Genomic DNA, 50890 nt, shown 5'->3' with positions numbered 1-50890 from the left:
GACATGCTCCAGGCCATGTCCACCGGCCACGACGGCTCCCTCGCCACCGTGCACGCCAACAGCGCCGAGGACGCCCTCACCCGGCTGCACCGCCGTCCGGCCCGGACGGCGGGGTCCGCCACGGGGGTGAGGCCGGTCAGGCGCCGGTACCGGGACTGAACACGGTCAGGAACACGGAGGAGGAGTTGCCGCCCACCGGGACCTCTCCGGCCGTCCACGCCACCTTCAGGTGGTCCCGCTCGTCCGGCGGGGTGATCAGCAGTCCGGACGGCCTGGCCGTCTTCGCCTCGCTGATCTCCGGGTTGGAGAAGGTCAGACCGGCCCAGGCGCTCTGCCCGGGCTTGAGCGTGACCGTCGCCGGGGAGCCGGAGGAGCGCTTGGGGTCGGGGCCGAGCTGGGTGCCGGAGGCGTTCACGAAGGCCGCGCCCGGATAGCCGCGCAGTGTGCAGGTCCGGCCGGACCTGTTGGTGAGCACGAGGGGGAAGTTCTCCTGGCCGGCGCCCGGGTTGTTGCGGCCGACGGCGGCCCGCAGCTCGGACGTGTGGCACCGGGTGCTGGTGGCGCCGGTCTTGCCGCCGGTGCCGCTGTCCGTGCCGGTGCCGGTGCCGGTGCCGCCGGACGTCGTGCCCGTCTTCGGGGCGGAGGACGAGGCCGCGCCACCGGGGGTGGAGGCGGCGGGGGAGGAGACGGTGGAGGCCGGGCTGCCGCCGGCCTCGGTGGCCGGGCCGGCCGTGCCCGACACCTTCTGGGGCGCGGAGCTGCCGTCCTGGCTGCCGCAGGCGGTCAGCAGGCCCAGTACGGCGACCGCGCCCGCGAGCAGGGCCCCGCGCCGCGGGGACCGGGAAGAGTACGCCATGTCGCTCAACACTCCTGGATCTTCACGGCACGCGGCGGACGCGTGCCTCCGGCGCCGGGTGCGCCGTCATCACACTCCGATGCGCGGGGCGCCGGAAAAGTTCGCCTCGCCCGGAAGTTCCTTCCCCGCCCCGCCCCGCGCGGAACGTGCTCAGGTGACCCGCAGTGAGCGCAGTACGCCCTCGGTCGCGTCCCCGTCACCCCGGCGGCGGACCTGGACGTACACCTGCGGCCCCGTGGAGCCCTCCGCCGGTACCAGGGCCGACTCCGTGACCGAGCCGCCGTCCGGGCAGCCCTTCCAGGCCCGGACGCGGCCGTGCCAGTCGGCGCTGGTGAAGCTCCGCGAGCCGGCGTAGTGACAGCCCGTGTGGGTGAGCGCGTTCACCCGGGCGTTGACGTCACCGTGCTCACTGAGCCCGACGAACACGCCGTCGACCCCCGCCCCCATGTCGGGCCAGCGGGACAGGTCGCCGGCGACCACCAGGCCCGGCTGGTGCCCCGCCGGCAGCCCGAGGGCGTGCGGATCCCAGCCGGAGTCGCGCAGCTGACGGGCCCAGCCGGCCGGCACCTCGACCGAGACCCGGCCGGTGGCGTCCCGCACCTCGGTCCGGCCGCCGGAGCCGGGGCGGTGCAGCACCAGCGTCACCACGAGGGCGGCCGCGACGGCGGCGGCCACCGCGGCCAGGGCCCGGGCGCCGAGCGGCCGCCGCACGGCGTCGAGCCGCCCGCCCGTCCGGCGGCCCGTGGGCGCCGCGAGCCGGTCCAGTTCGTCCGCGAACGCCTGCGCTCCCGGCCAGCGCCGCTCCCGGTCGGGTTCCAGGGCGCGCAGCAGGGCCCGCTCGGCGTCCGCGCCGAGGTCCGGGCGCAGCCGCCCGGGCGGCACGACCTTCCCGGGCGGTCCCGGGACGGTGCCGGTGACCAGCTCGTAGCCGACCGCGCCCAGGCTGTAGACGTCGGCGCGGGCGTCGATACCCGCGCCCGGCTCCGCCTGCTCCGGCGGCTGGTAGCCCGCCGAGCCGGCCGCCAGGGTGAGCACCGAGGCCTGCGCGAGGCTCTTGGCCAGCCCCAGGTCGGCGAGCAGCACCCGCAGCCCGCCGTCCGGGGCGGTGTGCAGCAGCACGTTGGTCGGCTTGATGTCGCGGTGCACGATGCCGGCCTCGTGCAGCGCGGCGGCGCCGCGCGCGGCCGAAGCGGTCAGCGCGAGTGCCCGCCGCACCGGCAGCGGACCGGCCGTCAGCAGACCGGCGAGGGTGCCGCCGTCGGCGTACTCCATCACGAAGTACGGCCTGCTGTCGGGGAGTTCGCCGATGTCGTAGACCTGCACCACCCGGCTGGAGCCGGCCCGGCGCAGCAGCCGCGCCTCGGACAGGAAGCGCTCCCGGACGTCGAGCCGGTGCGCCCAGTTCTCGGCGAGGACCTTCACCGCCACGGGGGCGTCGAGTTCCTCGTCGTGAGCGAGCCACACCGTGGCGAAGGCGCCGGTGCCCAGGCGCCGTTGGAGGCGGTAGCGGCCGATCCGCTCCAAGGAGTGCATACGACTATCATGCCTGCCCTGAGATCGACTTCCAGGGGGCCCCGACGTGCCGGACGACGCGACGGCCGAAGACCTCGCCCGGAGCGCCGCCGCCGGCGACCGGGCGGCGCTGGACCGGCTGCTGACCGGGCTGCGGCCCGAGGTGGTGCGCCGCTGCGGCCGGTTCCTGCCCTGCCGTGAGGACGCCGAGGAGGCGGCGCAGGACGTGCTGCTCCAGGTGGCCCGGCACATCTCCGGCTTCGAGGGCCGCAGCCGCTTCAGCACCTGGCTGTACAGCGTCGTCGCCAACTGCTGCCGGCAGAAGTACCGGGAGCTGAAGCGGCGGTCGGCCGAGCGGCCCGCGGTCATCGAGCCCGCCGAACACGTCGACCCGCGCACCACCAGCGTCATCGCCGGCTCCCGCGTGGATCTGCTGGAGGCCCTGGACCGGCTGGAACGCGAGCACCCGCACCTGGTCGCCCCCCTGGTGTACCGGGACATCTGCCAGCTCGACTACGCCGAGGCCGCCGAGCGCGCCGGCATCCCGCTCGGCACGTTCAAGTCCCGTCTGCACGAGGCCCGCCAACGGGTAAGGCCCTGGCTGCGGGTCTACTGAGCCGCCTCCGTCAGCGCCAGCTCCGCCCAGATGGTCTTGCCCTCCGGGGTGTGCCTGGTGCCCCACCGCTGGGTGAGCTGGGCGACCAGCAGCAGCCCGCGGCCGCCCTCGTCGAAGGTCTTGGCGCGCCTGAGGTGCGGAGCGGTGTGGCTGCTGTCGGACACCTCGACGATCAGCGTGGCCTCGTCGTGGATCAGCCGCAGCCGGATCGGCCGCGAGCCGTACCGGATGGCGTTGGTGACCAGTTCGCTCACCACCAGCTCCGCGGTGAACGCGACCTCGCTCAGCGACCACCGCTCGAGCTGGTCCAGCACCTGCTTGCGGATCGGCGCGACCAGCGCCGGGTCGGCGGGGATGTCCCAGGTCGCCACCTGGGAGGCGGGCAGCCCCCGGGTGCGGGCCAGCAGCAGGGCCACGTCGTCGGTCGCCTCGCCCGGCGGCAGCAGCGTCTGCAGGACCAGGTCGCAGGTTTCGTCCAGGGAGCCCGCGTACCCCTTCAGCGCCTCGCCGAGCAGCCGCCTGCCGACGTCCAGGTCCCTGCGGCGGGACTTCACCAGGCCGTCCGTGTACAGGGCGAGCACGGTGCCCTCGGGCAGCTCGACCTCGGCGGACTCGAACGGCAGCCCGCCCAGCCCGAGCGGGGGTCCGGAGGGCAGCTCCAGCTCGTGCGGCTCGCCGCCCGGCCGCAGCACCAGCGGCTGCGGGTGCCCCGCGCGGGCCAGCGTGCACCGCCTGGACACCGGGTCGTACACGGCGTACAGGCAGGTGGCGCCCACCTCACCGGGGCTGTCGTCGCCGCTGTACTGCTCCGACAGCCGGATCACCAGGTCGTCGAGGTGGGTGAGCAGCTCGTCGGGGGCCAGGTCGAGGTCGGCGAGGGTGCCGACGGCGGTGCGCAGCCGGCCCATGGTGGCCGAGGCCTGGATGCCGTGCCCGACCACGTCCCCGACGACCATCGCGACCCGCATCCCGGACAGCGGGATGACGTCGAACCAGTCGCCGCCCACCCCGGCCCGGGCCGCCGGCAGATACCGCGAGCGGGCCTGCAGGGCCGCCGTGCGGGGCATCGTACGGGGCAGCAGGCTGCGCTGCAGGGCGAGGGCGGTCTCGCGCTCGCGGGAGTAGCGGCGCGCGTTGTCGATGCAGACGGCGGCCCGGGTGGTGATCTCCTCGGCCAGCAGGGCGTCGTCGGCGGTGAAGGGGTCCTGGCGCCGGTGCCGGGTGAGTACGGCGACGCCGAGGGTCAGGCCGCGCGCCCGGATCGGCACCGACATCGTCGAGTGGATGCCGAACCTCTTCACGACCCGGTCGCGCGCGGTGTGCCAGCTGTGCCACTTGGTCATGTTCCCGGCGCCCACGGAGGTGATGATCGTGCGGCCCGCGGTCAGCGCGTCGGCCTGCGGGGAGAACTCCGGGTAGAGATCGGCCCGTCCCGGCCGGATCACCGCCTCCGGTACGCCGTCGAGCACGGACTGATGGGCGGCCCGGCGCAGCCGCAGGGGCGCCGTGACACGCGCCGGGGGCTCACCGTCGTACTCCTGCGGGTCGAGCAGGTCGATGGTCACGAAGTCGGCGAGCACGGGTACGCACACGTCCGCCAGCTCCTGCGCCGTGCGGGTGATGTCCAGCGTGGTGCCGATCCGCGCGCTCGCCTCGTTGACCAGTTGCAGCCGCTGGCGGGCCCGGTGGTTGTCGGTGACGTCGTGCGCGGCCAGGCACACGCCGAGCACCCTGCCCCCGGGGCCGGAGATGGGGGCCATCCGGGTGAGCCAGGCCGCGATCCGGATGTCACCGCCGACGTTGCCCGTGTTCTCCATGACCAGCGGCAGGCCGCTGGACAGCACCTGGAGCAGCCCCTGTTCCAGATCCTCCGTCGGCCGCTGCCCGCCGAGCTCCGAGATCCGCAGGCCCTTGACGCGCTCCTCGGGCAGCCCGATGAACTCGGCCATGGCCTGGTTGATGCGCCGCAGGCGGAGCTGGTCGTCGTAGAGCGCGACCGCGCAGGGTGACTGGATGAGGCTCGCCCCGGCCAGCGTCTCGTCGTCCAGGGCGTGCGGCTGGTCGCCGGTCAGCGGAGACACCACCAGCCAGTCGGCGCCGTGGCCGTCACCGGGCGGCCGACGGTGGGCGAGCAGCCACACGGGGACGGTACGGCCGTCCCGGTGGCGCAGTTCCACCGTCCCGGTCCAGCGTTTCCCGAGGGGCACCTCGGGCAGGGGCTCTCGGGCCAGCAGCCGGGCCGCGGGGCGGCCCACGACGGACTCCGGCGGGTGGCCGAGCAGGCGCCGCGCGCCCTCGTTCCACTCGACCAGTGTTCCGTCGTCGTCGATGACAGCCCGGGCCGTGGCCGCATCGTCGAACGGATAGACCCGGCTCATCGTCGCCGCTCCCAGCGCACACTCACAGTGAACAGGTGGTACCACGCGCGTTCCAGCGTAGTGCGTGGCGCACCTCCCGCGGGGACCGTGCTTCCCGGCGGCCGGGTCGATACGGTCGGACAGGGGCCGGCGATATTCCGGCGGCCCGCCGGGCGCATGCGCCACCTGCCCGACAGCAGGGCGCCGGACGTCTCCCGCGTCACCGGCCCCGGGCCGCACGTCAGGCGCGGTAGCCCAGGATGGTCATCATGCCGCTCTCCGAGTGGTACTGGTTGTGGCAGTGCAGCATCCACAGCCCGGGGTTGTCCGCGTCGAAGTCGACGACCAGCTTGCGGTGCGGCAGCACGATGGCCGTGTCCTTGCGCGCCCCCGAGCCGTCGAGGCCGGCGACGGCGAACGTGTGGCCGTGCAGGTGCATGGGGTGCCACATGTCGGTGGCGTTGATGAGGGTGAGACGCACCCGCTCACCGGCGCGCACCGGGTGACGCTGGCGGACGGAGTACGGCCGGTGGTCGAAGCCCCAGTCGTACTTCTGCATCGTCCCGGTGATCCTGATGCGCATCTCGCGGTCGGGATCGCGGTCGTGCAGGGCCACGGAGTCGTCCGGCCGCAGGCGCCGGGCCGGGACCACCTTCCGGTCCAGCCCGTCCGGGCGTACGTCGGCCGGGGGAACGGCCCGGCCCTTGTCGGTGCGCAGGACGGCGACGGCCTGGCCCCTCTTGCCCTCGGCCAGGGCGACGAACGGGAAGACGCCGTCCTTGGCGGTGACGAGGACGTCGTAGCGCTCGGCCATGCCGATGAGGAGCGCGTCGGTCTCGGTGTGCCGCACCGGGTAGCCGTCGGTGTGCGTGACGGTCATCGGGTGCCCGTCCAGCGCCACCCGGAAGGCGGTCTCGGAACCGGCGTTGATGATGCGCAGCCGGATCCGCTCACCGGGCCGGCACCGGAACACCGAGGGATGGCTCGCGGTACGGCCGTTGACGAGGTAGAGGGGGTAGTCGACGCTGCCGGCGTCCCCGTGCAGCATGCGGCTGCGCCCGTGGTGCAGCACCCGGCTGGGCCCGCCGGCCGCCGCCCGGGTGTGCGCGGCGTGCGGGCCCGTCCCGCCGGAACGGGTCCCGGCCGGCTCCGGGCCCATCGCCATGCCCTCCATCCTCATGCCCTTGGGCATGAGCTGCTCGAGCACCCCGTCGGGGGTGGAGCCCTGGACGCCGTCGAGCCAGTCGTCCAGGACGATGACCCACTCCTTGTCGTAGGCGAGGGGCTCCCTGGGGTCGTCGACGATGAAGGGGGCGTACAGACCGCGGTCGGGCTGCATACCGACGTGGGAGTGGAGCAGGAACGTGCCCGGATGGGAGACGGTGAAGCGGTAGGTGAAGTCGGTCCCGGGCGCGATGGCGTTCTGGGTCAGGCCGGGAACGCCGTCCATGTCACAGCGCATGCGCACGCCGTGCGAGTGCAGGGTCGTGGTGTCCGGCAGCCGGTTGGCGAGGGTCAGGCTGAGGACGTCACCGGCGGTGACGCGTACCAGCGGGCCGGGCAGCTGCTCGTGATACGCCCAGGTGCGCACCTGCCGCCCGCCCAGGTCCAGGGTGTTCTCGGCGGCCGTGAACCTGAGCATGCGCACCGGGCCGGAGCCGCGTCTGCGTTCGGCGGCACGCACCTCGGGACCCGACGGCTCGACATATCCCTTCGGCCCGGGGGGAACGAAGTCCCCCTGGACGGTCGCCGCGGCCGCGGAGCCGGAGCGGGGGTGGGAGCCGGAGTCGGTGCAGGCTGCCAGCAGTCCCGCGCCGGCGGCAGCGAACGGGGCTTGGAGCAGGGTACGCCGCGAAGGTGTGTGCATAAATGAAATAAGACACGTTTTGCTGTGATATGTGCGGGATCCCGGGCGGCGCGTCCGATGGAGTCCGTGCCCCGGCCGCGAGAGGCCCCGCCCGTTCCCGCGCGCGGGAACGGGCGCGCCGTGTTGCCCCGCCGGGACGGCGGCGCCAGAGTGGGGCCACCGGACTGCTTGGGGGTGTGGACCGTGTGCGTGGGCGTCGCGTCACCGGCGGAGAACGGACATGGCCCCGGAGTTCACCGGGTACCGGGACGAACTGGCTCCGACCTGCCGATATTTACGGGCGAGTACCCGAGCGGTACCGTTGGTGCATGCCAGCTCTCAACGTGGAGTTCACTGACCGCGAACTGGAGGACCTGCGCCAGATCGCCAAGGAGCGCGGTACGTCGATGAAGGCGCTGGTGCGCGAGGCCGCCGCCGCCGACATCGCCCGCCACCGGGCGCTGCAGGAGGGCGCGGAGGCGTTCCGGAGCTTCTTCACCGCCCACGCCGAGGAGTTCGCGGCCGCGTTCCCCGACGACGAGCCCCCCGCCAAGGGCGAGGCCGCCTGAGCGATGCCACCCGTCATCCACATAGACGTCCCATGGCTGCTCCAGCGGCACGAGGAGGTCCTGCCGGACCAGCCCACGGTCGACGACTTCTCCGCGCTGGTCGCCGCCGTGGCCCGGCATCGCGTCGACCCGCCCCGGCTCGGTGTGGACTCCGACCCCGCCTGGCGGGCCGCCGCCCTGCTGCACACCCTCGCCGTGCTCAAGCCGCTGCCCTCGGCCAACGCGCGCTTCGCCTGCGCGACCGCGGTGGCCTACATGTTCGTCAGCGGCGCCGGCATCGACGCGCCCTACGGCGCCCTCGTCGACCTCGCCCGCGACCTGATGTCCGGCAAGACGGACGTGTACGGCGCCGCCGACCGGCTGCGTTCCTGGCAGATCTGAGACGGCCCCGGCCGGCGGGGGAAGCCGCCGGGGCCGCCGGCCGGGGGATGCCCGCACGGACCGGGGGCCGCCGGCCGAGGGCGGTGGAACGGGGCCGGCGGCCGTTCTCACGGCGGGGAGCCGCCGTTCCGCCGCGCGGCCTTCCGAGGGGCCGGACACAGTCCACCACCCCGCCGCACGCCCGGGGAGCGTGCGCGGCCGGCCCGTGCGTGCACGGCGTTCACACGGGGCGCACGGAAAACGGAAAGGGACGGGGCGGACCCGTCGCGGCGGCACCCGTCCGGCTTCGTTCCGAAGGCTGTCGATGTCGCACGAATGCCTTGTTCCGTGTGTGGAGGTTGTGCAAGGGTTGAAACACGGTGCGGGGGGTAATCGCCTGGATTCTCAAGGTAGTTGGGAACCGGGCCGGTCCGGCACCGGTGAATTCCCGCTCCCCGCGCGCGTATCCGGCGATCGGCAATCGACGCACCACACCCATCAAAGGATTCCGCTCAGTGCCAACCCCCCACCCCCCTCGTCCGTCCTGTCCACCGCCCGGCGGTGACCCCGGGGAGTCGGACGAGTTCCTCGCCGCCCCGCTGCGGGCCGGTTCCGACGCGGAGGCCTCCCGGTCCACCGCGCTGCTGATGGCCCGCCACTGGCCGGCCGCACACGACTACGCGGTCGTCTGCCTGGCCACGTCGGGCCCGCTCGCCCACATGGTCACCGGCGCCGCCTTCCACCGGACACTCGCCCGGCTCGCGCTCGGCGAGGCCGCCGAGGCCCTCCGGCCCCGCCTGCTGGTGGCCGTCCGTGACACGGTCCAGAACTGGGCCGGCACGGACCTGACGGCCGCCGTGCTGCCGGCCTTGCGAAAACCCGCCGGGGCCCGCGGTATGCGGACCGCGAAGACCCTGATACCGGAAAACCGGGCCCTCTCCGAACATGCTTTCCAGAGCCTTCCGCGACTCGAACAGGCGTTGCTGTGGCACATCGAGGTCGAGGCCGAACCGATGAACGTCCCCGCCGCTCTGCTCGGTCTGGACACCGACAGTGCGGCGGCGGCACTGGAACAGGCCCGCGAGAAATTCCGCGAAGGCTGTGTCCGGGCCCACCGGGAACTCGCGCCGACCGCCGACTGCCGTCATTACAACCGCCTTCTGGACGTACCGATCCGCCGGGGCGGCGCCCTGCTGCCCGACGTTCAGCAGCACCTCGCCGGCTGCCCGTACTGCCGGCACGCCGCCGAGCAACTGGGCCGTATCGAGGGCGGCCTCGGCGTGCTGCTGGCCGAGGCGGTGCTCGGCTGGGGCGCCCGGCGGTACCTGGAGTCGCGCCCCGGCCGGTCCGGACCCGCCCGTGCCCGCGGCGCCTCCTCGAGCCCCGGCGGACGGGGACGCGGCGGCGGACGGCGCGGGCCGCTCGACGGGGTGCCGGCCCGGGCCTCCGGCGGACGCCGCAGACGCGGCAGGGCGTCCGGACCGTTCGGCGCGGTCCTGATGCCCGCGGCCGGCTGGCCGGTCAGGACGCTGCTCGTGGGGGCCGGGGTCGCCTCGGCCGTGCTGCTCGCGACCGTCGTCGCCCTCAGTGCCTGGCCCGACGGCGGCGACCACACCGACCCGGTCGCCTCCGACGCGGCCCCCGGCACCGGCATCCGGCCTCCGACCGGGCCGGCCACCTCGCCCGGCACGGCGGGTCTGCCCGCGGCCGGCCGGCCCGCCCGGCTGCGCAACGCCGCCAGCGGTCTGTGCCTGGACGTCAGGGGCGAGGTCCGGGCGGGCGCGGGCGCGGTGCTCGCCGGCTGCTCCGCCGCGCCCGCGCAGCAGTGGATGTACGAGGCCGACGGGCTGCTGCGCAGCGGGGCCGACCCTCGGCTGTGTCTGGACTCGCACGCCGACGCGGGCGTCGTCATCCTCGGCCGGTGCGCCGGCGCGGGGGAGCGGCGGGGTGACGACGTGCGCTACGACCTCACCGTGCGGGGCGAGTTGTCGCCCCGCTGGGACCGGACCCTCGCCCTCGCCCCGGCCGCGGACCGGGCGGGCGCCGATGTCGTCGTCAAGGTCCGCGACGACTCCGCCGCCCAGCGCTGGCGTACCGACACGCCGTCCGCGAGCCCGGGCTCCCTGTCCGTCGCCGGCGGTGGGGGGTCCCAGGGGGCCGGCGCGGTGCCGTCCGACGGGCGGGCGACGGGGCTCGCACGGCAGGCTCCGGCCCGGCCGGCCGCGCTGCCGGGGGCGGGTACGTAGCCGGCCCGGCCCGTCCCGCCGCCGCCGAGGTGGCGGGACGGGCCGGTCAGACGGCCGCCTCGACGAGGTCGCCGCGCGTCACCGTCGCGGGTGTGGCGTGGCCGGACAGGGCGAGGGTGAGGTCCAGTTCCGCCAGGACGCAGCGGACGACGTGTTCGACGCCCGCCTGCCCGTCCAGACCGAGGCCGTAGACGTACGGCCGGCCGAGCAGCACCGCCCGCGCGCCCAGGGCGAGCGCCTTGAACACGTCGTCGCCGGTGCGCACCCCGCTGTCGAACAGCACGCTCAGCCGGTCGCCCACCGCGTCCGCGATGCCGGGCAGCGCGTCGGCCGCCGCGATGGAGCCCGCCACCTGCCGGCCGCCGTGGTTGGAGACGACCACGCCGTCCATCCCGGCGTCCGCGGCGAGCCGGGCGTCGTCCGGGTGCAGGACGCCCTTGACGACGATCGGCCCGTCCCAGTTCTCGCGCAGGAAACCGAGGTCGGGCCAGGTGTGGCTCGCGTCCCCGAACAGGCCGAGGAAGTGCAGCACCGCGGCGTTCGGGTCCTCGTGGACGGGCTTGGCGAGACCTGCCTGGAAGGCCGGGTCGGTGAAGTAGTTGGCGGTGCCCACGCCGTGCAGGAACGGCAGGTACGCCTGGTCCAGGTCGCGCGGGCGCCAGGCCAGCAGCGGGGTGTCCAGGGTGACGACGAGCACCGAGAACCCGGCGGCCTTCGCGCGGGCGAGGAAACTGCGCGTCACCTCACGGTCCTTGCCCCAGTAGAGCTGGAACCACCGCTCGGCGTCCCCCATGGCCTCCGCCACCCGCTCGAGCGGCGTACTGGAGGCGGAGGAGAGGACGAACGGCACGCCCTGCGCGGCGGCGGCCCGCGCGGCGGCCGGCTCGGCGTCCGGGTGCATGATCGACAGCACCCCGACCGGGGCGAGGGCCAGCGGCGCGGGCAGGGTGCGGCCCAGCACCTCGGCCGTCAGGTCCCGCTCCTGTACGTCGCGCAGCATGCGCGGCACGATCCGGCGCCGGGCCAGGGCCGCCCGGTTGGCGCGGCCGGTGCCGCCGTCACCCGCGCTGCCCGCCACGTAGCCCACCGGGCCCGGCCCGAGCCGGTGTTCGGCGAGCTCCTCCAGCCGGGTCAGATCGGTGGGCAGCCGGGGCACCGCACCCGTCATCCCGTTCAGGTAGATCTCGTACTGGAAGTCAGCCCAGTGCTTGGCCATCCGTCCCTCCCGTCACTCGCCCCACGCGCCGCCACGCCGGCGCGTGCCGACGATACTCGCGGGTAGGCCAGGACGGCTCCACCGGGAACGCCCCGCCGCGCCAGGGGCACGCGCGTACCCGGACACTCCATGAACGCGAGAAGTCGTGAAGGGGTCGTGAAGGGCTCGCCGTGGGGCTGGGGCGTTATGTTTCAGGCCGATTAACGAGAGGGTGCTTTTCAGCCATTCGGCTGATCACCGCGATCAAGAACCGCTCAGTTATGCGGTCGATGCGTTCAGTTTCCGTGACTTCACGCCACTGTTTCAACACGCAATGTTACCGAAAGCAGTGGGTGAGATGTGTGTTTCGCCGGCGGACTCGGCAGAGTGGCGCTCGCCGCTCCGGCGCCGACCGGGCCGGAGGGCGACCGTCTATTCGAGCGGAAGGATGCACACAATGCGGAACACCGCGCGCTGGGCAGCGATCCTCGGCCTCACGGCCGCCGTATGCGGACCCCTGACCGGGGCCGCCCTCGCTGCACCGGGCGCCGCCCCGTCGTCGCTCTACGCCCCCTCGGCACTGGTGCTGACCACCGGCCACGGCGAGACCGCGGCCGCGGCCACCCCCGAGCGCGCCGTCACCCTGAACTGCGCCCCGACCGCCTCCGGCACCCACCCGGCGGCGATCGACGCCTGCGCCGAACTGCGCGCCGTCGGCGGCGACCTCTCGGCCCTGAAGGGCCGCGACGACGTGCGGTGCACCAAGCTCTACGACCCCGTCGTGGTGACGGTCCAGGGTGTCTGGCAGGGCAAGCGCGTCTCGTACGAGCGCACCTTCGGCAACTCCTGCGTGAAGGACGCCATGAGTAGCGTCTTCACGTTCTAGAGCCGGGATCGTACGGTCCCCGCGACGCCGGATCAGGCTCGCAACTGGGGAGTGCGGCCCCTGGAGCGGGGACCTGCGATCTCGTACCGGGACCAACGGGCGGAGTGGGGCCGCCCGCCGGATTCCCGGGCACACAGCCGCTCCCCGGAACAGGCCCGTGGGGGGCCTCTCCGGGGAGCGGCGAAAAACGACCGGTATCGAAAAACAACCGGTTTCAACTGAAGATCGGACGTCAGGCCTTGCGCCGGTGACTCGTGTCGCACCAGGGGTAGCGGCGGCTGCGCCGGCAGGTGCACAGGGCGACCCGGAAGCGGTCGGAGGAGACCGTGGTGCCGTCCTCCAGTTCGATCTCCACCGGGCCCTCCATCAGGAGCGGCCCGCTCCGCTGCATCCGGATCCGGCGGGGTCGTTCAGCAGACTCGTTCGGCACGGATCACCACCAGCTCCTCCTTGTCGTCGGCGGTCGTGAGCAGACCGCTCCGGCGCAGCCAGTCCTCCCGGGAGCGCAGCACCGGGCCGAACGCGATCCAGCGGCGCCGGACGACGGCGGCCTTCAGGTCCGCCGCGCGCAGCAGTTCCAGGGTCCGCTCGGGGCCGCTCAGCGTCGAGTGCACCAGCAGCAGCACCCCGCCCGGCCGCAGCAGCCCGGGCGCGTCCCGGCAGATCCGGTCCAGCAGCAGCCGCCCGTCGTGACCGGCGTCCCAGGCCCGGGACCGGCCGTGCGGCTCGCGCCCGGTGCCGGGCGCCGGCACGTACGGGGGGTTGGCCAGGATGAGGTCGTACGCCCCGTCCGCGACCGGGCCGAACAGGTTTCCGCGCTGGATCCGCACCGGCAGCCGCGTCAGCCATGCGTTGAGCCGCGCCGTCCACACCGCCCGCCGGGACACGTCCACCGCGGTCACCTCGGCGCCGTACCGGGCGGCCGCCAGGGCCAGCGCACCGCTTCCGGTGCCCACGTCCAGTACCCGCGCGCCCGGCGCAGGCGCCTCTTCGTCCAGTGCCTCGGCCAACAAGGCGGTGTCGTCCTGAGGGGCGTACACGCCCGGAAGTACCCATGCTGTCACGTCGGCCCGGGTACCCCCGCCATCAGGATGTATGGGCCATTTCCTGGGCATACGGAGCACGGAGCGACGACCGTCCCGCACGCCACTCGCCGAGCAGCCGCCGCGCCAGTCGCTCCTCGAGGAACTCGGTGGCGTCGACGCCGAAGGCGATGTCGCCCGCCAGCTCGGGCTCCTCCGCCAGCAGCCCGCCGATCACGTCGTGGCGGACGACCTGCTCGTGCACCGCGTCCGCCTCGACGTGCTCGTCGTAGAAGAACTCGGCGGCCGGCCCGGCACCGGTGCGGCGCATCGCCTCGGCCAGCCGGCGGGAACCGGGCGAGGAGGTGATCTCCACGTCCGCGAAATGGCCCACCAGGGCCCCGCGCAGCCGGCGGTGCAGCCCGAACAGCGACATCAGGTTGACGACGGCGAGCATCTCGGCGCAGGCCGCGTCCAGGTGGCGGCCGTACGCGGTGTCCAGACCGAGGTCCGTCATCAGGTCGGCGAACAGCCGGGCGTGCACCCGCTCGGCCCGCCCGCCGCCGAACTCGTCGAACTCCACCGCCGCCATCGCCGCCTTCGCCCGCCCCCACAGCCGGGGCAGCACCCAGGCGTGCGGGTCAGCTTCCTTCAGGTGGTACAGGGAACGCTGCGCCGCGTACTCGCGCAGGTGCCACAGCTCGCCCTCGTCGCGCAGGAAGTGCGTGACGCCCGTGCCCTCGGCCGGCTCGACCAGGAGGGCGGCCAGAGCCTCGTCGAGGCTGTCGTGCACCGGCGTGTCGGCGCGCAGCGCGGACAGGAAGCGGTCCTCCATCGCGCCCCGCAGCCCGAGCAGCCCGGGATCCCACTCCAGCTCCGGGCGGACCCCGGCGAAGCCCCGGTAGTGCAGCTCGTAGCACAGGTACAGGGCGAGCTGGAGATCGTCGCCGTAGGGGTCGGCGGCCGCCGCGCCGGAGGAGTCGGGCAGCGGGCCGGTGCCGCGCAGACACGCGGTGACCCCGGCGGACAGGGGCCCGCGCGACGCGGGCAGCTCGGGTCCTCGCAGGTGGTGGTTCATGACAGCCGGGTACCCGGGCGCCACGAAAGCACTAGTGATCAATTGCACTCTCAAACGGTCACCCGGCCCCTCCAACACCGAGGCGCTCGCCGGGGTGGTCACCGGGCAACTGGAGAAGGAGGGTGTCGGCGTCGACCTCGTACGGGCCGTGGACCTGCCCATCGAGCCGGGCGTCACCAGCGAGCCCGTGACCGGGGGCGACGCCTGACCGGGTGTCCACGACAAGCTGCTGGACGCCGTCGGGCCCCGACTACCTGGAGGAGGAACGCGGCCGCGAATGGTCGCACCGGACCGGCCGCGCCATGGCCGCGAACCTGTACGCGGTGGCCCGGGCGCTGGCGGAGCACCCCGTGGGCGCTCCGCCGAATAGCCGGACGGCGCTCAGTCCCCCTCGGAGCGCTCCTGCGCTCCGGTGTTGGGGGTGATGGCGTCCGCCGCCTCGCCCCGGCTCCGCTCGTCCTCGCTGTGCCGCTCGGCCTCCTCGGCTTCGCGGAGCACCTCCTCCAGGGCCGTCTCGGGCTTCTTCCCCTGGTCGTTCCCGCCCGGCATGGCGTCTCCTTCCGTGACCTCGTCTTGATCCACTACGGGTTACCCGTCGGCGCCGTCTCAAGCGCCCCGGCGCGGGCCCGCGAGGAAGGCCCCTCCCGCGTACGGCGTACGGACGCGCCGGAGGGCCGGCGGGTAGCCTCGATGCGCCGAGGGGGGCCCGCACCGCACCGTGGAGGACCGATCACCATGCCCGTCGACCTCACCGGCACCTTCCTGACCCTGGACGACGGCCGCCCGGCCGTCCGGTTCAGCCGGACCTACGACCTGCCCCCCGACCGGGTCTGGCGGCTGGTGACCGACCCCGGCGAGCTCGCCGGCTGGTTCCCCTCGCGCGCCGAGATCGACCCGCGCCCCGGCGGCGCCATCCGGTTCAGCGGTGACCCGCACATGCCGGATTCCACCGGAAGCGTGCTCGCCGCCGAGCCGCTCCGGCACCTCTCCTTCGAGTGGGGCGGCGACGAACTCCGCTTCGACCTGGAGGCGGAGGACGGCCGGCGCACCCGGCTGACGCTCACCGACGTGCTCACCGCCGAGAACGCCGCCGCCCGCAACGGCTCCGGCTGGGAGGTGTGCCTGGCCGCCCTGGACGCCAGGGCACGCGGCGAGCGCCCCACGGGACCGCACGCCGGGGCGGGCGCGGCCTGGCGGGAGTTCTACGACGCCTATGTCGCGGCGGGAGTGCCCTCGGGCGCGCCGGTACCGGGCCTGGACTGACCGCTCGGCGCGGATCGGTGCAGGCCTTCAGGCCAACTGCCTGCGCACCAGTTCGTGCAGCCGGCCCCCGGTGTCGGCGAGCAGCTCGGCGGGCGGCCCCTGCTGGATCACCCGGCCGTCCTCCATCACGATCACCCGGTCCGCGTCCAGCACCGTCGACAGCCGGTGCGCGATGACGATCCGGGTGGCGTTCAGCTTCCGGGTGCTGTCGATGACCGTGCGCTGGGTGTCGTTGTCCAGGGCGCTGGTCGCCTCGTCGAAGAAGAGGATGCGCGGCCGCCGGATCAGCGCCTGGGCGATCATCAGCCGCTGCCGCTGACCGCCGGAGATCGCGCCGTTGCCGGCCACGATCGTGTGCAGGCCCATCGGCATCCGCTGGATGTCCTCCGCGAGGCCCGCCAGCTCGGCGGCGGCCATCGCCTCCTCCGGCGTGTACGGTTCGGTGCCGCAGATGACGTCCAGGATGGAACCGCTGAACGGCTGCGCGTGCTGGAGCACCACACCGCACTGGCGGCGCACCGCCGACTGGTCCAGCGCCGCCAGGTCCTGCCCGTCGTACAGGACGCTGCCCGAGACCGGCCGGTCGAAGCCGATGAGCAGCCGCAGCAGCGTGGACTTGCCGCAGCCGCTCGGGCCGACGACCGCCACGAACTCGCCCGGGCGGACGGCGAAGGACACGTCGTCGAGGACGAGCGGGCCGTCCTCGGCGTACCGGAACGACAGCCGGCGGGCCTCGACGGCACCCGACAGCGGGCCGGGGCGGGTGCTGGCGGTGCGCACCTCGGGCGTGGCGTCCAGCACCGGCCTGATCTCCTCGAACAGCGGCAGCGCCGCCACCGCCGAGACGAACGATCCGGTGAGCTGGGTGACCGAGGTCAGCACCATCGTCACCGAGGTGTTGAAGGTGAGGAACGCCGCCGCCGACATGGCGCCCCGCGCCGGTCCCGCCAGCAGCATGAACATCAGCAGAGTGCACACCGGCAGGTAGACCGCGCCCAGCACCGAGCTGAGGTTCTTGATCCGGCCCACCTTCTGCTGGAGCTCCCGGCTGCGCGCGAACTGGCGCGCCCAGGCGGCGTAGGCGTAGTTCTCCGCCGCCGCCACCCGCAGCTTGGGCAGGCCGCGCAGGGTCTGGAAGGCCTGGTTGTTCAACTTGTTGCCGAGTACCACCAGACGCCGCTGCCAGCGCACCTGCCACAGACCGAGCCCCAGGAACACCGCCGCGATGACGACGAGCATGCCGATCGCCGCCATGGCCATCGGCGCGCTGTACCAGAACAGCAGCCCCAGGTTCATCGCGCCGACCGTCACCGACTGCGCCACCACCGGGCCGGTCCCGGCCAGCAGCCGGCGGATCGCGCTGATGCCCATCGCGGCGCTGGCGAGTTCACCGGTGGAGCGCTGGGTGAAGAACCGGGTGGGCAGCCGCAGCAGCCGGTCCCAGACGGCCGGCTGCAGCGCCGACTCGATCCGGCCCTCCATGCGCAGGATGGTCAGGTTCTCCAGCAGTGTGAACGCGGCCGACACCACCCCGCTCACCATCACCGCCAGGCACACCTGCACGATCAGGCCCGTCTGGGCCTTCGGCACGTACTCGCCGAGCACCTTGCCGGTGGCGATCGGCACCAGCGCGCCGATGGCGACCGTCACCAGCCCGGCGAGCGCCAGATTGCCCAGGTCGCCGCGCGTGCCGCGCAGGCTGAACCGCAGCAGCCCGAGCGGACCGAGGCGCCGCTCGGGCAGCGGCCGGTAGAACATCACCGCGCGCGGCTCGAACTCCTCGGCGTTCGCCTTCTCCACCGGCGTCTCGCGCCCGGTGCCCGGATGCACGGCCACATAGCCGCCGCGCCGCCACAGCAGCGCCACCGGCGCCCCGGACAGCGCCCGGTGCCCCACCAGCGGGCCCACGTTCTCCCGCCACCAGCGGCCGTCCAGGCGGACCGCGCGGGTGCGCACCCGGGAGGCGAGCGCCACCCGCTCGACCGGGTCGAGGCGTTCGCTCTCGGTGCCGCTCTGCGCGGGTGCGGCCAGCTCGATGCCGGCCGCCTCGGCCACCAGCTTGCAGGCGGCGTAGCTCGCGTCGGCGTCGGCGGCCGTCGCGGGACGGGCCGAGCGCCTGCCGATGGAGGCCAGCAGCGTCCGGTCGGCCTGGGCGCGAACCGCCTCACCGGCCTTGATGCCGGCCGCCGTACGCGTCTCGTGGGTGCGCTCGAGCTGCTCGATCCACCGGTCCAGCGCGGTCAGCAGCCGGTACTGCTGATCGACCATGCTCTGCCACAGCGCGGGGTCCATCAGCAGATCGGCGGCGGCCTCGGCGCCGTACAGCGAGCCGTACTGCACGCTGCCCGGCGGCACCTGCATCCAGAAGACGTCGTCGTCGGCGGGCGCGGCGGCCCGCTCCTCGGCCATCGGCGCCTGGAAGAGGACGGACAGCCCACGGCCGACGCCGAGGGCGAGGGCGTACTCCAGCGGGCTGGTCGTGGGCGGCACGTACTGCGGGTTGCCGTACTCGTCGTACGACCAGGTCTGGGTGTGGGCGGGCTGGTACAGCTCGCGCAGGTTCACCCGGTGCAGCACGCAGTCCCGCACCGGGCGGGCCACCAGCGTGTGCTGGGGCCCGGCGACCGGGCCGAGCAGCAGCGCGCCCGCCTCCAGACGGCCCAGATGGTGCCAGTGGCCCTGCTGCGCGGCGTCCACCGCGAACAGGTCGAGCGCGCCGGCCGCGACCAGCCACAGCACCTGCGGCCCTTCGAGGTCCACCCGGCTGAAACCGGCGCAGTCGACCCGCGTGCCCAGCGAACCGAGCGCGCCGAGGACGAGGTCGCCTTCGTGCACGGACGTCATCTCACCGCTCCCTGACCAGCGCGGCGTACGCGCCACCGCGCGCCACCAGCTCCTCGTGCCGCCCGCGTTCCACGACCGCGCCGTGCTCCAGTACGACGATCTCGTCGCTGTCGCGGACCGTGCTCAGCCGGTGGGCGATCACCACGCAGGCGCAGCCGCGCCGGCGCAGGTTGTCCATCACGACCAGCTCGGTCTCCGCGTCCAGCGCGCTGGTCACCTCGTCCAGCACCAGGATGCTCGGCCGGCGCACCAGCGCCCGGGCGATCTCCAGGCGCTGCCGCTGGCCGCCGGAGAAGTTCCGGCCGTCTTGCTCGACCGTGCTGTGGATGCCGCCGGGCCGGCGCGTCACCACGTCGTACAGGGCCGCGTCCTTCAGCGCCTCGATCACCGCCTCGTCGGGGATCGACGGGTCCCACAGGGCCACGTTGTCGCGGATCGAGCCCTCGAACAGGAACACGTCCTGGTCGACGAAGGACACCGAGGCGGCGAGCGCGCCGCGCGGGATGTCCTCCAGCCGGCGGCCGTCGATGCGGATCACCCCGTCCCACGGCGTGTACAGACCCGAGATCAGCCGGGACACCGTCGACTTGCCGCTGCCCGAGCCGCCGACCAGCGCCACCTGCCGGCCGGGGCCCACGGTGAGGTCGAACCCGGTCAGCAGCGGCTGGTCCAGCGGGCTGTAGCCGAAGGTGACGTTCTCCAGCTCGATGTGCCCGTGCAGCCGGCGGGTGGAGTCACCCGAGCCGGGCCGCGCGTAGAGCGGGTCGGCCTGGAAGTTCTCCACGTCCTTCAGCCGGGCCACGTCGGCGGCGAAGTCCTGGATGCGGCCCGCGACGCCGTTGAGCCGGGTCAGCGGCGCGGTGAACCGGGTGACCAGCGCCTGGAAGGCGACCAGCAGACCGACCGAGATGTGGCCCTCGACCGCCCGCATGCCGCCGATCCAGAGGATCAGCGCGCTGTTGAGCGTGGCGAGCGTCGGCGCGACCACTCCCAGCCAGGCGCTCGGCACGCCGAGCCGCTGCTGTTCCTCCAGCGTGGTGGCGTGCTGCCCGGCCCACTTGCGGAAGTAGCCGTCCTCGCCGCCGGTCGCCTTCATCGTCTCGATGAGCTGCAGCCCGGAGTACGAGGTGTTGGTGAGTCGGGCGGTGTCCGCGCGCAGCTTCGCCGTCCGGGTCGCCCGCAGCCGTACCACCAGTCGCATGGCCACCACGTTCAGCAGGGCCACGCCGATGCCGACGAACGTCAGCTGCGGGTCGTAGGTGTACAGCAGCACGGCGTACAGCACGACAACGATGGCGTCCACACCGGCCGCCGCGAGGTCGCGGGCCAGGGTCTCGGCCACCTGGTCGTTGGACTGCAGCCGCTGCACCAGGTCGGCCGGGGAGCGCTGGGAGAAGAAGGTGACCGGCAGCCGCAGCAGATGACGCAGGAAACGGGCGCTGGAGAGGGTGGAGGAGATGATCCGGCCGTGCAGCAGGTTGGCCTGCTGGAGCCAGGTCAGCACCAGGGTGAGCGCGACGCAGGTGGCCATCGAGGCGAACAGCACGCCGAGCAGCGAGGTCTGTCCGCCGATGAGGAACATGTCGATGTAGGTACGGCTGAGCGCGGGCACGGCCGCGCCGACCGCCACCAGCAGCAGGCTGGCCAGCACGGCGGCCGGCAGGGTGCCCGCGGTGCCGCGCAGCCGGGCCGGCATCGCGCCGAGTACGCCCGGCCGGCGGCCGCCCCTGGTGAAGTCCTCGCCCGGCTCCATCACCAGCACCACACCGGTGAAGCTGCCGTCGAACTCCTCCATCGGCACGAACCGGCGGCCCTTGGCGGGGTCGTTGATGTACACCCCGCGGCGGCCGAAGCGACGGCCCATGCCGTCGTAGACGACGTAGTGGTTGAACTCCCAGAAGAGGACGGCCGGCGCCTTCACCTCGGCGAGCGCGGCCAGGTCCATCTGCATGCCCTTGGCGGTCAGCCCGTAACCGCGCGCGGCCTTCAGCAGGTTGCTGGCGCGCGAGCCGTCGCGGGAGACACCGCAGGCGATGCGCAGCTCCTCCAGCGGGACGTGCCGGCCGTAGTGGCCGAGCACCATCGCGAGGGAGGCGGCGCCGCACTCGACGGCCTCCATCTGGAGCACGGTGGGCGTACGGACGGTGCCGCCGCGGGGCTTGGGGACGGGCCTGCGGGCCGGGGCGGCCCGTCTGCGGCCGCGGGATTCCGTCTGCGTGGTCACGGGAGCAGCCAATCGACGGGACGCTGGTCGGCCAGTTTGATCGAACCGGAGGCGAGTGTCATGGAGTCGAGCCGGTACGGCGGCCCCTCGGCGGACGACCAGCGGTAACCGCTCCTCGTCGACACCGACCTGTCCAGCGCGACCAGCACCGCCACCGGGCGGCCCTTCCGGGTGAACTGCTCGCCGAGCTGGCTGTCGCCGAGGAACGCGGCGATCGACTGCGGGGACTGCGCGGCACGGTCCACCGACTTCACATGCCCGCGCAGCACGCCGTACCGCTGCGTCGGCACGGAGGACACGGTCAGGTCGACCGGGGCGTGCGCCGGGATGGCGGCCGCGTTCTCGGCGGGGACGTACACGGTCGCGTACAGCGGGTCCGAGGCGTGGGCGATCTTCTCCACGGAGGCCACGTTGGCGCCGGTCTGGACGATCTGCCCGATGGTGGCGGCGAGCGCGGTGATCCGGCCCGCGGCGACGGTGCGCACCACCGTGTCGCCCTGGCCCGTGCGGACCTGGAGGACGGGCGCGCCGGCCGGCAGCCGCTCGCCCTGTTTCGCGAGCACGGCCGTGACCTGGCCGGCCACGGGGCTCTGCAGCAGGTAACTGCCCTGCCCGTGGGTCAGGACGGCCTGCGCGCCGACGGTGGAGGCGACCGAACCGGTCACCGCCCACACGGAGGCCGCCGCCATGACGACGACGGTGACGCCGAGCGCGAGCCAGCCCTGGGGGCGGGCCAGCCGCACCGGAAGGTCCAGCTCCTCCGGCGACTGGAGCTTGGCGAGGGCCTGTTGGCGGAACTGCACGGAACTTCCCTCACCCGAGGAGAGACATCGTTACGACAAGACCGCGGGTGCCGCGGCGGGACCGTCGGTCCGGTGCGGGCACCCGAGAGCCCCGGAGCCGGGGGGCGGCTCCGGGACGTCGGTGACACCGAGGTGCGGTCAGAGACCGGCGACCAGGCCGGTGATCGGCGCGGTGTTCAGGCCGGTGACACCCTCGACGGTGCCGACGGCGGTGTCCGCCAGGCCGGCGACCGGGGCGATGCCGTTCAGGGCACCGGTGGCGGTGTTGAGGGCGTTCACGGACAGACCGCCGGAGACGTTGTCAAGCTCGGCGTCCGAGATCTCGACGGTCTCGACCTGGGGGGTGGAGTTCATGGTGGAACTTCCCTTCGTATGGATATTCATAAGGGGGAGCGGCCCCTTCTGGGGACAGACGGACGGCCGCGACCGAGGGCCCCGGGCCCCCGTTTCCGGAAGCCCGGGGGAATGCCCGCGGTGCGATGGATCAAAGCACGCCCGTGTCCCCGGCTTCCAATCAAACAGGCCTCTCACCTGGGCACTTGGCGTGCCCAGGGGCTCAACGGTGCAGATGTGCGCACGTCATGTCGGCCACTCCTTCACATGCCGCACGGCATCGGCGCAGCCATGTCCTTGCCCGCCGGACGGCGAATCCGGCACTCCGCGCCAAAGGCGTACCGGGGGGCGCGTGGATGTGCAGAAACGAGGGCGGTGGTGACGCGCTTGGGCATTCGATGTGCAGATTTCCTGAAGCGGGGATTCCGGTACGTGAGTGGAACAGACCGTTATCGGTCGGTAGCCGAGCGTGTCGATCCGGAGGCGCGCGGAGTGCGGGCCGGGGAACGCACGGACCGTCAGCCCAGCAGCGCGTAGACCGTGTTCGCGCGCGCCGCGAGCGCGCCCGACTTCGCGTCGCCCAGCGTGATGTCGGCGAACGCCATCCGCCGGCCCAGCTTGGTGAGCACCGCCTCGATCCGGACGTCCGAACCGGTCACCGCGCGCTGGAAGGACGTCGACTGCTGCACGGTCGTCATCGGGACGAAGCCGCCCCGCGCGGCCGAGACCGCGATCACCGTGGCCGTGTCGGCCGCCGCCATCAGCGCCTGCCCCGACAGCCCGCCGCCCTCCCGGGCCAGCCGCTCCGACCAGGGCAGCCGCAGCACCGCGCGGTCCTCGCTCAACGACTCCACCACCAGCCCCAGTTCGAGGACCCAGGGGGCGAAGCAGGTGGAGAGGATCTTGTCGGCTTCGGCGATGGTCATCGTCATGTGGGCGATTGTTCCCGCTCCGGCGCCACGACACGCGCGACGTGGCCGATTCGCCGCCGTGGCACGGGAGTCGGCAACCGGAATTGAACGCACCACGTGACCCGCCCGTACCTGTTGCCATCCAGGCGCCCAGAACAACTGCCCGACAGCGGCAGACTCCCCGTCCCCAGGAGGTCGAGAAGTTTGAGTCACAAGCGAATGCCCAAGCGCAAGGCCGCGATAGCGGTGGGCGGTGTCGCGGCGCTCGGCGCGGCGGCCCTCCTGCTGCCCAACGCCAACGCTTCCCAGGACAAGGCCTCGGGCACCGCCGGCACCGCCAGGACCCTGAAGGCCGCGGACGCCTCGGATCTCGCCGCGCAGCTGCAGAAGGCGCTCGGCGACGCCCTCGCCGGGTCCTACTACGACAGCTCCAAGCAGCAGCTCGTCGTCAACGTGGTCAGCGGCGACAAGAACGTGATCGTCCAGGCGGAGAAGGCCGGCGCGGCCGTACGCCAGGTCGACAACAGCACCGCCGAACTGGAGTCCGCCGCACGGACCCTGAAGAGCAGGGCCACCGTCCCGGGCACCGCCTGGGCCATCGACCCGCGCACCAACAAGGTCGTGGTCACCGCCGACTCCACCGTCACCGGCGCCAAGTGGGACCGGGTCCAGTCGACCGTGCGAGGTCTCGGCTCCGGCATGGCCACCCTGAAGAGGTCCGCCGGCGCCTTCAAGACCTTCGTCTCGGGCGGCGACGCCATCTTCTCCCAGGTGCAGGGCGGCAACGTGCGCTGCTCCCTCGGCTTCAACGTCACCGCCTCCGACGGCAGCCCGGCCTTCCTGACGGCCGGTCACTGCGGCGTGGCGGCCAAGCAGTGGTCCGACTCCCAGAACGGGCAGCCCATCGCCACCGTGGACCAGGCCACCTTCCCCGGCGAGGGCGACTTCTCGCTCGTCAAGTACGACGACCCGAACACCCAGGCGCCCAGCGAGGTCAACGCGGGCAACGGCCAGACGGTGCAGATCAACCAGGCGGCGGACGCCACGGTCGGCCAGACCGTGTTCCGGATGGGCTCCACCACCGGGCTGCACAACGGTCAGGTGACCGGCCTCGACGCCACCGTCAACTTCCAGAGCGAGACCGACCCGAACGGCGTCGACACCGTCACCGGCCTCATCCAGACCAACGTCTGCGCCGAGGCGGGCGACAGCGGCGGCTCCCTGTTCACCCAGGACGGCGGCGCGGTCGGCCTCACCTCCGGCGGCAGCGGTGACTGCACCAGCGGCGGCGAGACCTTCTTCCAGCCGGTCACCGCGGCCCTGCAGGCCACCGGCGCCACCCTCGGCGACGGCGGCAACGGCGCGGGCGGCCAGGCGGGCGCGGGCGACCAGGCCGGTGCCGGTGACCAGGCGGGTGCCGGTGACCAGGCGGGTGCCGGTGACCAGGCGGGTGCCGGCGCGGGCGACGAGGCCGGAGCCGGTGACCAGGCGGGTGCCGGTGACCAGGCGGGTGCCGGCGACGGCTCGGGCACCGGTGACCAGGCGGGCGGCGACCAGATCGGCGGCGGCGCCGACCCGTCGGCAACGGCGGGCGGCGACCAGAGCGGTACGGGCGAGGGTGCCGGCGCCGGTGACGAGTCCGGCGCGGGCGACGGGTCGTCCTCGGCCACCGGGTCCCACTGACCCTCACCGGGTCCCGCCGAGCCGTACCGGGACCACCGAGCCGCACCACGACTCCCTGACCGGCCCACAGCGGTTCCGGCCGGCCGGGGACGGTCCGGCCCTCCGGCGGGAGGGCCGGACCACGGCCGTCCCGGCACCCGGGACCCGGCCGCCGGCACGGCGAGCGCGGCTCAGCCGCAGTCGTGGGCTCTGAGCAGCAGCACCGCCACGTCGTCCATCCGCTTTCGCGCCGCCGCGCTGTGCCGCACCAGTTCGTCGGCCAGCTCCTCCAGCGGCCGGCCGCCCATCTCGCCGAGCAGCGCGCCCAGGTCGACCAGGGAGTCCTCGATGTCCACACCGGGCGACTCCACCAGACCGTCCGTGTACAGCGCGAGGACCGAGCCGGGCGTCAGGGACACCTCGGTCGTCGGGTACGTGGCGGAGGCGTCGATGCCCAGCAGCGGGCCGCCGGCCAGGTCCAGCACCCGCACCCGGCCGTCCGGGCGCCTGAGCAGGGGCGGCGGATGCCCGGCGCGGGCCATCACGGCCCGGCCCCGGGCCGGATCCAGGCGCAGGTACAGGCAGCTCGCGAACAGTTCGGCGCCGAGGTCGATGAGCAGCCGGTTGGTGCTGCTCATCACCTCCTCGGGCGGCTGCCCCACCGTGGTGTAGGCGCGTACCCCGGTGCGGATCTGTCCCATCAGCGCGGCCGCCGTCACGTTGTGGCCCTGTACGTCCCCGATCACCGCCGCCGCCCGCGGCCCGGTCGGCACCAGGTCGTAGAAGTCGCCGCCGATCTCCATGCCCTGGGTGGCCGGCAGATACCGGGCGGCCGCCTCGATGCCGGGCAGGCTCGCCAGCGAGTGCGGCAGCAGGGACTCCTGGAGCCCCTGCGCCAGCCGGTGCTTGGCGTCGTACAGCAGGGCGCGCTCCAGTGCCTGCGCGATGAGACCGCCGAGGCTCGTCAGCACCGCCCGCTCGTCGGCGGGGAAGACCCGCGGTTCGGCGTAGGCCAGCACACAGGTGCCCACCGGCCGTCCGGACGCGATCAGCGGCAGGAACGCCCAGGCCGCGTAGCCGTCCGGGGTCTGCTGCCGGCTGGGGTACAGCCGCTCCATCTGCTCCTGCGTCTCGAAGAACGCCGGCACGCCGCTGCTCAGGACGTGGGTGCCCGGGGTGCGCTCGCTCAGCGGCAGTCCGTTGAACCGCTCCACGACATGCGGGTCCGGGTACCCGCGGTGCCCCAGCACGTGCAGCCGCCCGCCCTGGGAGCCGAGGATCACCAGCGCCTGGCTGCCGACCGCGGGGGACACCTCGTCGGCGACCATCTGCACCACGTCGTGCACTCCGACCGCCTCGGTCAGCGCCCCGGCGAGGCTGAGCACCTGAGAGATCGTCACCAGCCGGGAGGGTCCCGGTCCCGGCGCCGGCTGCGGCGCCTCCCGGGTGATCTCCGCGACCGCCCGGGCCCGGGTGATCCGCACGCTCAGCCCGGTCGTGCTCGGGTACAGCCGGAACGACAGCCACTCGCCCGGCGGGCGCAGCGCCACGAACGACGCGACCTGCTGGCTGATCAGCGCGGCCCGGTAGCGGTCCTCGTACACCGGGTCGTTCAGCCAGGGCACCGACACCCACGGCAGCGTGCCCAGCAGTTCGCCCGCGGGCCTGCCGAGCAGCTCGGCGGCCGCCGCGTTGACGAAGCCGACCCGGCCGTGCAGGTCCAGCGACACCAGCCCGTACGGCAGCCGGGCCACCATCCGCGCCGCCTCCACCGAGCCCAGCGTGCCCGCCACCCCCGACACCGGCGCCGCCAGCAGATCGGCTTCGGGGAGCAGCGTCAGGTTCTCCTCGGCAGCCCGGGCCAGCCGCAGCGCCAGCCGTTCGCAGCCCGCGGTCAGACGCTCCCGTTCCGGGTCGGACAGCTCCGGCGGATGCACCCCGGGCCAGGTCACGAACACGGCGCCGAACAGGGTGTCGGCCGTCGCCACCGGCGCCGCGGCCAGCGCGAACGGGTACGGAAGCACCACCGAGATACGCGGATAGCGGCGCGCCATCTCCTCCTCGCCGCTCACCCACACCAGCCGGCGCTCGCGCGCCGCGTCCGCCACCGGGATCGGCGCGTGCACGCCGACCCGCTCCCACGGCGCCGCGAAGGCGCGGGGCATGCCCGCCATGACCGCCATCTCCAGCACCGGCTCGGAGTGACGCAGCAGGTAGACCGCGCCGGAGTGGGCGCGCAGGTCCTCCAGCATCGAGGCCAGCGCGAGCGACAGCAGCGGCCGGCCGGCCGGTGTGCCGGCCACCTCCGGTGTCTGCCCGGCCCCTGGCCCGTCGGGCACGGCGACCACCTCCTCGTACGGCCGCGCGTCGCCTCCCGGGATCAAGGCTGCCCCGTGGGGGCGCCGGGCGCACGGCGAACGTGCAGCAGACCCCGCTCCCGCCCGGGCGCGACGGATGCCTTCGTTTACCCCGGCCGGCCGTCTCCATGCGCCGGCGCCGACCGGGGCATGGAGCCGGGACGGAGGAGGAGGTGGCCGGGGCGTCAGCCGGGATGGCGGGCGAGGTGGCCGGGCCGTCGCGCCGGACGTCTTGGCGGCCTCAGGGGCCCTCCGGCCTCGGCGCACGGGCGTTCCCCCAACGTGCGCCGCCGCGGGCCGGGCGCGCGTTCCGCGAGGCTGCCGCGTCCCGGCCCGCCTTGTTCGGGCGTGTCGCGGTCCCTGGCCGGGACGCGCCGCTCGGCGGGAGAAGCACGGGCGATGTGCCAGTGCGCCAAGTGCGCCCCCGTCGCGCCATGATGGCCGAATCTGTGCGCTTGGCGCGTCGTCCCGCCTCCTGAGCGGTCGAAGGGGTGACGGCGACGCGGTGCGGGCCGCGGTGCGTGCCGGCCGTGGGCGGAGCTCGGCACGGCGTGTCGCGGCACCGCCCCGCCGACGGACCCGGAAGCGTATGTCGGTCGTATCATCATCCCAGTTCAGGAGGGGTGCCGACCGGTCCGCCGAACGGCCGCGCGAGCGCCGGCCGGGCGTGGCCGACAGGCGGTCGGCGTGTCCGCCGACGCACTGGCGGATTCCTTTTCCGGCGCGTGCGGTTTACGTCTGCGGGTCCGGGGCACACGCGGTGCGACATTCGCCCGGCCCTCGCGTGCGGGGGGCGGCGCGAAGTGGCCGAGCAGTGACGCAAAAGCACCGCCAGAGTACGCTCCGTTCAACTTCAGGGGGTTGCTTGCTCGTGACTCGCCGTGAAGACTGTGGCCGAGTTTCATGGAAACGAAGGTGTCGTGCCGCGCAGTCATGCCAATCGTCGGGCGGCATGGGCTGCGAGTGCGTATATTCACACCTCGTTTCGGACGGGCCGGGGGCTAGGAGTCTCACTGTCCGTTCAGGAGCCGGGAGGGTCCCGCGCGATCGCTGCGCGGGAGGTATCGCCGAGGGGGATGGGTGATGTCGGACATGTGCGCCGCAAGACGAGGCTCGCTGCGGAGCCGGAACAGGGGCCGGCCGTGCGGCGGCCGTGTTCCGCACCGCATGTGCTGAGGGCCGAGGACCGGCCCCCGCACGGAACCTGCGCCGGCTGAACGTGCCGCCGTGCGTGCAGGCGGCCTCGCCGGCTGCGCGCCGCTCTCGTCCGATGTTCCGAACACGACGGCACAGCCGTGCCCCCGACCGCCCGGATGTACCACGCCCCGGCGCGCGTGACTCCTCCATGCCAGAACGCGCCACCCGCAAGCAAGGAGACAAGGTGACGATTGAGCAAGTGACGGGGGAACGCCTTCTCTTGGAGGGGTTACCCGACCGCTGGCGCGGCTTACGCGAGGCCGGACCCGTGCGGTACGACGAGACGCAGCGGATCTGGCAGGTGCTGGACCACGAGACCGTGTCCACCGTGCTCGCCGACCCGGCGACGTACTCCTCCGACCTCTCCGCCCTGGCCCCCACCCAGGCCGACTTCGAGACCTTCACCCGGGGCAACTTCGTCGGCATGGACCCGCCGGAGCACCGCAAGCTCCGCACCCTGGTGAGCCAGGCGTTCACCCCGCGGGTCGTGCAGGGACTCGGCCCCCGCATCGAGGCCGTCTGCGACCGGCTGCTGGACGCCGTCGCCGACCGCGACCGGTTCGACCTGGTCGACGCGCTGGCCTATCCGCTGCCCATCATCGTGATCGCCGAACTGCTCGGCATCCCGGCCGAGGAACACCGGCTCTTCCAGGAGTGGGCGAGCGTCCTGTTCGGCGGCGACCAGCTCGGCGAGGCGCCCGACATGGCCGACCTCGAGCGGGCGCTGGAAGCCATCGCCCCCACCGTGCGCGAGATGAACGGCTACATGCTGGAGCACATCCGCGCCCGCCGTGCCGACCCCGGCGACGACCTCACCAGCAGACTCATCGCCGCCGAGGTGGACGGCGTCCGTCTCGCCGACCAGGAGATGGTGGGCTTCGTGGCCCTGCTGCTGGTGGCCGGGCACATCACCACGACCGCGCTGCTGGGCAACGCGGTCGTCATGTTCGACCGGCACCCCGGCACCGACGCCGCGCTGCGCGCCGACCCGGCCGGCATCCCGGCCGCCGTCGAGGAGGTGCTGCGCTGGCTGCCGCCCTTCCCGGAGCTGGGCCGCCGGGTCACCCGGCCGGTGGTCCTCGGGGGCAACGAGATCCCGGCCGACACGATGCTGATGGCGCATCTGGGCGCCGCCAACCGGGACCCCGCCCGCTTCACCGCACCCGACGTCTTCGACGTGACCCGGAGCCCGAATCCGCATCTGACCTTCGGGCACGGCATCCACTTCTGCTTCGGCGCTCCGCTGGCGCGGCTCGAGGCGCGGATCGCTCTTCACAAGTTGCATGAACGATTCCGCACCCTGGTGATCCCCTCCTACGACGACGTCGTCCACCAGAACCCGGCCGTCATCGTCGGCGTACGGCAGCTGCCCGTCGAGGTCGGCAGACCGTAGCCCCCCGGCGCCCGAGGCGCCCCCGGCCGGCCCCCACACCGCTCGTTCGGGCCGGACCGGCAACACCCGCACATGAGACCCACTCAACGGGAGTCCCCTTCTCATGCCGTACACCATCCCCGCCGCTCCGGCCGCTTCCCGGACGCCGTCCCTTCTGCGCCGGGAATTACAGAGCCGCCTCGACGCGCTCGCCCGGATCCACCGGGTGCCCGGCGCCCAACTCGCCCTGGACACGGGCGGCGACGTCGTCACCGTGCACACCGGTACGGCCGACGTCACGACCGGCAGCCCTTTCACCGCGGACACCGCGGTCCCGCTGGGATCACTCACCAAGCCCTACACCGCCGCCCTCGTCATGCTCCTGGCCGACGACGGCGACCTCGACCTGGACGAGCCCGCGGCCGACCACCTTCCCGAACTCCGCGGCACACCCGAGGTGACGGCCCGTCAACTGCTGAGCCACACCGCCGGACTGCCCACCGGACCCGACTCCGACACCGCCGCCGCGACCACCGCCGCGCGCTACCTGACGACCGTCTGCACCGACCGTGACCTGCTGTTCGCGCCGGGGACCGACTTCTCCTACTCCAACGCCGGCTACGTGGCCGCCGGACGGCTGGTGGAGACGGTGACCGGCATGCCGTGGTCCGAGGCCGTCCGGGCGCTGCTCCTCGAAGCCCTCGACGTCCTGCCCGCGTTCGTCGGCGACGTCTCGCCCGTCCGTCCGGTGGCCGCGGGACACGCCGTCAACACCGCCACCGGGCAGGCCGTTCCGGCCCGCCAGAACCTGGCGCCGCTGGAGGCACCGGCCGGTGCGCTGCTCGCGAGCGCCCGGGACCTGGCCGCGTTCGGCAACGCGCTGACCGGCCGCTCGGACCTGCTGCCGCCCGCCGTCGTCAAGGAGATGCGCCGGGCCGAGACCGCCGCCCGTCCGGGCACGCTCGCCGACGGCTGGGGCACCGGGCTCGCCCTGTACCAGAGGCACGGCCGTGTCTGGTGCGGGCACGACGGAAACGCCCAGGGCACGTCCTGCCATCTGCGGGCCGACCCGGAGAGCGGCGTGGTGGTCGCCTTCACGGGCAACGCCGGGGGCGCCACCGCGCTCTGGCGCGACCTGACCGAGGAACTGGGCCGGCTCGCCGGCATCCGGGTGCCCGCCGGAACGGTCGTCGTGGACCGGGGCGGGGCCGTCCACCTGCCCGACTGCGCGGGCACCTACCGCAACGGCACCACGACCTACCGCATAGAGCCCGGGCCGGACGGCACGCCGGCCCTGTCGGTGGACGGCGACCTGCCCCTTCCGCTGGTCTGCTACGCCGACCTCTCCTGCGATCTGCGCGATCCGGCCACCGGGCGCCTCGAACCCGGAGGCCGGTTCCACCGGGATCCGGCCACCGGCCGGGTCGACCGGGTCCAGATATCCGGACGCACGGCGCGCCGTATGGACGACGGCTGAGCCACGGTCGCCACCGGCACCCGGTTCCGTCGCGGCGGTCCCGGCCGCCGCGACGCCCACCGGTCCCGAGTCCGCCAGGCTCGGTGGCCGTTGTCAGGGGTGCCGGCACCGGCGGGCGGACGCGGCCGATCCGTGTCCGGCTGGTCGGCGCCGCCGGTCCGGCCGGTACTCCGCGACTCCGGTGATGCCACGCCGGACCCGCGGTTGGGGTGCACCGGCCCGCCGGGGCGGCCGTGCCCGGCCCTTCCGGCGACGGCCTTTCCGGTGACGGTCCCTCCGGCGACGGGCGTGTCGGCCGAGCCTGTGGTCCGAACCGGGCGGCACCGGTCGGTGGAGCCGGTGGCCGGTCGCCGGGCAGGCGGTTCGGCCGGCGGCCCGAGCGTTTCCGGCCGGGCCGGCCGGTGGACGCGCCGCCGGGTCCGGAGGGCCGGGTGCCGGAGTCGGAGGGCATGGTGCCGGAGCCGGTGGGCGGGCCATCGGCTCGGCGGGTCGGGCCGCCAGGACGCCGGGCCGTCGGGTTCCACCGCCTGGAGCTCCGGCCCTCCCACCGGACTCGACGGCGGGCGGCCCGCCGGGTGGCCCGCCCACCGGATCCGGTGAGCCGGCCGGCGGCCCGGTCACCCCGTCACGCACCGGCGCCCCGCCCAGCCCCTTGCCGTACCAGGCCGCCCACCTGCCCGCCCGTTCGCTCCCGCACCAGGTCACCGCAGCAGCAGTACCGGCCCACCGTCGCGCACACCGGCGTGTCACCTCCGATCCGGCGCACCGCCCGCGAGGCAGGGCCGGGGTCGTCCGTGTGGCCCGCGCCGCATCGTCCCGCTCCCCAAAGGACTTCACCCATGACGGACCTGCACGACAAGCCCGCACCGGCGTCCTCCCTGCCGCAGGCCGGTCCCGCCGCCGGCGCGCCGCGGAGCGCGGCGGATCCGGCGTATCCGACGCTCGGCGAACTGTTTACCGCCTGGGTGGCCCGCACCCCGGACGCGCCGGCCCTCACCGACGGCCGGCGCACCTGGACCTACCGCGAACTCGCCACGCGCGCCGACCGGTTGGCCGCCCATCTCTTACGGCGGGGCGCAGGTCCCGACCAGGTCGTGGCGCTCGTCCTGCCGCGCTCCATGGAGCTGATCGCCGCGGAGCTGGCCGTCGCCCGGGCGGGCGCCGCCTTCCTGCCCGTGGACCCCGCCTACCCCGCCGAGCGCCGGGCGCTGATGCTCGCCGACGCCGGCCCCGCCGTCACCCTGGACGATCCGCGCCGGGTCGCCGAGTTGCTCGGCACCGGTGAGCCGCCGGACACCGGGGACACGGGACACGTCTGCCCGGACCACGCGGCCTACGTCATCTACACGTCCGGCTCCACCGGCACCCCCAAGGGCGTGACCGTCACCCACCGCGGCATCGGCGGCTTCGTCTCGGCCGCCGCCGAACGGTATGCGGTGGGTCCTGGCGACCGGGTGCTCCAGTTCTCCTCGCCGAGCTTCGACGCCTCCGTCCTGGAACTGTTCGTCTCCGTCCTGTCCGGCGCCACGCTCGTCGTACCTCCGCGGGGGCCCTGGCTGGGCGACGAACTCGCCGGAGTCCTGGACGAGCACCACATCACCCACGCCCTCATCCCGCCCGCCGCGCTGGCCACCCTGCCCGACCCCGCCCAGGGCACCGGACGCCACCTGCGCACCCTGATCGTGGGCGCCGAGGCCTGCTCGGCCGCGCTCGTCGACCGCTGGGCACCCGGCCGCCGCATGATCAACAGCTATGGTCCGACCGAGACCACGATCGTCGCCACCTGGACCGGGCCGCTCGGCGCCGGCCGCGGCACGCCGACGATCGGCGGCGCCCTGCCGCACACCCGGGCGTACGTGCTCGACGCCGGGATGCGGCCCGTACCGCCCGGCGCGGACGGTGAGTTGTTCGTGGGCGGCGACGCCGTGGCCCGCGGCTACCTGGGCCGCCCGGGCCTGACCGCCGCGCGCTTCGTCGCCGACCCGTTCGGCCCGTCCGGTGCCCGCCTGTACCGCACCGGGGACCGCGTCCGCCGGACCGCGGCGGGGGAGCTGGAGTTCCTGGGCCGGCTGGACCGGCAGGTGAAGATCCGCGGCTTCCGGATCGAGCCGGGCGAGATCGAGGCGGCGCTGCGCCGGGCCGGCGCCGGCGCGGTCGGCGAGGCCGTGGTCGTGGTACGCGAGGACGAGCCGGGCCACCAGCGCCTCGTCGGCTACGTCACCGCGTCCGAACAGCCGCCCGCCGCCGACCCGGCCGCAGCCCCCGCCCAGGCCGATCCCACCGCGCCCGCGCCCTCCGCGGCCCCGGCCGCACCCGCCCCGCACCCCGCCCGCCCCCTCGACCCGGTCGCCCTGCGTGCCGCCGTCGCCGCGGTGCTGCCCGCGCACATGGTGCCCTCCGCCCTCGTGGTACTGGACCGGATGCCGCTCACCCCGCAGCACAAGATCGACCGACGGGCGCTGCCCGCTCCGGGGCGTGCCGTCACGGCGGGACGGGTGGAGCCGCGGTCGGCCGAGGAGCGGGCACTCGCCGCGATCTGGGCGCAGGTGCTGGGCGTCGGCGAGGTCGGGGTCACCGACGACTTCTTCGACCTGGGCGGAGAGTCGATCCTCGCCGCCCGTGTCCTCGCCCGCGTCCGCGACGAGCTGGGCGTCCGGCTGACCGTGCGGGACGTGTTCACCGCGCGGACCGTCGCCGCTCTCGCCCCGCTGCTCGCCGACCCGGCGGCCGCCGCGGCGCCGGAGCCGATCCCGCCGGCGCCGCGCGAGGGCGGCCTGCCGCTGTCCAGCGCGCAGCGCCGGCTGTGGTACCTGGACGACCTCACCGCGGGCGGCACCGAGTACAACACCGGTGTGGCCCTGCGGCTGCGCGGCGCGCTGGACCCGGACGCGCTGCGCCGCTCCCTGCTCCGTCTCGCGGCCCGGCACGCCTCCCTGCGCACCACCTTCCCGACCGTCGACGGGCAGGGCGTCCAGCGTGTCGCGCCCGAGCCCGAACTGCCCCTGCGGACGGCCGACGTCACCGGTGTACCCGACGCGCGCCGCGCCGAGGCCGCCGAGGCCCTGCTCACCGAGGAGCTGAGCCGCCCGTACGACCTGGCGGCCGGCCCGCTCACCCGGGGCCTGCTCGTCCGGCTCGCCACCGAGGACCACCTGCTGCTCCTGGCCCAGCACCACATCGTCACCGACGGCTGGTCGGTGGGCGTCCTCACCCGCGAACTGGCCGCCCTCTACCACGCGGAGACCACCGGCGAACCCGACGCGCTGCCTCAACCCCCGCTGCAGTACCCGGACTTCGCGGTGTGGGAGCGGGCGCGGCGGGCCGGTGACGCGGACGCCGGCGACCTGGCGTACTGGAAGCGCCACCTGGCGGGCATCCAGCAACTGGAACTGCCCACGGACCGGCCGCGTCCCGCCGTACGCACCACCGCCGGCGCCGCCCACCGGCACACCCTGCCGGCGGAGCTGACCAACCGGCTGCGGCAGCTCGCCGCGGGCCGTGGCACCACGCTGTTCACCCTGTTCACGGGCGCCGCGGCCCTGCTGTTCTCCCGCTACTCGGGACAGCGGGACATCGCGTTCGGCACCGTCACCAACGGCCGCGGCCGGCGGGACCTGGAGGACGTGCCGGGCTTCTTCGCCAACACGGTCGTGCTCCGCGGCGAGGTGGACGAGCGGGCGACCGTGGACCGGTTCGTGGAGACCATGCGGACGACGGTGCTGGACGCCTTCGCCCATGACGGCGTCCCGTTCGACCGGGTGGTGGAGGAACTGGCCCCGCCCCGCGACCCGAGCCGCACCCCGCTGGTCCAGGCGCTCGTCGTGCAGCAGACCGCGCTGCCGGTGCCGCCGCTCGCCGGCGGCCTGCGCGTCGGCGAACACCCGCTGCCCCGCCCGGCCGCCCGCTTCGACCTGGTTCTGGAGTTCACGCCGGACGCGGACGGCGGCTGCGCGCTGACCGCCGAGTTCAACACGGACCTGTTCGACGCGGCGACCGTGGCCCGGATGACCGCCCATCTGCACCGGCTGCTGGAGGGCATGGCGGACGGCCCCGGCCGCACCCTGGCCGAACTGCCCATGCTCGCCGCCCAGGAACGGCGCACCCTGGTCGACACCTGGAACCCGCCCGCCCGCCCGGCGAGGCAGACCGCGTACGGCACGCTCCCCGGACTGCTGCACGCCACGGCGGCCCGCACCCCGGACCGTACCGCCGTCGTCTGCGGTCCGGTCCGGCTGGACTACGCCGAGGTCGCCCGGCGCGCCAACCGGCTGGCCCGGCTGCTCGTCGAGCGCGGTGCCGGACCGGAGGACCTGGTCGCCCTGTGCCTGCCGCGCTCCGCCGACCTCGTGCCCGTGCTGTGGGCGGTGCTCACCGCCGGCGCCGGCTATCTGCCCGTCGACCCGGCCTACCCCGCCGAGCGCGTCCGCCTCATGCTCGACGACGCCCGGCCCGCCCTCGTGATCGCCACCCGCGAGACCGCCGCCGCCCTGCCGCCGGAGTGCGCACCGCTGCTCCTGGAGGACTGCGCCGCGCCGGACGTGGCCGACACCGCGCTGACCGACGCCGACCGGGTCCGGCCGCTGCTGCCGGAACATCCCGCCTACGTCATCTACACCTCCGGTTCCACCGGCCGCCCCAAGGGCGTGGTGGTCACCCACCGCAGTGTCGCCGCGCTGGCGGAGTGGGCGCGGGAGCGGTTCGGCGCCGAGGAGCCGGCCCATGTGGTCGCCTCCACCTCGCTCAACTTCGACGTCTCGGTCTTCGAACTGCTCTGCCCCCTGGCGGCCGGCGGCACCGTCGAGGTGGTCGCCGATCTGCCGGCCCTCGCCGACGGGGCCCGTCCCCGGCGGGCCGGCCTGCTCAGCGGGGTGCCGTCCGTCGTCTCCCGGCTCATCGCGGGCGGCACGGCGCCGGTGACCGCCGCGACCGTCGTCCTCGCCGGTGAGGCCCTGCCCCTCCAGACGGTCCACGATCTGCGGGCCGCCATGCCCGGCTGCCGGATCGCCAACATCTACGGCCCCACCGAGGCCACCGTGTACGCCACCGCCTGGTTCGCCGGCGACCGGCTGCCTGAGCAGGCCCCGCCCATCGGCGGCCCGGTGGCGCTCACCCGCTGCTACGTCCTCGACGGCCGCCTGCGCCCCCAGCCTGTCGGCGTCACCGGCGAGTTGTATCTCGGGGGCGGCGGTCTGGCCCGCGGCTACCTGAACCGCGCCGGACTCACCGCGGCCCGGTTCGTCGCCGACCCGTTCGGCGCGCCGGGGGAGCGCATGTACCGCACCGGCGACCTGGTGCGCCGGCGTCCCGACGGCGAGCTGGAGTACGTCGGCCGGATCGACCAGCAGGTCAAGGTCCGCGGCTTCCGTATCGAACTGGGCGAGGTGGAGGAGGCGCTGCGCGGCTGCGCGGGCGTCGCCGAGGCGGCGGCCGTCGCCGCCACCGACGCCGACGGCCACCGGCGCCTGGCCGGCTACATCGTCCCGGCCGCCGGGGAGCGGGCGGAACCCGACGCCCTACGCCGGGAACTCGGCCGTACGCTGCCCGACTACATGGTCCCGTCGGCCTTCGTCGTGCTGGACGCCCTGCCGCTCAACCCGAACGGCAAGGTCGACCGCGGCAGGCTCCCCGACCCGGGGCCCGCCGTGCGCGCGGTACGGCACGTCGCGCCCCGCACGCCCACCGAGCGGACCCTCGCCGCGATCCTGGCCGAGGTGCTGCGCGTGGAGCGGGTCGGCGTCGACGACAACTTCTTCGAACTGGGCGGCGACTCGATCCTCAGCATCCAGGTGGTGGCCCGCGCCCGGCAGGAGGGCCTGCCGCTCACCTCCCGGGACGTCTACCGGCACCAGACGGTGGCCGCCCTCGCGCACTGCGCGGACGCCGCCACGGGCCCGCGCGAGGCCGCCCCCGCACCGGAGGCGGCCACCGGCACGGCGCCGCTGACGCCCATCCAGCGCTGGCTGTTCGGTACCGCCGGCGAACGCGCCGGCCACTTCTCCCAGGCGCTGTCCGTACGCATGCCCGAGGACCTGGATCCGGCGGCGCTGGAAGCGGCCCTGAACGACCTGGCCGCCCACCACGACGCCCTCCGTTCCCGCTTCACCCCCGGCGACACGGCGGACACCGCCGGCTGGCGCGTCGACGAGGGGGCGCCCCGCCTCCGCCTGGACCGCCACACCGGCCCCGAGACGGACACCCCGCACTTCGGCCCGTTCGACCTCGCCCGGGGACCGCTGCTGCGGGCCGTGCTGCACGACTCCGGCTCCGGTCGGCCCGCCGTGCTCCACCTCGCCGTCCACCACCTCGTCGTCGACGGCGTGTCGTGGCGGGTGCTGCTGGAGGACCTGGACCGCGCCTACCGGGCCCGCCGCGCCGGTGAGGACGGCGCCGCGGCCCTGCCCGCGAAGTCCTCGCCGCTGCGGCAGTGGGCCCGCAGGCTGAACGCCCACGCGGCGGACGGCGGCTTCGACGACGAGCGCGCCTACTGGGCCGAGGCGGTCCCCGGCACCGAACCGGCCCTGCCCGCCGGGCTGACGGGCGGCCCCGGCACCGAACCGGCCCTGCCCGCCGGGCTGACGGGCGGCCCCGGCACCTACGCCGAGCAGCGCTCGCTGTCCGTGCGCCTGGACCCCGAGGCGACCTCGGCCCTGCTGCGCACGCTGCCCGACACCTACCGCACCCAGGCCAACGACGTCCTGCTCAGCGCCCTCGGCCGGGCGCTGTGCGGCTGGAGCGGCCGGGACCGGGTGGTGGTCGACGTCGAGGGACACGGCCGCGAGGAACTCTTCCCCGATCTGGACATCAGCCGCACGGTCGGCTGGTTCACCACCCGGTACCCCGTCGCGCTCACCGTCCCCGAGGACGCCGGCTGGGACGCCGTACTGAAGCGGGTCAAGGAGCAGTTGCGCGCCGTACCGCGGCACGGCCTGGGCCACGACGCGCTGCTCCGGCTGCCCTGCCCCGGTGCGGCCCCGCGCACCGCCGAGGCGCAGATCAGCTTCAACTACCTCGGCCGCATGGACACTTCTCAGGACCCCGACGGCCTCTACCGGGGCACCGTGCGCCCGCTGGAGCTGGACGCCGACCCCGCGGCCGAGCGCCCGCACGCCCTCGAGGTCGTCGGGCAACTCGTCGGCGAAAGCCTTGAGTTCACCTGGTTCTACGCGGACCGGCCGGGCCAGGAGCACACGGTCGCGGACCTCGCCGGGCGCTTCGCCGACGCGCTCGCCGACCTGGCCCGGCACGCCGTCCGGCCCGGAGCCGCCGGCCGCACCCCGTCCGACTTCCCGCTGGCCCGCCTCGACCAGGCCGCCGTGGACCGGATCACCGGCGCGGACCCGGCCGCGGTGGCCGACGTCCTGCCGCTCACGCCCACCCAGGCGGGCATGCTCTTCCACGGCCTGTCCCAGGACGACCGCGGCGTCTACGTCCAGCAGCTGACGTTCGTGCTGGACGGCGTGCCCGACCCGGCGGCCCTCGCCGCCGCCTGGCAGCACGTGACCGACCGCGCCGAGGTGCTGCGCGGCCGGGTCGTCTGGCAGGACGTACCCGAACCGCTGCTGGTGGTGGAGCGCCGCACGGCCGTGCCCGTCACCCACCTGGACTGGCGCGAACCGACCGAGGACGAGCGCCGCGCCCGGCTCGACGACCTGCTGGCCCGGGACCGCGCCGAGGGCATCGACCTCGGGCGGGCCCCGCTCCAGCGGCTGCTGCTCGCGCGCGTCTCCGGCACCGCGGTGCGTGTGGTGTGGTCCTTCCACCACCTGCTGCTGGACGGCTGGAGCATGTTCCAGGTGCTCTCGGACGTCTTCGCGCACCACGCCGGGGCGGGTCCCGACACTCTCCCGCACCGCCCGCCCTACCGGGACTACGTGGCCTGGCTGCGCCTGCGCGACCGGGAAGCGGCCGAACAGCACTGGCGGCGCCGCCTGTCCGGCCTGACCGAGGCCACGGCGCTGCCCTACGACCGTGAGCCGCGCGAGGCCCACCGCGCCGAGTCCACGCACGCGGTCCACGAGACGCTGCCCGCCGCCACCACGCGGGCGCTGGAAGAGCTGGCCCGCACCTCCGGCCTCACCCTGAACACGCTGGTGCAGGGCGCCTGGGCGCTGCTGCTGGCCCGGCAGGCGGGCCGGGACGAGGTGGTGTTCGGCACCACCGTGTCCGGCCGGCCGCCCGAGCTGCCCGGCGCCGAGGCCATGACCGGCCTGTTCATCACCACCCTGCCCACCCGGGTCACCGTCCCCGGCGACGGCACCCTGACCGACTGGCTGCGCACGCTCCAGCAGGACCAGAGCGAGGACCGGCGCTTCGACCACCTGCCGCTCACCCGCATGAAGACGCTCACCGGACTCCCGGACCGCGTGGGGCTGTTCGACAGCATCCTCGTCTTCGAGAACTACCCGGTGGACGACGACCTCGCCGCCGCCCACGGGCTGCGCCTGACCGGCCTGGAGGGCGTCGAGACCACCAACTACCCGCTGAGCCTCACCGTCTACCCGGGAGCGGAACTGGCCCTGCGGCTGGGCTACGACCCCGAACTGTTCGACGCCGGCACCGCCGCCCGCCTGGCCGAGTATCTGACCGTCCTGCTCACCGGGATGACCACCGGCTCCCGACGGCCGCCCGCCCGGCTGCAGCTGCTCGGTCGGGACCGCCGCGAGCAGGTGCTGCACGTCTGGAACGACACGGCCACCGAGCTGCCCGACACCAGCGTCGCCGGGCTCTTCGCCGCACAGGTGGACCGGACTCCCGACGCCGTGGCCCTGGACGCCGGGGGCGAGCACCTCACCTACCGCGAACTGGACGCCCGTGCCGCACGGCTGGCGGCCCGGCTGGCCGGACTCGGGGTACGGCCGGAGTATCCGGTCGGTGTCCTCATGGACCGCTCCGCCGAGCTGATCGTCACCCAGCTGGCGCTCGTGCGCACCGGTGGCGTCTGCGTGCCGCTGGACGGCAGGGCACCGGCCGAGCGGCTGCGCCGGATGCTGACCGAGGCCGGCGCCGGCCTGCTGCTCACCGACGCCGCCTGGGAGGAGACGGCCCGGGAGGTGCTGCCCGGCGACAACGTCCTGCGCGTCGACGCCGGCTCCGGCGCCGGCGGTCCGGTCCCCGCCCACGCCGTCCACCCGGACAACGTCCAGTATCTGATGTTCACTTCGGGCTCCACCGGCACCCCCAAGGGCGTCGCGGTACGCCAGCGGGACGTCGTCGCCCTCGCCCTGGACCGGTCCTTCGCCGGGCACGACCGCGTCCTGGTGCACTCGCCGCACGCCTTCGACGCCGCCACCTACGAGGTGTGGGTGCCGCTGCTGCGCGGCGGCACGGCCGTCCTCGCACCGCCCACCGACGTGGACGCCGCGCAGGTCCGGCGCGCGGTCACCGAGCAGCGGGTGAGCTGCCTGTTCCTGACCGCGGGCCTGTTCCGCCTGCTCGCGCAGGAGGACCCCGGCTGTCTGCGCGGCGCCCGCGAGGTGTGGACGGGCGGCGAGGCCGTGCCGGGCGCGGTCGTGCGCCGGGTCCTGGACGCCTGCCCCGGCCTGACCGTCGTCGACGTCTACGGCCCCACCGAGACCACCGCCTTCGCCACCCGCCGCTACTTCCGGTCCGGCGACCCGCTGCCCGCCGTGCTGCCCATCGGCCGCCCGCTCGACAACACCCGCGTGTACGTCCTGGACGCCGCCCTCCAGCCCCAGCCCCCTGGCATTCTCGGCGAGTTGTACATCGCCGGCGCCGGCCTGGCCCGGGGCTACGCGGGCCGGCCGGGGGCGACCGCCGCCCGCTACCTCGCCGACCCCTACGGCCCGCCCGGCACGCGCATGTACCGCACCGGCGACATCGTGCGCTGGAGCGACGACGGCGAGCTGCACTTCGTCGGCCGCGCGGACGACCAGATCAAGATCCGCGGCTTCCGCGTCGAACCCGCCGAGATCGAGGCCCTGCTCACCGCCCACCCGGCCGTCGCCGAGGCCGTCGTCTCCCTGTACGAGCACGGCGGACGCAAGCGGCTGGCCGCCCACCTCGTGCCGGCCGGCGCCACGACGCCCTCCGCCGCCGAACTGCGCACCCACCTGGCGGCCGGACTGCCCGACTACATGCTGCCCGCCGCGTTCGTCACCGTGCCGGAGCTGCCGCTGACCGCCAACGGCAAGGTCGACCGGCGCCGGCTGCCCGCCCCCGACTGGTCGGCGGGCGGCGAGCGGGCCCACCGCGCCCCGCGCACCGACACCGAGCGGATCCTCGCCGGGATCTGGGCCGAGCTGCTCGGCGTGGACCGGGTCGGCGTGGACGACAACTTCTTCATGCTGGGCGGCGACTCCATCCTCAGCATCCAGGTGGTCTCCCGGGCCCGGGCCGCGGGACTCGCGCTGAGCCCCCGCGACCTCTTCCGGCGCCCCACCGTGGCCGAACTCGCCGCCGCCACCGGCGGCGCCGCGCCCGCCGTCGCCGGCACCGAACCGGTCGGCGGAGCGGCGGATCTCCTGCCGATCCAGCACTGGTTCCTTCACCCGCGCCCGGCACACCCCGAGTTCTTCAACCAGTCCGTCGTCATCGAGGCGGCCGGCGCCGTCGACCAGGACGCCCTGCGCGCCGCCCTCACCGCCCTGTGGACGCACCACGACGCCCTGCGCGCCCGGTTCGCCCCCGACGGCGACGGCACCTGGCGCCAGGACGTCGCCGCCGCCGACGCCCCGGTCCCCGAACTGCTCCAGGTCCACGACCGGGCCGACGAGGAACGCGCCACCACGGCCGCGCACACCGGACTCCGGCTGGACACCGGCCCGTTGCTCGCCGCCCGCCTGTTCACCGACGACGGCACCGGGCCCGCCCGGCTGATCCTGGTCGCCCACCACCTGGTGGTCGACGGCGTCTCCTGGCGGATCCTGCTGGAGGACCTGGAGACCGCCTACCGGCAGGCCGCGTCCGGCGAACCCGTGACCCTGCCCGCCCGCACCACCTCCGTGCGGGAGTGGGCCCGCCGGCTGCGCGACCACGGCCGATTCGCCGACGGGCTCGCCCACTGGGAGCGCGCCGCCCGCGCCTGCGCCGGCCCGCTGCCCGTGGACGCCGACGGCGGCAACACCATGGCCGACGTCCGCGAGGTCACCGTCCGGCTGGACCGCGAACGCACCGACGGCCTCCTGCGCCGCGTCCCCGGCGTCTACCGCACCCGCGTCGACGACGTCCTGCTCACCGCGCTCGGCCGCGTCCTCGCCGACTGGGCCGGACGCGACACCGTCGCCGTCGGCCTGGAGGGGCACGGCCGCGAGGACCAGCTCTTCGAGGACGTCGACCTGTCCCGCACGGTCGGCTGGTTCACCTCCCTGTATCCCGTCGCCCTGACCGTCCCGGCGGGGGACTGGGGCACCGCCCTGAAGGCGGTCAAGGAGCAGCTGCGGGCCGTACCCGACCGCGGGCTCGGCTACGGCGTGCTGCGCCACCTCGCCCGCGACGAGCGGCTCACCGGCGCACCCGGGCCCGGCATCACCTTCAACTACCTGGGCCGCTTCGACTGGTCCGCCGACACCGGCGCCCTGATCGGGTCCGTGCCCGGGGGCCTCGGCGGCGCGGAGGCCCCCGGCAGCGAGCGGCCGCACCTGCTGGACGTCGTGGCCCGGGTCGAGGACGACCGGCTGGAGATCACCTGGTACTACAGCGCCGGACGGCACCGCGCGGAGACCGTCACCGCGCTGGCGGAGGGCATGCTGCGGGCGCTCGGCGACATCGTCGCGCACTGCGCCCTGCCGGACGCGGGCGGCCGTACCCCGTCGGACTTCCCGCTGGCCCGGCTGGACCAGGCCGCCGTGGACCGGATCGCCGGGGACGGCCGGGACGTCGCGGACGTCCACCCGCTGACCCCCATGCAGGCCGGCATGCTCTTCCACAGTCTGCTCGACGCCGACAGCCGTACCTACGTCAACCAGGCGCAGATGGTGCTGTCCGGCGTCACCGACCCCCACGCGTTCGCCGAGGCATGGCAGCACACCGCGGACGCCAACCCGGTGCTGCGCACCCACCTGGTGTGGCGGGAGACCCCCGAACCGCTCCAGGTCGTCCGGCACCGGGCCACCGTGCCCGTCACCCACCACGACTGGTCCGGACGGCCCGCCGGGAGCACCGCGCAGGAGCTGGACCGGCTGCTCGCCGAGGACCGGGAGAAGGGCATCGACCTCGGCGCCGCGCCCCTGATGCGGCTGATGCTGATCCGGCTGTCGCCGGACCGGGTACGGCTGGTGTGGACGTTCCACCACGTGCTGCTCGACGGCTGGAGCGCGGCCCAGGTCTTCGACGAGGTGTGCGAGCGGTACGCGGCCCTGACGGCGGGGCGCCACCCGCACGTACCCGAGCGCCGGCCCTTCGCCGACTATCTGCGCTGGCTGGCCGGGCGGGACACCGGCCGCGCCGAGCGGTACTGGCGTGCCACCCTGGCCGGCTTCCCGGCGCCCACCGAACTGCCCCGCGACCGGCGGCCCGCCGAGGCCCATCGCGCCTCCTCCTCGGGGTCGGTGCGGATGACCCTCGGCGCGGACGTCTCGGCCCGGCTGCGGGAGACCGCCCAGCGGGCCGGGCTGACCCTCAACACGGTCCTCCAGGGCGCCTGGGCACTGCTGCTGTCCCGCTACGGCGGCGGGGACGACGTGGTGTTCGGCACGACCGTCTCCGGCCGGCCCGCCGAACTGCCCGGCGTCACCTCGATGGTCGGCCTGTTCATCAACACCGTGCCCACCCGGGCCCGCGTCGACGGGCGGCGGCCGCTGCTGGACTGGCTGCGCGAACTTCAGGAAGCCCAGGCGGAGGCCCGGCGCCACGACTTCGTCTCGCTGGCCCAGGTGCAGTCGTGGAGCGAGGTGCCCGGCGGCACCGGCCTGTTCGACTCCATCGTGGTCTTCGAGAACTACCCCTTCGACGAGGAGTCCCTGTCCCGGCACGGCCTGGCCATGGATCAGGAGCGGGACCTGGAGCCGACGAACTACCCGCTCAGCGTGATCGTCGCGCCCGGTGACACCCTGGCCGTGAACCTGGACTACGACCCGGCCGCGTTCGACGCCACCACGGTGGAGGCGCTCGGCGAGAGCCTGCGCACCCTGCTGACCGGCATGGCCGACGCACCGGAGCGCCGCCTCGCCGAACTGCCGCTGCTGGACCCGGCCGAGGGGCGGGCGCTGCTGGCCCGGTTCGGCGGACCGGTGGCCGAGGCACCGCGGGGCACCCTTCCCGAGGCGTTCCGGCGGCAGGCCGGGCGCACCCCGGACGCCCCCGCCGTCCGCCACGCCGGCACCTGCCTCACCTACCGCGAACTCGACGCCCGCTCCGACCGGCTGGCCCGGCTGCTGATCGCCGCCGGCGCCGGACCCGAGCGCTTCGTCGCCCTCTGCCTGCCGCGCACCGCCGACCTGGTCGTGGCGCTCCTCGCGGTGCTCAAGAGCGGCGCCGCCTATCTGCCGGTCGACCCGCAGTACCCCGCCGAGCGCGTCGCGTTCCTCTTCGACGACGTACGGCCCGACGTCGTGATCACCGCCACGGAGACCTCCGGCCGGCTGCCCGAGGGCCCCTTCACCCGCATCCTGCTGGACGAGGAACCCGGCGGCGAGCCGGCGGACACCCCCCTCGGCGACGCCGAACGCCGCGGCACCCTGCTGCCCGGACACCCCGCCTACGTCATCCACACCTCCGGCTCGACCGGCCGCCCCAAGGGCGTGGTCGTCAGCCACGGGTCCGTACTGGCCCTGACCGACTGGGCCGCGGCCGAGTTCACCGGGCGCGGCCTTGAGCACGTGGTGGCGTCCACCTCGCTCAACTTCGACGTGTCGGTCTTCGAGATCTTCTCGCCGCTGCTGTCCGGCGGCTGCGTGGAGATCGTCCGCGACCTGCTGGCCCTCGCCGAGCGCCCCGGGCCCTGGCGGGCCGGACTGCTCAGCGCCGTACCCTCGGCCCTGGACCGGCTGCTCGCCGAGGACGCCGTCCGGATCACCGCCGACACGGTCGTCCTCGCGGGCGAGGGGCTGCCGGCCCGGACCGTGGGCCGGGTCCGCGCGGCCGTCCCCGGCAGCGAGGTGCGCAACATCTACGGCCCCACCGAGGCCACCGTCTACGCCACCGCCTTCACCTGCGACCCGGCCGACCCCGACCGCGACCCGCCGATCGGCCGGCCGCTCGGCGGCGCCCGCGCCTACGTCCTGGACGAGCGGATGCGCCCGGTGCCCGCCGGCGCGCCCGGCGAGCTGTTCCTCGCGGGGACCGGCGTCGCCCGCGGCTACCTGCGCCGCCCCGGCCTGACCGCCGGCCGCTTCCTGCCCGACCCGTTCGGCCCGCCCGGCAGCCGCATGTACCGCACCGGCGACCTGGTCCGCTGGACGGCCGACGGCGACATCGTCTACCTCGGCCGCGGTGACGACCAGGTCAAGGTGCGCGGCTTCCGCATCGAACTCGGCGAGGTGGAGGCCGCGCTGGCCCGCCACCCGGCCGTGGCCGCGGCGGCGGCCCGGGTCGTCGAACACGCGGGCCACCGCCGCCTGGTCGGCTACGTGGTGCCGCGCACGCCGGACGCGCCCGTTCCCGCGGGCCGCCGCCCGGCCGTCCCGTCACCCCGCGACGGCCATGCGGAGGACCACCCGGCCGTCCCGCCGGCCCGCGACGGCCGCGCGGAGAACCGCCCGGCCGGTCTGCCCGACACCGGTGAGCTGCGGGCGTTCCTCGCCCGCAGTCTCCCCGACCACCTGGTTCCCGCCCTCGTCGTGCCGCTGGAGCGGCTGCCGCTCGGGGCCACCGGCAAGCTCGACCGGCGGGCGCTGCCCGTGCCCGAGTGGGCCGCGCCGGCCGCCGGGAAGGTTGCCCGGCCGCCGCGCAGCGAGGCCGAGCAGACACTCGCCGCCATCTGGTGCGAGGTGCTGGGCGTGCCCGAAGTCGGCGCCGACGACAACTACTTCACGCTCGGCGGCGACTCCGTCCTCGGCATCCAGATCGTCTCCGCCGCCCGCCGGGCCGGACTCGCCCTGACACCCCGGCACCTGTTCACCCACCAGACCCTCGCCGAACTCGCCGCCGTGGCCGAGCGGATGCCCGATCCCACCGACTCCGCCGTCACCGCGGAACAGGGCCCGGTGACCGGCGACATCCCGCTCACCCCCGTGCAGCACTGGCTCCTGGACACCCTCACCGGCGACCACGCGCACTTCAGCCAGACGGTCTCCTTCGAGCTGGCCACGGACCCCGACGAGGCCGTGCTGCGGGCAGCCCTGGGCGCCGTACTGGAACATCACGACGCGCTGCGGACGCGGTTCGAGCCGGCCGGCACCGGACGGTGGCGGGCCCATGTCACCGCGCCCGGCGACGGTGACCCGCACCTGGAGGTGCACGACGGGGCGGCCCCGGACGAGGTGGCCGGGGCCCTGGGCGCCGGGTTCGACCTGGCCGGCGGGCCGCTGCTGCGGGCCGCGCTGTGCCGGCCGGGCGCCGGCGGCCGGCCGGTGCTCCTGCTCGCCGCCCACCACCTGGTCGTGGACGCCGTGTCCTGGCGGCTGATCCTGGAGGACCTGGACACCGCCCACCACGCGCTGCGGGAGGGCCGGCGCCCCGCCCTCGCCCCGAAGAGCACCTCGTTCCGGGCGTGGGCGCGGCGGCTCGCCGAGCACACCGAGGCGGGCGGCTTCGACGGCGAACTCGCCCACTGGCAGAGCGTCGACACCGACGCCGTGCTGCCCACCGACCACCCCGGCGGCGCCGGCACCGTCGCCGACGAGGACAGCGTGACCGCGGGACTCGACGCCGAGGAGACACGCCGGCTGCTCCAGGACGTGCCCGACGCCTACCGCACCCGCGTCAACGACGTCCTGCTGTGCGCGCTGGGCCGGGTCCTGGCCCGCTGGACCGGGCGGGACCGGGTCGCGGTCACCCTGGAGGGCCACGGCCGCGAGGAACTGTTCGAGGACACCGACCTCGCCCGGACCGCCGGCTGGTTCACCGCCATGTACCCCGTGGCCCTGGACGTGCCCCGGGACGCGGACACCGGCGGCGTGCTGAAGGCCGTCAAGGAGAACCTGCGGGCCGTACCGCACGGCGGACTCGGCTACGGCGCGCTGCGCTTCCTGCACCCCACGGCCGGCCGCGAGCTGCCCGCCCTGCCGCCGGTCTGCTTCAACTACCTGGGCCGGCAGGACCGCACCGGCACGCCGGGCGGCCTGCTGCACGCGCCGTACGGCGGGCTCGCCGGCGGCATGGACCGCGCCGCGGACCGGCCGTACCTCCTCGACGTGCTCGGCCAAGTCATGGACGAGCGGCTGGAGTTCACCTGGTCGTACTCCCGCCAGGTGCACCGGCGTGAGACCGTCGCCCGGCTGGCGGCCGAACTGGCCGATGAACTCCGCGAGATCGTCCGGCACTGCGCCGAACCCGGCACCGGGGGCCGCACCCCGTCCGACTTCCCGCTCGCCCCGCTGGACCAGGCGGCCGTGGACCGGCTCGCCGGCGACGGGACGGACGTGACGGACGTCTATCCGCTCACCCCCACCCAGACCGGCATGGTGATGCACGGCCTGGACGACGCCGAACACGGCCTGTACGTCGAGCAGATCACCTTCGTGGCGGACGGCGCCCGCGACCCGCGGACGCTGGCCGCCGCCTGGCAGCACGTCGTCGACCGCACGCCCGTGCTGCGCACCTCCGTCGCCCTGCACGGCGTACCCGTGCCGCTCCAGGTCGTCCACCGGGACGCGACCCTGCCGGTCACCGAGCACGACTGGAGCGGGATCCCGGCGGACCGGCACGACGCGGAGCTGGAGCGGCTGCTGGCCGAGGAGCGGGCCCGGGGGGTCGTCCTGGACCGCGCCCCGCTGCTGCGGCTCGCCCTGGTCCGGCTCGGCCCGGACGCGGTCCGCGTGGTGTGGACCTTCCACCACGTCGTGCTGGACGGCTGGAGCGTCTTCCACGTCCTGTCCGACGTCATGGCCGCACATGACGCCCTGGCCCGCGGCGAGCGGCCCCGGCTGCCCGAGCGCAGGCCGTTCGCGGACTACGCCGCCTGGCTCGCCGCCCGCGACGACCGTCAGGCCGAGGAGCACTGGCGCGGCGCCCTGGCCGGCCTCGGCGCCCCGACCCCGCTGCCCTACGACCGCAGGCCCAGCCCGGACACCACGGCCCGCTCCGGCACCTGGCTGTCCCGGCGGCTCGGCGCCGAACAGACGCACCGGCTGCTGGAGTTCGCCCGGCGGCACCGACTCACCCTCAACTCGCTGGTGCAGGGCGCCTGGGCGCTGCTGCTGGCGCGGTGGAGCGGCGAGCGGGAGGTGTGCTTCGGCACCACCGTCTCCGGGCGGCCCGCCGGCCTGCCCGGCGCCGACACCATCACCGGCCTGTTCATCACCACCCTGCCCGCCCGCGCCGAGGTCGACGGCGGCGCCCGCTGCGACACCTGGCTGCGGGCGTTCCAGGAGGCCCGGGCCGAGGACCGCCGCCACGACCACCTGCCCCTCGGCGCGCTGCACGCTCTCGCCGGACTCCCGCCGGGCACCGCCCTGTTCGACAGCCTGGTGGTGTTCGAGAACTACCCGGTCGGCGACGCCACCGCGGGCGCGCACGGACTCGCCCTGCGGGACCTGGACGCGAGGGAGGCCACCAACTACCCGCTCACCGTGGTCGTGTCACCCGGCGACCGGCTGACCGTCGAACTCGGCTACGACCCCCGGTGCTTCGACGAGGCCAGTGCCCGCTCACTGGCCGGGCAGCTGCTGCACACCCTGGACGTCCTGGCCGCCTCGGACGGCACCGCCCGCCTCGACGACCTCGACCTCCTGCCGCCGGAGCTGCGCGACCGGCTGCTGCACGGCCCGGCCCGGCCCGAGCTCGGCCCGGTGCCCGCCGTCACCCTGCCCGCCCTGGTCGAGGCCGCCGTCGACCGGTGGCCCCACGCGCCCGCGCTCGACGCGGACGGGGCGGCGCTGAGCTTCGCGGAGACGGAGGAGCGGGCCAACCGGCTCGCGCACCGGCTCATCGCCCTCGGCACCGGACCCGGCGACCTCGTCGCCCTGCTGCTGCCCCGCTCGGCCGACATGGTGCTGGCGCAGTTGGCGGTCACGAAGGCAGGCGCCGCGTTCCTGCCCGTCGACCCCGCCTACCCCGAGGAGCGGATCGCCCTGATGCTCCGCGACGCGGCCCCCGCCCTCACCCTCGACGCCAAGGAGATCGCCGGCCTGCTCACCGCCCCGCCGGACGACGTGCCGGGGCACCGGCCCACCGACGCGGACCGGACCCGCCCGCTCGACCTGGACGACCCGGCCTACGTCATCTACACCTCCGGCTCCACCGGAACCCCCAAGGGCGTCGTCGTCACCCACCGCGGCCTCGCCGCCTTCGCGGCGGCCGAGGCAGCCCATTACCAAGTAGCCCCCGGCGACCGGGTGCTGGCCTTCGCCACGCCCAGCTTCGACGCCTCCGTGCTGGAGCTGTGCGCGTCCCTGCCGCACGGCGCCCGGCTCGTCGTACCCCGGCCGGGACCGCTGCTCGGCGCCGAACTCGCCGACGTCCTGCGGGCCGGGCGCATCACCCACACCCTGCTGCCGCCGGCCGCGCTCGCCACCCTCCCGGCCGGCACCCCCGGCACCCTGCCGGACCTGAAGACGCTGATCGTGGGCGCCGACGCGTGCGGACCCGAACTCGTCGCCCGCTGGGCACCGCACCACCGCATGGTCAACTCCTACGGCCCCACGGAGGCCACCGTCGTCGCCACCTGGTCCGCCCCGCTGACGGCGGACGGCACCGCACCGCCCATCGGCCGCCCGCTGCCCGCCACCGGCGCCCACGTCCTCGACGCCCGGCTGCGGCCGGTCCCCGACGGCGTCACCGGCGAACTGTGGCTCAGCGGACCGGCACTGGCGCGCGGCTACCTCGGCCGGCCAGGACTGACCGCGGCCCGCTTCACCGCCGACCCGTTCGGACCGCCCGGCACCCGCATGTACCGTACCGGCGACCTGGTGCGCCGCGACAGCGCGGGCGAACTGCACTACCTCGGCCGCACCGACCACCAGCTCAAGCTGCGCGGTCACCGCATCGAGGCGGGCGAGGTCGAGGCGGCCCTGGTGCGCCATCCCGGCGTGCTGGACGCCGTGGTGACCGTACGCGAGGACGAACCCGGCCTGCCGCGCCTGGTCGCCCACCTGCTCACCGCCCCCGGCGCCGAACCGCCCGCCCCCGCCGAGCTGCGGGCGCTGGCCGCCCGCTCGCTGCCCGGGTACATGGTGCCGTCCGCGTTCGTGGTGCTGGACCGCTTCCCGGTCACCGAGAACGGCAAGACCGACCGGGCCGCCCTGCCCGCCCCGGCCGGCACCGGGGAACGGGACCGGCCCGAGTACGTGGCACCCCGTACCCCCACCGAGGAGGCTCTCGCGGACATCTGGGAGGAGACCCTCGAGACGGCCGTGGGCGCCGAGGACGACTACTTCCTGCTCGGCGGCGACTCCCTGCGCGCCCTGCTCATCTCCTCCCGCGCCAACGACGCGTTCGGCGTCACGCTCACCCCCCGCGACGTCCTGGTCGCCCGCACCGTCGCCGCCCTGGCGGAACTGGTGGAGGAACAGGTCCTGAGCGAACTCGAACAGGCCGCGTACGGCGACGACGCCCCGGACGCCGGGTACGCCGACGGCCGGGACCCCGCGCACGACGACGCCGATCCGGGCCCCGCGCACCACGCCGGCGGCCCGCGCCCGGCGGACGGCCACGACACCGAAGACGCCGCGTCCGGCGGCCACGACCACGAACGGTGAGGATCCGACGACCATGACGTCTTCGACCCCTTCGCGCCCCTCCGGTTCCCCGCGCCCCGACGGCCCCTCCCGCCGCGACCGCGCCGCGGCCCTGCCCGACGACATGCGGGAGGCACTGCGACGGCGGCTCGCCGGCCGGGCCGGCGGCTC

The 50890-nt window shown here is 74.8% G+C and carries 26 protein-coding genes and 2 pseudogenes (1 of these 28 running past the window's edge); 13 read left to right on the top strand and 15 right to left on the bottom strand.

Translation table 11 applies throughout. The features are described from left to right. Window positions 1-87, top strand: a pseudogene (locus tag AB0924_RS29790) (ATPase, T2SS/T4P/T4SS family); the annotation flags it as partial. A gap of 49 nt (window positions 88-136) precedes the next feature. Here the strand turns inward: AB0924_RS29790 and AB0924_RS29785 are convergent. Next, complete coding sequence (locus tag AB0924_RS29785) at window positions 137-856, bottom strand: DUF4232 domain-containing protein (protein ID WP_358933244.1); 720 nt, start codon at window positions 854-856, stop codon at window positions 137-139. A gap of 150 nt (window positions 857-1006) precedes the next feature. Beyond that, window positions 1007-2389 (bottom strand): serine/threonine-protein kinase, encoded by a 1383-nt coding sequence (locus AB0924_RS29780; protein WP_366913012.1) that lies wholly within the window; start codon window positions 2387-2389, stop codon window positions 1007-1009. 46 nt (window positions 2390-2435) lie between these two features. Here AB0924_RS29780 and AB0924_RS29775 point away from each other — a divergent pair, with 46 nt between their 5' ends. Beyond that, complete coding sequence (locus AB0924_RS29775) at window positions 2436-2984, top strand: RNA polymerase sigma factor (protein WP_358933248.1); 549 nt, start codon at window positions 2436-2438, stop codon at window positions 2982-2984. Here AB0924_RS29775 and AB0924_RS29770 read toward each other — a convergent pair. Together AB0924_RS29770 and AB0924_RS29765 are read right to left on the bottom strand one after the other, a co-directional pair. Further along, window positions 2978-5362, bottom strand: coding sequence for a SpoIIE family protein phosphatase (locus tag AB0924_RS29770; protein ID WP_358933250.1), 2385 nt, complete (start codon window positions 5360-5362; stop codon window positions 2978-2980). The genes AB0924_RS29775 and AB0924_RS29770 overlap by 7 nt on opposite strands. A gap of 220 nt (window positions 5363-5582) precedes the next feature. Continuing rightward, window positions 5583-7208: a multicopper oxidase family protein gene (locus AB0924_RS29765; protein ID WP_366913011.1), complete on the bottom strand. Its 1626-nt coding sequence runs from the start codon at window positions 7206-7208 to the stop codon at window positions 5583-5585. 308 nt (window positions 7209-7516) lie between these two features. Between AB0924_RS29765 and AB0924_RS29760 the strand changes: the two genes are divergently transcribed. The 3 genes from AB0924_RS29760 (at window position 7517) to AB0924_RS29750 (ending at window position 10362) form a co-directional block, all read left to right on the top strand. Continuing rightward, window positions 7517-7756, top strand: a complete 240-nt coding sequence (locus tag AB0924_RS29760; protein ID WP_199213045.1) for a hypothetical protein — start codon at window positions 7517-7519, stop codon at window positions 7754-7756. A 3-nt stretch (window positions 7757-7759) separates the two neighbouring features. Continuing rightward, entirely contained in the window at window positions 7760-8137 is a 378-nt protein-coding gene (locus AB0924_RS29755) for a toxin Doc (protein WP_358933255.1), read from the top strand. 494 nt (window positions 8138-8631) lie between these two features. Beyond that, window positions 8632-10362 carry an RICIN domain-containing protein gene (locus AB0924_RS29750; protein ID WP_366913010.1) on the top strand — a complete coding sequence of 577 codons (1731 nt, stop codon included), beginning with the start codon at window positions 8632-8634 and terminating at the stop codon, window positions 10360-10362. A gap of 46 nt (window positions 10363-10408) precedes the next feature. On the opposite strand, the gene AB0924_RS29745 is transcribed toward AB0924_RS29750, so the two are convergent. Continuing rightward, window positions 10409-11578: a lactate 2-monooxygenase gene (locus tag AB0924_RS29745; RefSeq protein WP_358933259.1), complete on the bottom strand. Its 1170-nt coding sequence runs from the start codon at window positions 11576-11578 to the stop codon at window positions 10409-10411. 436 nt (window positions 11579-12014) lie between these two features. Here AB0924_RS29745 and AB0924_RS29740 point away from each other — a divergent pair, with 436 nt between their 5' ends. Continuing rightward, entirely contained in the window at window positions 12015-12443 is a 429-nt protein-coding gene (locus tag AB0924_RS29740; protein WP_358933261.1) for a protease inhibitor, read from the top strand. A 232-nt stretch (window positions 12444-12675) separates the two neighbouring features. On the opposite strand, the gene AB0924_RS29735 is transcribed toward AB0924_RS29740, so the two are convergent. The 3 genes from AB0924_RS29735 to AB0924_RS29725 are packed head-to-tail and all read right to left on the bottom strand — an operon-like array spanning window position 12676 to window position 14543. Next, on the bottom strand, window positions 12676-12873 hold the full coding sequence (locus AB0924_RS29735) for a CDGSH iron-sulfur domain-containing protein (protein ID WP_358933263.1): 198 nt from the start codon (window positions 12871-12873) through the stop codon (window positions 12676-12678). Then, a complete protein-coding gene (locus tag AB0924_RS29730; protein WP_358933265.1) occupies window positions 12854-13507 on the bottom strand; it encodes a HemK2/MTQ2 family protein methyltransferase in 654 nt (217 codons plus the stop codon). Before AB0924_RS29730 ends, AB0924_RS29735 begins: the two co-directional genes overlap by 20 nt. 22 nt (window positions 13508-13529) lie before the next feature. Then, on the bottom strand, window positions 13530-14543 hold the full coding sequence (locus AB0924_RS29725) for an iron-containing redox enzyme family protein (protein ID WP_366913008.1): 1014 nt from the start codon (window positions 14541-14543) through the stop codon (window positions 13530-13532). On the opposite strand from AB0924_RS29725, the pseudogene AB0924_RS29720 reads away from it, so the two are divergent. Further along, window positions 14542-14968: pseudogene (locus AB0924_RS29720) on the top strand (hypothetical protein). The gene AB0924_RS29725 and the pseudogene AB0924_RS29720 sit on opposite strands and share 2 nt — an antisense overlap. Here AB0924_RS29720 and AB0924_RS29715 read toward each other — a convergent pair. Beyond that, on the bottom strand, window positions 14925-15092 hold the full coding sequence (locus AB0924_RS29715) for a hypothetical protein (protein WP_358933270.1): 168 nt from the start codon (window positions 15090-15092) through the stop codon (window positions 14925-14927). The pseudogene AB0924_RS29720 and the gene AB0924_RS29715 sit on opposite strands and share 44 nt — an antisense overlap. A 186-nt stretch (window positions 15093-15278) precedes the next feature. Between AB0924_RS29715 and AB0924_RS29710 the strand changes: the two genes are divergently transcribed. Then, a complete protein-coding gene (locus AB0924_RS29710; RefSeq protein ID WP_358933272.1) occupies window positions 15279-15806 on the top strand; it encodes an SRPBCC family protein in 528 nt (175 codons plus the stop codon). Between the two features lie 27 nt (window positions 15807-15833). Here the strand turns inward: AB0924_RS29710 and AB0924_RS29705 are convergent, their stop codons facing one another. From AB0924_RS29705 to AB0924_RS29685, 5 genes are all read right to left on the bottom strand, one after another. Further along, window positions 15834-18650: an NHLP bacteriocin export ABC transporter permease/ATPase subunit gene (locus AB0924_RS29705; RefSeq protein WP_366913007.1), complete on the bottom strand. Its 2817-nt coding sequence runs from the start codon at window positions 18648-18650 to the stop codon at window positions 15834-15836. Window position 18651: 1 nt separating this feature from the next. Then, the gene (locus AB0924_RS29700) at window positions 18652-20874 is read right to left on the bottom strand and encodes an NHLP family bacteriocin export ABC transporter peptidase/permease/ATPase subunit (protein WP_358933276.1); all 2223 of its coding nucleotides are present in this window, start codon (window positions 20872-20874) and stop codon (window positions 18652-18654) included. Next, a complete protein-coding gene (locus AB0924_RS29695; protein ID WP_366913006.1) occupies window positions 20871-21677 on the bottom strand; it encodes an HlyD family efflux transporter periplasmic adaptor subunit in 807 nt (268 codons plus the stop codon). The genes AB0924_RS29700 and AB0924_RS29695 overlap by 4 nt, the downstream gene beginning before the upstream one ends. 138 nt (window positions 21678-21815) lie before the next feature. Continuing rightward, window positions 21816-22031, bottom strand: a complete 216-nt coding sequence (locus AB0924_RS29690; protein WP_358933280.1) for a type A2 lantipeptide — start codon at window positions 22029-22031, stop codon at window positions 21816-21818. 497 nt (window positions 22032-22528) lie between these two features. Beyond that, a complete protein-coding gene (locus AB0924_RS29685) occupies window positions 22529-22942 on the bottom strand; it encodes a PaaI family thioesterase (protein WP_366913005.1) in 414 nt (137 codons plus the stop codon). A gap of 198 nt (window positions 22943-23140) precedes the next feature. On the opposite strand from AB0924_RS29685, the gene AB0924_RS29680 reads away from it, so the two are divergent. Continuing rightward, window positions 23141-24604, top strand: coding sequence for a S1 family peptidase (locus tag AB0924_RS29680; RefSeq protein WP_366913014.1), 1464 nt, complete (start codon window positions 23141-23143; stop codon window positions 24602-24604). 170 nt (window positions 24605-24774) lie between these two features. On the opposite strand, the gene AB0924_RS29675 is transcribed toward AB0924_RS29680, so the two are convergent. Further along, window positions 24775-26922, bottom strand: coding sequence for a SpoIIE family protein phosphatase (locus tag AB0924_RS29675; protein WP_358933284.1), 2148 nt, complete (start codon window positions 26920-26922; stop codon window positions 24775-24777). Between the two features lie 1399 nt (window positions 26923-28321). On the opposite strand from AB0924_RS29675, the gene AB0924_RS29670 reads away from it, so the two are divergent. The 4 genes from AB0924_RS29670 to AB0924_RS29655 form a co-directional block, all read left to right on the top strand. Beyond that, window positions 28322-29530: a cytochrome P450 gene (locus AB0924_RS29670; RefSeq protein WP_358933286.1), complete on the top strand. Its 1209-nt coding sequence runs from the start codon at window positions 28322-28324 to the stop codon at window positions 29528-29530. 103 nt (window positions 29531-29633) lie between these two features. Further along, on the top strand, window positions 29634-30986 hold the full coding sequence (locus tag AB0924_RS29665; protein ID WP_366913004.1) for a serine hydrolase domain-containing protein: 1353 nt from the start codon (window positions 29634-29636) through the stop codon (window positions 30984-30986). A gap of 839 nt (window positions 30987-31825) precedes the next feature. Further along, on the top strand, window positions 31826-50740 hold the full coding sequence (locus tag AB0924_RS29660; protein WP_366913003.1) for a non-ribosomal peptide synthase/polyketide synthase: 18915 nt from the start codon (window positions 31826-31828) through the stop codon (window positions 50738-50740). A 13-nt stretch (window positions 50741-50753) separates the two neighbouring features. Then, window positions 50754-50890: the start of a non-ribosomal peptide synthase/polyketide synthase gene (locus tag AB0924_RS29655; RefSeq protein ID WP_366913002.1), read on the top strand. 20062 nt of this gene lie beyond the right edge of the window; the window shows 137 of its 20199 coding nt (coding positions 1-137); the start codon lies at window positions 50754-50756; its stop codon lies off the right edge, out of view.

It is taken from the genome of Streptomyces sp. NPDC047869 (assembly GCF_040704065.1).
Taxonomy (GTDB): domain Bacteria; phylum Actinomycetota; class Actinomycetes; order Streptomycetales; family Streptomycetaceae; genus Streptomyces.
The sequence above is the reverse complement of the archived record's forward strand: the minus strand, read 5'-3'. Positions and strand labels throughout refer to the sequence as shown.

Excerpts from the sequence above, each read along its gene's own strand:
- AB0924_RS29785 (WP_358933244.1), bottom strand. The coding sequence starts at position 856 with ATGGCGTACTCTTCCCGGTCCCCGCGGCGCGGGGCCCTGCTCGCGGGC.
- AB0924_RS29780 (WP_366913012.1), bottom strand. The coding sequence starts at position 2,389 with ATGCACTCCTTGGAGCGGATCGGCCGCTACCGCCTCCAACGGCGCCTG.
- AB0924_RS29770 (WP_358933250.1), bottom strand. The coding sequence starts at position 5,362 with ATGAGCCGGGTCTATCCGTTCGACGATGCGGCCACGGCCCGGGCTGTC.
- AB0924_RS29765 (WP_366913011.1), bottom strand. The coding sequence starts at position 7,208 with ATGCACACACCTTCGCGGCGTACCCTGCTCCAAGCCCCGTTCGCTGCC.
- AB0924_RS29760 (WP_199213045.1), top strand. The coding sequence starts at position 7,517 with ATGCCAGCTCTCAACGTGGAGTTCACTGACCGCGAACTGGAGGACCTG.
- AB0924_RS29755 (WP_358933255.1), top strand. The coding sequence starts at position 7,760 with ATGCCACCCGTCATCCACATAGACGTCCCATGGCTGCTCCAGCGGCAC.
- AB0924_RS29745 (WP_358933259.1), bottom strand. The coding sequence starts at position 11,578 with ATGGCCAAGCACTGGGCTGACTTCCAGTACGAGATCTACCTGAACGGG.
- AB0924_RS29740 (WP_358933261.1), top strand. The coding sequence starts at position 12,015 with ATGCGGAACACCGCGCGCTGGGCAGCGATCCTCGGCCTCACGGCCGCC.
- AB0924_RS29725 (WP_366913008.1), bottom strand. The coding sequence starts at position 14,543 with ATGAACCACCACCTGCGAGGACCCGAGCTGCCCGCGTCGCGCGGGCCC.
- AB0924_RS29715 (WP_358933270.1), bottom strand. The coding sequence starts at position 15,092 with ATGCCGGGCGGGAACGACCAGGGGAAGAAGCCCGAGACGGCCCTGGAG.
- AB0924_RS29710 (WP_358933272.1), top strand. The coding sequence starts at position 15,279 with ATGCCCGTCGACCTCACCGGCACCTTCCTGACCCTGGACGACGGCCGC.
- AB0924_RS29705 (WP_366913007.1), bottom strand. The coding sequence starts at position 18,650 with ATGACGTCCGTGCACGAAGGCGACCTCGTCCTCGGCGCGCTCGGTTCG.
- AB0924_RS29690 (WP_358933280.1), bottom strand. The coding sequence starts at position 22,031 with ATGAACTCCACCCCCCAGGTCGAGACCGTCGAGATCTCGGACGCCGAG.
- AB0924_RS29685 (WP_366913005.1), bottom strand. The coding sequence starts at position 22,942 with ATGACGATGACCATCGCCGAAGCCGACAAGATCCTCTCCACCTGCTTC.
- AB0924_RS29680 (WP_366913014.1), top strand. The coding sequence starts at position 23,141 with ATGCCCAAGCGCAAGGCCGCGATAGCGGTGGGCGGTGTCGCGGCGCTC.
- AB0924_RS29665 (WP_366913004.1), top strand. The coding sequence starts at position 29,634 with ATGCCGTACACCATCCCCGCCGCTCCGGCCGCTTCCCGGACGCCGTCC.
- AB0924_RS29660 (WP_366913003.1), top strand. The coding sequence starts at position 31,826 with ATGACGGACCTGCACGACAAGCCCGCACCGGCGTCCTCCCTGCCGCAG.